34 protein-coding genes (2 of these 34 running past the window's edge) are annotated in these 57,671 nt (G+C 46.7%); 29 read left to right on the top strand and 5 right to left on the bottom strand.

Annotated features, from left to right (window positions below; translation table 11 throughout):
- From ACZIX4_RS10615 to ACZIX4_RS10580, 8 genes are all read left to right on the top strand, one after another.
- On the top strand, positions 1-372 hold the final stretch of the coding sequence (locus ACZIX4_RS10615) for an alpha-L-arabinofuranosidase C-terminal domain-containing protein (protein ID WP_463335610.1). It extends 2,160 nt beyond the left edge of the window; only the last 372 of its 2,532 coding nucleotides appear in the window; its start codon lies beyond the left edge, outside the window; it ends in the stop codon at positions 370-372.
- 1 nt (position 373) lies between these two features.
- Positions 374-2,305 (top strand): family 43 glycosylhydrolase, encoded by a 1,932-nt coding sequence (locus ACZIX4_RS10610; RefSeq protein ID WP_463335609.1) that lies wholly within the window; start codon positions 374-376, stop codon positions 2,303-2,305.
- Positions 2,306-2,346: 41 nt separating this feature from the next.
- Positions 2,347-3,126 (top strand): gluconate 5-dehydrogenase, encoded by a 780-nt coding sequence (locus ACZIX4_RS10605; protein ID WP_463335608.1) that lies wholly within the window; start codon positions 2,347-2,349, stop codon positions 3,124-3,126.
- A 2-nt stretch (positions 3,127-3,128) separates the two neighbouring features.
- Positions 3,129-4,529: a glucuronate isomerase gene (uxaC, locus tag ACZIX4_RS10600; RefSeq protein WP_463335607.1), complete on the top strand. Its 1,401-nt coding sequence runs from the start codon at positions 3,129-3,131 to the stop codon at positions 4,527-4,529.
- 19 nt (positions 4,530-4,548) lie between these two features.
- A complete protein-coding gene (locus ACZIX4_RS10595) occupies positions 4,549-5,556 on the top strand; it encodes a sugar kinase (RefSeq protein WP_463335606.1) in 1,008 nt (335 codons plus the stop codon).
- A 52-nt stretch (positions 5,557-5,608) separates the two neighbouring features.
- Positions 5,609-6,271, top strand: coding sequence for a bifunctional 4-hydroxy-2-oxoglutarate aldolase/2-dehydro-3-deoxy-phosphogluconate aldolase (locus ACZIX4_RS10590; protein WP_463335605.1), 663 nt, complete (start codon positions 5,609-5,611; stop codon positions 6,269-6,271).
- A gap of 30 nt (positions 6,272-6,301) precedes the next feature.
- Positions 6,302-7,687, top strand: coding sequence for an MFS transporter (locus tag ACZIX4_RS10585; protein WP_463335604.1), 1,386 nt, complete (start codon positions 6,302-6,304; stop codon positions 7,685-7,687).
- 87 nt (positions 7,688-7,774) lie between these two features.
- Positions 7,775-10,102 carry a DUF2264 domain-containing protein gene (locus ACZIX4_RS10580; protein WP_463335603.1) on the top strand — a complete coding sequence of 776 codons (2,328 nt, stop codon included), beginning with the start codon at positions 7,775-7,777 and terminating at the stop codon, positions 10,100-10,102.
- A gap of 331 nt (positions 10,103-10,433) precedes the next feature.
- On the opposite strand, the gene ACZIX4_RS10575 is transcribed toward ACZIX4_RS10580, so the two are convergent.
- The 3 genes from ACZIX4_RS10575 to ACZIX4_RS10565 form a co-directional block, all read right to left on the bottom strand.
- Complete coding sequence (locus ACZIX4_RS10575; protein WP_463335602.1) at positions 10,434-11,792, bottom strand: glycoside hydrolase family 28 protein; 1,359 nt, start codon at positions 11,790-11,792, stop codon at positions 10,434-10,436.
- A 123-nt stretch (positions 11,793-11,915) separates the two neighbouring features.
- Entirely contained in the window at positions 11,916-13,883 is a 1,968-nt protein-coding gene (locus tag ACZIX4_RS10570; protein WP_463335601.1) for a RagB/SusD family nutrient uptake outer membrane protein, read from the bottom strand.
- A gap of 18 nt (positions 13,884-13,901) precedes the next feature.
- On the bottom strand, positions 13,902-16,991 hold the full coding sequence (locus ACZIX4_RS10565; protein ID WP_463335600.1) for a SusC/RagA family TonB-linked outer membrane protein: 3,090 nt from the start codon (positions 16,989-16,991) through the stop codon (positions 13,902-13,904).
- Between the two features lie 426 nt (positions 16,992-17,417).
- On the opposite strand from ACZIX4_RS10565, the gene ACZIX4_RS10560 reads away from it, so the two are divergent.
- The 8 genes from ACZIX4_RS10560 to ACZIX4_RS10525 all read left to right on the top strand — a co-directional run bounded on the left by ACZIX4_RS10560 (position 17,418) and on the right by ACZIX4_RS10525 (position 31,366).
- Entirely contained in the window at positions 17,418-18,719 is a 1,302-nt protein-coding gene (locus ACZIX4_RS10560) for an acetylxylan esterase (protein ID WP_463335599.1), read from the top strand.
- 7 nt (positions 18,720-18,726) lie between these two features.
- A complete protein-coding gene (locus ACZIX4_RS10555) occupies positions 18,727-20,034 on the top strand; it encodes a rhamnogalacturonidase (protein WP_463335598.1) in 1,308 nt (435 codons plus the stop codon).
- A 90-nt stretch (positions 20,035-20,124) separates the two neighbouring features.
- Entirely contained in the window at positions 20,125-22,257 is a 2,133-nt protein-coding gene (locus ACZIX4_RS10550; protein WP_463335597.1) for a hypothetical protein, read from the top strand.
- Positions 22,258-22,275: 18 nt separating this feature from the next.
- Positions 22,276-23,430 carry a glycoside hydrolase family 88/105 protein gene (locus ACZIX4_RS10545; RefSeq protein ID WP_463335596.1) on the top strand — a complete coding sequence of 385 codons (1,155 nt, stop codon included), beginning with the start codon at positions 22,276-22,278 and terminating at the stop codon, positions 23,428-23,430.
- An 8-nt stretch (positions 23,431-23,438) separates the two neighbouring features.
- The gene (locus ACZIX4_RS10540) at positions 23,439-25,100 is read left to right on the top strand and encodes a glycoside hydrolase family 28 protein (RefSeq protein WP_463335595.1); all 1,662 of its coding nucleotides are present in this window, start codon (positions 23,439-23,441) and stop codon (positions 25,098-25,100) included.
- A gap of 4 nt (positions 25,101-25,104) precedes the next feature.
- Positions 25,105-26,649, top strand: coding sequence for a rhamnogalacturonidase (locus tag ACZIX4_RS10535; protein ID WP_463335594.1), 1,545 nt, complete (start codon positions 25,105-25,107; stop codon positions 26,647-26,649).
- 101 nt (positions 26,650-26,750) lie between these two features.
- Entirely contained in the window at positions 26,751-28,826 is a 2,076-nt protein-coding gene (locus ACZIX4_RS10530) for a beta-galactosidase (protein ID WP_463335593.1), read from the top strand.
- 227 nt (positions 28,827-29,053) lie between these two features.
- Positions 29,054-31,366 (top strand): family 78 glycoside hydrolase catalytic domain, encoded by a 2,313-nt coding sequence (locus ACZIX4_RS10525; RefSeq protein WP_463335592.1) that lies wholly within the window; start codon positions 29,054-29,056, stop codon positions 31,364-31,366.
- A 73-nt stretch (positions 31,367-31,439) separates the two neighbouring features.
- On the opposite strand, the gene ACZIX4_RS10520 is transcribed toward ACZIX4_RS10525, so the two are convergent.
- Positions 31,440-33,959: a glycosyl hydrolase 115 family protein gene (locus ACZIX4_RS10520; protein WP_463335591.1), complete on the bottom strand. Its 2,520-nt coding sequence runs from the start codon at positions 33,957-33,959 to the stop codon at positions 31,440-31,442.
- 298 nt (positions 33,960-34,257) lie between these two features.
- On the opposite strand from ACZIX4_RS10520, the gene ACZIX4_RS10515 reads away from it, so the two are divergent.
- The 13 genes from ACZIX4_RS10515 to ACZIX4_RS10455 all read left to right on the top strand — a co-directional run bounded on the left by ACZIX4_RS10515 (position 34,258) and on the right by ACZIX4_RS10455 (position 55,643).
- Positions 34,258-37,107 carry a glycoside hydrolase family 2 protein gene (locus ACZIX4_RS10515; protein WP_463335590.1) on the top strand — a complete coding sequence of 950 codons (2,850 nt, stop codon included), beginning with the start codon at positions 34,258-34,260 and terminating at the stop codon, positions 37,105-37,107.
- 33 nt (positions 37,108-37,140) lie between these two features.
- Entirely contained in the window at positions 37,141-38,499 is a 1,359-nt protein-coding gene (locus tag ACZIX4_RS10510; protein ID WP_463335589.1) for a glycoside hydrolase family 88/105 protein, read from the top strand.
- 18 nt (positions 38,500-38,517) lie between these two features.
- Positions 38,518-39,852, top strand: coding sequence for a rhamnogalacturonan acetylesterase (locus tag ACZIX4_RS10505; protein ID WP_463335588.1), 1,335 nt, complete (start codon positions 38,518-38,520; stop codon positions 39,850-39,852).
- A 10-nt stretch (positions 39,853-39,862) separates the two neighbouring features.
- Positions 39,863-42,643, top strand: a complete 2,781-nt coding sequence (locus tag ACZIX4_RS10500; RefSeq protein WP_463335587.1) for a glycosyl hydrolase — start codon at positions 39,863-39,865, stop codon at positions 42,641-42,643.
- A 6-nt stretch (positions 42,644-42,649) separates the two neighbouring features.
- Complete coding sequence (locus ACZIX4_RS10495; RefSeq protein WP_463335586.1) at positions 42,650-44,044, top strand: family 43 glycosylhydrolase; 1,395 nt, start codon at positions 42,650-42,652, stop codon at positions 44,042-44,044.
- Positions 44,045-44,054: 10 nt separating this feature from the next.
- Complete coding sequence (locus ACZIX4_RS10490) at positions 44,055-44,861, top strand: DUF4350 domain-containing protein (protein ID WP_463335585.1); 807 nt, start codon at positions 44,055-44,057, stop codon at positions 44,859-44,861.
- Positions 44,862-44,863: 2 nt separating this feature from the next.
- A complete protein-coding gene (locus ACZIX4_RS10485) occupies positions 44,864-46,363 on the top strand; it encodes a tagaturonate reductase (protein WP_463335584.1) in 1,500 nt (499 codons plus the stop codon).
- 11 nt (positions 46,364-46,374) lie between these two features.
- Positions 46,375-48,012 carry a UxaA family hydrolase gene (locus tag ACZIX4_RS10480; protein ID WP_463335583.1) on the top strand — a complete coding sequence of 546 codons (1,638 nt, stop codon included), beginning with the start codon at positions 46,375-46,377 and terminating at the stop codon, positions 48,010-48,012.
- A gap of 25 nt (positions 48,013-48,037) precedes the next feature.
- Positions 48,038-49,954: a rhamnogalacturonan lyase gene (locus ACZIX4_RS10475; protein ID WP_463335582.1), complete on the top strand. Its 1,917-nt coding sequence runs from the start codon at positions 48,038-48,040 to the stop codon at positions 49,952-49,954.
- Positions 49,955-49,956: 2 nt separating this feature from the next.
- Positions 49,957-50,748 (top strand): rhamnogalacturonan acetylesterase, encoded by a 792-nt coding sequence (locus ACZIX4_RS10470; RefSeq protein ID WP_463335581.1) that lies wholly within the window; start codon positions 49,957-49,959, stop codon positions 50,746-50,748.
- Between the two features lie 6 nt (positions 50,749-50,754).
- Complete coding sequence (locus tag ACZIX4_RS10465) at positions 50,755-52,344, top strand: glycoside hydrolase family 43 protein (protein WP_463335580.1); 1,590 nt, start codon at positions 50,755-50,757, stop codon at positions 52,342-52,344.
- Between the two features lie 72 nt (positions 52,345-52,416).
- Complete coding sequence (locus ACZIX4_RS10460) at positions 52,417-54,435, top strand: beta-galactosidase (protein WP_463335579.1); 2,019 nt, start codon at positions 52,417-52,419, stop codon at positions 54,433-54,435.
- Between the two features lie 47 nt (positions 54,436-54,482).
- Entirely contained in the window at positions 54,483-55,643 is a 1,161-nt protein-coding gene (locus ACZIX4_RS10455) for a glycoside hydrolase family 88/105 protein (protein WP_463335578.1), read from the top strand.
- A 64-nt stretch (positions 55,644-55,707) separates the two neighbouring features.
- On the opposite strand, the gene ACZIX4_RS10450 is transcribed toward ACZIX4_RS10455, so the two are convergent.
- Positions 55,708-57,671 carry the 3' portion of an acyl-CoA dehydrogenase family protein gene (locus ACZIX4_RS10450; protein WP_463335577.1) on the bottom strand. Its footprint extends 340 nt past the window's final position, so only the last 1,964 of its 2,304 coding nucleotides appear in the window; the start codon falls outside the window, past its right edge — the gene reads right to left on this strand; its stop codon occupies positions 55,708-55,710.

Here is a 57,671-nt window from a genome sequence, read left to right as displayed (position 1 = left end):
GTGAAGCCTACGGTTAACTACTTCGTGCAGAAATTATACGGTGAAAACCCTGGCGACAGCTACGTGAACAGTACCGCAATTATACGCGAAACCAATACCGAAGCGGTAAAACGTATAGGAGTTTCAACTACTGTTGATGCTGCTACGGGCGATGTAATCATCAAGCTGGTAAACCTGCTGCCTGTTGCCGTGAAGCCTGCAATCAGCACTGAAGGCCTTACAGCAAAAGGGACGGCTACGTATACGGTGCTTACTGAAAAGCCTGAAAGCAAATCAGGTAAACCGGTAACCACGCAGCTTGCCGTACAGGATGCCTTTAAAAAGGAACTTCCGCCGTATTCGTTTACCGTAATCCGCCTAAAAACCAAGTAAGATGAAAAAGCTCACCACGGTGCTAGCACTATACATTGCCACGTTTTTTGCCAATGCACAGCAGGCACCTGAAGCCGTACCCGATAAAGACCTTACTGCCTATCTGTTTGTGTATTTTGCAGGCAAGGATGCAGGCAATGCCAACCACGAGGCGGTGCGCTATGCCATCAGCCCGGACGGTTATCATTACTACGCGCTTAATAGTAACCTGCCCGTGCTGGACAGCAAGGTAATAAGCACCACAGGCGGCGTGCGCGACCCGCATATCCTTCGTGGTAAGGACGGAAAGACGTTCTACATGGCCTGTACCGATATGGTGGCTGCCAAAGGCTGGGACAGCAACCGCGCCATGGTATTGCTCAAGAGTACTGACCTTATCAACTGGACGAGCACGGTTATCAACATCCAGACTACCTATCCGGGTAATGACGACCTTAAACGTGTTTGGGCACCGCAAACGATATATGATGAAAAGGCGGGCAAGTACATGGTGTATTTCAGCATGAAGCACGGCGACGGCCCTGATACCATTTATTATGCTTATGCCAACAAAGATTTCACTGCGCTTGAAGCGGCGCCAAAACCGTTGTTTATCCCGAAGAACGGCAAGGCTTGCATCGATGGCGATATTATAGAGAAAGACGGTGTGTTCCACCTGTTTTATAAAACGGAGACTGAAACTCCCGGCATTAAGGTGGCTACCACTACTGATTTAATATCAGGACAGTGGAAGGAATTCCCTGAATACCTGCAGCAAACCAAAGACGCTGTAGAGGGTGCAGGTGTATTTAAGCTGAACCACAGCGACGAATACATACTGATGTACGATGTGTACAAAAGCGGTAAGTACCAGTTTACCAAAAGTACCTGCCTGCAGCATTTTACTGCGATAGACAATGAGGTAACCATGGATTTCCATCCGCGACACGGTACTATACTGCCCATAACACGCAGCGAACTGAAAGGGCTTATTGCCAAATGGGGCAAGCCTGCTGCTTATCCGCAGATAAACAGCAACCCGGTGCTGGAGGGCTTTTATGCCGATCCTGAAATTCTGTACAGCAACAAGACCGGCAAGTACTACATTTATCCTACCAGCGATGGTTTTGATAACTGGGGCGGGTATTATTTTAAAACCTTTTCATCAGACAACCTTAAGGACTGGAAAGATGAGGGTGTAATCCTCGACCTGAAAAAAGATGTCAGTTGGGCCAAAGCCAATGCCTGGGCACCCTGCATCGTTGAGAAAAAGATAAAAGGCAAGTACAAATACTTTTACTACTTCACAGGTGCCAAGAAGATAGGCGTGGCGGTGTCAGACAATCCTACGGGGCCGTTTGTAGACAGCGGTAAGGCGTTAATCGACTTTAAACCCGAGGGGATTACCCGTGGGCAGGAGATAGACCCTGATGTGTTTACCGACCCTAAAAGCGGCAAAACCTACCTGTACTGGGGCAATAGTTATATGGCTGTAGCCGAACTGAACGAGGATATGGTTTCGATAAAGAAAGAAACCCTGAAGACACTGAATATCGACAAGACTTTCCGTGAGGGGACGTATGTTATTTACTGCAAGGGTACCTATTACTTTATGTGGAGCGAGGACGATACCCGCAGCCCGAATTACAAGGTGCGCTACGGTACGGCAAAATCGCCAACAGGGCCTATAACCATAGCCGAAAACAACATTGTTATACAAGCCGATAAGGAGCAGGGTATTTACGGTACCGGCCACCATTCGGTAGTGCAGGTGCCGGGCAAGGACGAATGGTACATTGTTTACCACCGTTTCCCGTACCCTAACGGGCAGGACATGGGGCCGTCGGCAGGGTACCACCGCGAGGTATGCATTGACAAACTTGAATTTGACAAAAACGGGAACATCCTGCAGGTAAAGCCTACGCTACAGGGCGTTTCGTTAGAAAAGAAATAAGCTGTGTGCTACAGCATCGGCTAAAAAATAAACACACAATTATGGGATTATTTAGTTTACAAGGAAAAAGGGCAGTAATAACCGGTGGCACGCACGGGCTGGGCATGGCCATGGCCGAAGGGCTTGCCATAGCAGGGGCTGAGCTTATCATAACCGGTACCACGCCGTCTAAATTAGAAGAAGCATTACAATACTATAAAGGCAAAGGTTACACGGCATCGGGCTATTTGTTTGATGTTACCGATGAAGCCGCTGCCATAGAAAACATAGCAAAAATAGAGGCTGACGGCCCTATAGATATTTTGGTGAATAATGCGGGCATCATAAAGCGCGTACTGGCGGTAGACATGCCCGTGGAAGATTTCCGTAGGGTAATAGATGTAGACCTTGTGGGCGCATTCATTATGAGCAGGGAGGTAGCCAAATACATGATAGGCCGCCGCAGCGGGAAAATCATCAACATCTGTTCTATGATGAGTGAGCTGGGCCGTACCAATGTAACTGCCTATGCTGCTGCAAAAGGAGGCCTTAAAATGCTTACTAAGAACCTTGCTACTGAGTGGGCGCCGTATAACATACAGGTAAACGGTATCGGCCCGGGTTATTTTGCGACAAGCCAAACGGCCCCGATACGTGTAGACGGTAACCCGTTTAACGAGTTTATCATCAGCCGTACACCGGCAGGCCGATGGGGCGACCCGGAAGACCTGGCAGGTACCGCAGTATTCCTTTCTTCTAAGGCGAGCGACTTTGTAAACGGGCAAATCATTTATGTAGACGGTGGTATACTGGCCACCATTGGCAAACCATCTAACGAATAATCATGGCTACACCTTTTATAACCGATACTTTTTTACTGCAAAATAAATTTGCAGAGGAGCTGTACTTCAACTACGCTGAAAAACAGCCGATAATAGACTACCACAACCATTTGCCACCGGCTGAAATTGCCACTAACAAAGCGTTTGATACCATTACGCAGCTTTGGATAGGCGGCGACCATTATAAGTGGCGTGCCATGCGTACCTGGGGCATTGACGAAAAATACATTACAGGTACTGCGCCCGACGATGAGAAATTCGCCGCATGGGCAAAGACACTGCCACACACACTGCGTAACCCGCTGTTTCACTGGACACAGCTGGAACTGAAGCGTTACTTTGGCATAGATGCATATCTTAACGAGGGCAATGCCAAAGAAATTTACACAGCCATAAACGAAAAGCTGAAACTGCCGGAGTACACCACTCAGGGTCTGCTTACACAAATGAATGTGGAAATGCTGTGTACTACCGAAGACCCAATCGATACGCTGGAACACCACCAGGCGTTGGCCAACGGTACCTTTAAAACAAAAGTAAGTACGGCATTCCGTCCGGATAAGGCGGTTTTGATTGAAAATGAGAACTATAATGATTATCTTGGTCAACTTGAAAAGGCTGCCGGGGTAACCATCAACACCTATAACGACCTTAAAGATGCGTTGCTGAAACGCCTGGATTTTTTCCATGAAAATGGCTGCCGCATCAGCGACCTTGGTTTTAACCAGCTGCCTTTTGAATCGTTTACCGATGCAGAGGTAAGCGCCATCTTTGAAAAGAGGCGTTCGGGTAACGGCCTTACGGTTCTGGAAGCCGATAAGTTTAAAACGGCACTGCTACTCTTCCTTTGTGAAGAGTATGCAAACAGGGGTTGGGTACAGCAGTTCCACCTTGGTGCGCTGCGAAATAACAACGCCCGTATGCACAGGCTTTTGGGCGCCGATACCGGTTGGGACAGCATAGGCGATTACGCTCAGGCTACAACGCTGAGCAATTTCCTGAATGCGCTGGACGGTAAGGATAAACTTGCCAAGACCATATTGTACAACCTTAACCCGGCTGATAACGAACTGTTTGCCACCATGTGCGGTAACTTTAACGACGGTTCGGCGCGCGGCAAGGTGCAGTACGGTTCGGGCTGGTGGTTCCTTGACCAGAAAGACGGCATCATAAAGCAGCTTAACGCTTTGAGTAATATGGGACTATTAAGCGCTTTTGTGGGGATGCTTACCGATTCGCGCAGCTTCCTGTCGTTCCCGAGGCACGAGTATTTCCGCAGGGTATTGTGCAACCTTTTGGGACAGGAAATGGAAAGCGGCGAGCTTCCGCAGGACACTGCATGGGTGGGCAGCATGGTATCGGACATCTGCTACCGCAATGCAAAAGAGTATTTTGAATTTTAATCCGCCAAAAAATATATAAATGGGCAAGGTAGTAACCTTTGGCGAAGTGATAATGAGGCTTTCGCCGCCGGGATTCAACAAAATGAAGCAGAGCAATTCCCTTGATTTTTTCTTCGGGGGGACTGAAATGAATGTGGGTGCTTCACTGGCGCAGTTTGGCCTTTCGGTACAGCACGTAAGCAATGTAAGCGATGATTTTGTAGGTACTGCCGCAATCGGCTGCATGCAGGGTTATGGTATAGACACGGCACACATTACTAAAGTAAAACACCCGCTGGGGCTGTACTTTATGGAAGTGGGCAGTGGGCTTCGCGCCAGCCAGATAACCTATAACAGGCTGCACGGCGCTTTTGCCAACATACAGCCGGAACAGGTAGACTGGGAAAAGGTATTGGACGGCTGCACGCTGCTGCACTGGACGGGAATTTCCCCGGCAATTAGTGAAGGCGCTTACCAAACCCTTAAAGAGGGATTGACCCTTGCCAAACAAAAAGGCATTACCATTACTGCCGACCCGGCCTACCGCAGTAACCTGTGGCAGTACGGCCGCAACGGTTTTGAAGTATTGCGAGAACTGGTGGGGCTTAGCACCGTATTTATAGGCGGCGTAAATGAAGTGAATGAAATATTGGGTACTGATTTCAGCAGGGATGAGGCAGGCTTTATAGCTTCGGCACAAAAGCTTATGGAAACCCTGCCCGGCATCACCACAGTATACGACAAGATACGTACGGGGCTGAGTGCCACGCACCAGAAAATATATGCACAGGCGTGGGATGGTACTGCTTTCTATACCACACCGGAAATAGAAATATCAGACGTGGTAGACCGTATAGGTACCGGCGATGCGTATGCAGCAGGGCTTATTTACGGGCTTGAAACTGCTATGGGCATGGAGGAAACCCTGGCATTTGCCAATGCGGCCTGTGCGGTAAAGCATACCATAGTAGGCGATGTAAACCTGGCTTCGGTAGCTGAGATAAGCGAGGTGGCGGGTGGCAATACAAGCGGCAGGCTGAAACGATAGCCTGCTTTTTTAAACCAAAATTTTCAAACGATATAGTTAATAACAATACATAATGAGCGATAAGGATACCATTATACAAGCCATAAAACAACAGGGATTACTTCCCCTTTATTTCCATGCCGATGAAGCCGTGAGTGTAGAAATACTACGCGTGCTGTACCGTGCAGGTATCAGGGCGGTGGAATATACCAATAGAGGGGCGGCTGCTTTTGCCAACTTTACTGCTTTGGCAAAGCTTCGCGATGCTGAGATGCCGGGCCTTTACCTGGGCATTGGCACACTGAAAACAGTTGATGAAGCACAGAATTACAGGCATGCCGGTGCCGATTTTTTAATCAGCCCCGGGTTTGTACCTGAAATTGCCCATTACGCGGTAGAAAACGGCCTGCTGTATGCACCGGGCTGTATGACACCTACTGAAATCATCGCTGCCGAAAAAGCCGGTGTTACGTTCGTAAAGCTGTTCCCGGGCAATGCACTTGGGCCTGATTTTATGCGCAGTATAGCGGCGGTGTTCCCTAACCTTAGCTTTATGCCTACCGGTGGTGTGGAGCCTACAGTAGAGAGCATTAAATCCTGGTTTGATGCCGGGGTGTGTGCCGTAGGTATGGGCAGCAACCTGGTAAGTAAGGCGCTTGTAGAAAGCCGCGATTACACTGCCATAGAAAACAATACCGCGACTGTATTGCAAATGGTACAATCCATTAAAGGATAACCCTTTGCACAAACCATAAAACAAATAAACATGAGTACAAATACCCTGCAATCTATAGGCCGTTACCGCTGGACCATCTGTTCCCTGCTGTTTGTGGCCACTACCATAAACTACCTGGACAGGCAGGTACTGAGCCTGCTTGCGCCCGACCTTTCTAAAGAATTTGGCTGGAGTGAGTCTGATTATGCCGATATTACTGCGGTATTCCAGTTTATCTATGCACTTTCCATGCTGTTTGCCGGCAGGTTTATAGATAAGCTTGGTACCAAATGGGGCTATGCCATTGCTATTGTTGTATGGAGCCTTGGCGCTATTTTGCATGCCAAATCGGTTCCGGTAGGTGGGGCGTTAAGCCCGTTATTGCAGGGTATAGGCATTGTTGCCGCACCGTCAATCATAGGTTTTATGATAAGCCGCGCCGTACTTGGCTTTGGCGAGGCGGGTAACTTCCCCGCAGCCATTAAGGCCACCGCCGAATATTTCCCGAAAAAAGAAAGGGCGTTAGCTACGGGTATTTTCAACTCGGGAGCTAACATCGGTGCTATACTGGCACCCATCAGTGTACCTGTTATCGCAGCGGCATGGGGCTGGGAATGGGCTTTTAAAATAGTAGGCATTGCCGGCTTTGTATGGCTAATATTTTGGCTCCTGTTCTATGAAAAGCCTGAAAAGCAAAAAAGGCTTTCGGCATCAGAATACGAATATATCAATAGCGATGTCGAAGATAAACCATTAGAGGCAGTTGAACCAAAACACGAGGCTGCTGAAGCTAAAGTTTCATGGTTCAGTCTTTTAGGTTATAAACAAACCTGGGCCTTTGTGTTTGGTAAATTCATGACAGACGGTGTATGGTGGTTCTTCCTGTTCTGGTTGCCAAAATACCTTGCTGCACAATACAACATGGAATCTAAAGACATGCAGTTGCCACTGGCAGTGCTGTATACCATGACCATGTTTGGCAGTATAGGCGGCGGCTGGTTCCCCAAGTATTTTATAAAGAAGGGGTACAGTGCGTATGACGGGCGTATGCGTGCCATGCTTATCATAGCGCTTTTCCCGCTTATAGTGTTGCTTGCACAGCCTTTGGGCGGTTCCAGCTACTGGATGCCGGTATTGCTTATAGGTATTGGCGCCAGTGCACACCAGGCTTGGAGCGCTAATATCTTTACCACGGTGAGCGATATGTTCCCTAAAAAGGCGGTGGGCAGTGTAGTAGGTATTGGCGGTATGGCGGGTGGTATAGGCGGTGTTATCGTTACCAAAGTAGGCGGTGCGCTGTTTGACCATTATAAAGCATTAGGCCATATAGAAACCGGCTACACCATAATGTTCTCGTTTTGTGCCGTGGCCTATATTGTGGCCTGGTTTGTAATGAAAACACTGGTACCTAAATACAAGCCTATTACCGACCTGTAGTATAAAATTAAAGATATTTATTAGTTACATCGTTTGAGATATTGCATAAAGCCGATATATTTACGGCTCAGTCAAAATCATTTTACTATGTACAAACACAACATTGTTGTAAAGCCACTCTTATGCCTTTTGGTGTGCCTTTCCGGGTATTATTCTTTTGCCCAAAAAAAGGATAGCCCCGAACAGGTACGCAAAATAATCGATAAGGTAAATACCTACTGGCAAACCCATAACACACCGCAAAACCGTGCGTTTTGGGATAATGCCGCCTACCATACCGGTAACATGGAGGCCTATATGCTTACGGGCAATGAAAAGTACCGTGCCTATTCTGAAGCGTGGGCGGAACATAACCAATGGATGGGGGCCAAAGGAACCAACAAGGCAGAATGGAAATCTACCTACGGTGAAACCGATGATTATGTGCTGTTTGGCGATTACCAGATATGTTTCCAGGTACATGCCGATTTATACAACCTTTTGCCGGAAAACCGTAAGATAGCTCGCGCAAAAGAAGTAATGGAGTATGAGATGTCTACTCCACGAAACGATTACTGGTGGTGGAGTGACGGCCTGTATATGGTAATGCCGGTAATGACCAAAATGTACAAGATTACCAACAACAGGCAGTACCTGGACAAACTATACGAATACCTGTCGTATGCCGACGGGATTATGTTTGACAAAGATGAAAACCTGTACTATCGTGATGCCAAATACGTGTACCCGCAGCACAAAAGTGTGAATGGTAAAAAGGATTTCTGGGCGAGGGGAGACGGTTGGGTATTGGCCGGTTTGGCAAAGGTTATAAAAGACCTGCCAGCCGATTATAAGCACCGCGATTTCTTTGTGCAGAAGTTCCAAAATATGGCGAAAGCCGTGGCAGCCATACAACAACCCGAAGGCTACTGGACACGTAGCATGATGGATGCACAGCATGCCCCCGGGCCTGAAACCAGTGGTACGGCATTCTTTACGTACGCTATGTTGTGGGGCGTAAACAATAATTATTTAGACAAAACGGCTTTTATGCCGGTAATTAATAAAGCGTGGGGTTACCTCAAAACTACCGCCCTGCAAAAAGACGGCCGTATCGGTTATGTGCAGCCCATAGGGGAGAAGGCCATACCGGGACAAGTGGTTGATGCTAATTCTACAGCCAACTTTGGTGTGGGGGCATTCCTTTTAGCAAGTTGCGAGTACGTTCGCTTTTTGGAAGCGGAAAATGAAGCAGGCAAGGACAGGGCCTACTGGAGTGCACTTGCGTATAAGATTGCAGAACCTGTGCTACGCAATATGGCCGAGGGTAAACTACAGCAAAACATGCTGGTAGAAGTTAGCCCGGCTTGGGATGGACGCGATAAGAAAGTAACCTATATGGAAGCTTTCGGCAGGCTGATGGCTGGTATTTCGCCATGGTTGAGTTTACCCGATGATGCTACTAATGAAGGTAAAATGCGCAAGCAGCTGCGTGAGTGGGCCTTGAAAAGTTATACTAATGCCGTAGACCCTAATAGCCCTGATTACCTGCTGTGGCGAGGGCATGGGCAGGCGCTGGTAGATGCAGCCTATATTGCCGAGAGTTTTTTACGTGCGTATGATGCGCTTTGGGTACCATTAGATGCTGAAACCAAAAAACGCTACATAGAGGAGTTTACCCAGCTGCGCCGCATAGACCCGCCGTATACCAACTGGGTGCTGTTCTCAGCTACGGTGGAAACGTTCCTTGCCAAGGCAGGGGCACCGTATGACGAGTACCGTATCAATTTGGCGATACGCAAGGTAGAGGAGTGGTACGTGGGTGACGGCTGGTATGCCGACGGGCCTTCGTTTTCGTTTGACTATTACAGCAGCTACGTGTTCCACCCGATGTACCTGGAAACCTGCCAGGGGATGAAGGATGTGCATGCCAATACACGTATTGACTATGAAAAATACTATGACCGCGAACTGAAACGCGCGCAAAAATATGCCCTCGTACTGGAGCGTTTTATTTCGCCTGAAGGTACGTTCCCGGTGTTTGGGCGCTCTATACCGTACCGTATGGCCACCATGCAGCCCCTTGCGCTTATGGCGCAATACCAGCGCCTTCCGGAGGGTGTAACCAACGGACAGGTACGTGCCGCGCTTACTGCCGTAATGAAGAGGATGTTTGACAAACAAAATAATTTTAATGCCAAAGGTTACCTGACGATAGGCTTTGCCGGAAGCCAGGTAAATGTATCGGACTGGTATACCAATAACGGAAGCCTGTACATGACTTCACTGTCGTTTATGCCGCTTGGCCTGCCTGCCACGCACCCGTTCTGGACGGATGCCCCACAGGACTGGACGAGCAAAAAGGCATGGGGTGGGCAGCCGTTCCCGAAAGACCACCATTGGGATGATGATATAAAAACAAGGGATAAGTTTTAAATACCCAAAAGAATTTAGTGTGTTGTTTTAAGTTCGCGGCCCGTTATTGGTTTCAATAACGGGCCGCTTTAATTTTTGAGGATAGGGAATTTTATCTATTCTAAATTGATTTTTAGTCATTCCCTATATTTTTACCACAAAGGCCACAAAGTTTTTCACAAGGTTCACACAAAGACAACAATCCAAGTTATTGGATTGAAGGCCACAAGGCTTTACGCAACAGCTTTGTGGCCTTCTGCCGATGGCGGACAGGTTTTGCTTCGTGTATCTCCGTGAAAAACTTTGTGGCCTTTGTGTAAAATTAAAAAATAACGGTGTTGAACTATTTACATTACTTTGTTTCGGTAAACTGTAACAGGTTTTCGTGGATGTGTTCCTTTTCCCTTACGGTTACCGCACTTACGTTTTTAAGCGATACCTGTTGTATGGGTAGCTCTTTTTCGCCCAGTATACGCGAAATAAACTTTACATCGGTAGCCTTTACATTGGTAAGGTGGATTCCCGAAATAGGGGTGAGCCTGCGCTCGTACATGGGTACGAGGTTTTTCCATTGGTATATAACATCGGTTTCTATGCCCAGTATTCCCAGGTCTATCTTACCCGATTCCACATTCTGCATGTAAATGTTTTTCATGTAACCGCCCCTGCGTTCGTTGGTTTTCAGGAACAGGAGGTGGTTCAGCTTGGCGCCGTCGACTACTTTGCAGTTATCAATAAACACATTCTCCACACCACCGCTCATTTCGCTGCCTATGGCTACCAATTGGTGGCCGTTCTTTACAAGGCAGTTGCGAATCACGATATTCTTAGCAGGTGTATTAAGCCTCCATGCATCCTGGTCACGCCCTGATTTTATGGCAATGGCATCATCTCCCTGGTCGAAAACACAGTCTTCAATAAGTACGTTCTGGCTCATTTCGGGGTCTACGCCGTCGTTGTTATGCCCGTGGGCAAAAACATTCACCTTGCGTATCACCACGTCATTGCACAGGTAAGGATGTATCACCCAAAACGGGCTGTCTTTAATGGAAACGCCTTCCAGCAATACATTTTTGCAACGGTTAAACTGTATAAACTGCGGCCTCAGGTTTGCCGAGTCATTTACCATTTGTCGCTGCTCTACCGGTACGTTTTTAGCACACTGGTTGTATAATAGCTTCAGGCTGTTCATGTGGCCTGCGGGCCTTGCAAACCACTTCTCCCAGGTTTCCATACCGGCTTTTAGCGTGCCTTTACCCGTTATGGCTACATTTGTACAATTGTGGGCGTAAATAAGGGGTGAGTAGTTATAGCACTCCATACCCTCCCAGGTGGTGTGTACGGCAGGCAGGTAATCTTTCGGGTCAGCTGAAAACAGGAGTACGGCACCTTCCTGTAAATGCAGGTTTACATTGCTTTTAAAATGGATGCTGCCGGTAACCCATTCGCCCGGTGGTATTATTACTGTACCGCCATTCCTTTTACTGGCTTCGCTTATGGCTTTGGTTATGGCGGCAGTGTTCTTTTCTTTATTTCCCTTAACGGCACCGTAATCAGTAATGTTGAATTTTGGGCATTTACTGAAATCTGCTACCTGTATGGCAGGCATTTCAAAAGGAGCATCTATCTTAATTTTTGTTATTGCCGGTCCTTTTTGGCTGTAGCATGATGCCAGTGTAAGGCTTGCCAGCAGTATAAGTAATCTTTTCATGGTTTAGGCTGTTTTGCTGATGGGCCGATATAAAAACACTACACAGGCAATAGCCTGTGTAGTGAAAGTAAATAAACAAACCCAAATTTATTAACTAAGTAACCTGATTTTTTTATAAAACTATTAGTAACCAGGATTTTGCATAGCCTGTTTTTCTTCGGCTGTAAGCGGCCTTCCACCTGTAAAGTTAAGGTCAAGGAAGGTTTGCGGTATAGGCCTGTAGTTATGCTTCTCCTGAACGTTTGGTGCAGCCGAAGGGTTGTAAGCCTGGGCACGTGATACCAGTGTTTTGGTACGTGCAAGGTCTGGCCAACGGTGCATTTCACCACAAAGTTCCCTTGTACGCTCGTTTAGGATTAGGCACAGCATACGTCCGAAATCACCACTTACGCCAAGAGTTGAAGCGATATCCTGGTCTACCTGCGGAAGGTTGCCAAGGTCTGAAATTGTTAAGCTTGTAGCAGCGGTAGTTACCGCTATGTGTGTAGACTCATAGTACGAGTTTTTAGTCATGTATGAGTTGGCATCAGCACTTTGCCCTGAAGTAGAAACCACATAAGCAGCGCCACCGTCTTTATAAGCAGCACGGTCTTCACCTGATTTAAAGGCAGCCCTTGCACGCACAGCATTAATATAGTTAAGTGCTGTAGCGTAAGAACCACCACCGCCTAAAGAAGCCAGCCTTGCTTCGGCTTCAGCAGCCATAAGGTACGTTTCAGCAGAACGGGCCAGTATGGCATCACGGAAACCTTTAGTATCATTTACACCCACCCTTGATGCATCAAAGAATTTTGATAGCGAAGGGAAACGTGGCTCAGTAAGCATCGATTCATTATTGGTATTGTGTACTACATATACACTCGGTATCGTTTTGCTTGTTGGTGAATTTACGTCTATAACAGTGTTATTATATTTCCTTTGTACATAGGTCGCATCACCTTTAGGGTTGTTGATGTACAGAATACCCAGGTCGCCGTTAGCGTAGTATCCGCCCGAAGCGTTGTTAACACGGTGCTTGGTACGGAAACTCTTCCAGAAACGTGAATCGTTTACACCGTCAAACACCTCGTAAGTGAAATACGTAGGGGCAAGGCGTGTATACGGACGCATACCGGTAAGGTCGCGCTTCATCATCGGAAGGTCATCGTATTTAGACGTGTAGTACAGGTGGGTACAGTTTCCTGAAGTCATTGTAATATCATCTGTAAACTGTGCAGAAAGGATAATTTCAGGCAGGCTTTCGCTGGCTCCGTCTGCTCCGGCATACGTCCAAAGGTCGCCGTAGTTAGTAGCAAGCGGGTGGCTGGCTATTACCTCATCACACAGTGATTTACACTGGCTAAGGTCGGCCTGTTTTGTAGAACCGTTCCATGAATCGTTAATTTCGCTGGCACGGTACAGGTAAGCTTTAGCAAGGTAATGCTTTGCAGCATCTTTAGTCACTTTTGCAGGGAAACCCGATGCAGGCAGTAGTGTAATTGCCTGGTTAAAGTCGGCTATAATCTGCTCGTATACCTCTGCCGCTGTAGCGCGGGTAAACTCATTTTCAGGAGTGGTAGATGCCGTAATTTTAAGTGGCACACCACCGTACTGGCTTACAAGGCGCAGGTACAGGTAAGCACGGAAGAAATACCCTTCGCCCATGGCAGTTTCCTTAACAGCCGGGTTTGTAGAAGTAATATCTGTAGCGCTTTTTATAAGCAGGTTAGCCATACCTATAGTAGTATACGCCCAGTTCCACTGGCGCTCAGATCCTATAGTGTTAGAGTTTATAACCGGTATAATAGACTGGAAGTTGGCATTATAGCGGTTCCAGGTACCGTTACTATCGTCTCCGCCTATGGCAAATTCGTCTGTACCGTAGTTAGTAGTGGTGTACTGCAGCTCGTCTGAGAAAGGCGATGCCAATGCACGCTGGTACATACCATTGCCCAGGGCTATAACACCCGCTTCGGTTTTATAATAATCGTTGTTCCTTGCGGTTGTAAGCTCTTCATCCAGAAAATCATCATGGCAGGATTGAAGGCTTCCCATGGCAATTACCACGGCAAGGATATTTATACCTATCAGTTTTTTATTCATCAATTTCATAATACAAATTTTTTGGGTTTATAGGTCAAAGTTAATACCTGTTACAAAGCCCCTGTTAAAGTAACGTGCCCTAACATCAAGGTCTACCCAGTCTACTTTAGAGTAGATAGTACCCGGGTTCATGGCCTGTACGTAAATCCTCAGTCCGCTTATTTTCATCCTGTCAGTAATTGTTTTAGGGAAAGTATACCCTAAAGATATGTTCCTGATTTTGATGAATGAACCGTCTTTATAACCTAATGACTGGTAGTAAGGGTCGGCAGTACCGGCAGTATATTCAGGACGTTGCCAGTCAGAATTCTGGTTTGTCTCAGTATAATAGTTAATCTGCCTTTGGTTAAAGCGGCCGCCTTCGTGCTCACCACCTGTATCATACAGGTAATCAAGCCTTCCGTAAAGGAATATGCTGAAATCAAAGTTACCGAATTTTACGTTATTAGTAAGACCCACGACATATTTTGGCAGTGTGCTTCCTATAACCGTACGGTCGTTGTTAGCATCAATCTTGTTATCACCATTTAAATCTTTTGGCCTTGTCTGGCCTGCTTCAAATGCGTGTCCGTTAGCATTAAACAGTGCCATTTGCTCGGCATCTTCAGGTTTCCATATACCATCGGCCTTGTAACCGTAGATAACACCAAGCTGTTGTCCTACAAACCAGTTGTTTACAAGGTCTTCCTGTATACCGTTTGCTAACTGTGTAATTTCGTTAGTCTGGATAGATCCGTTAAAGGTACTGCTCCACTGGAATTTACCTGTATCTACGTTAACAGTAGTTAGTGTAAGTTCTGCACCCGAGCTTTTTGTAGCACCTACGTTTGCCCATGTATTGTCAAAACCGCTTACAGGGTTAAGCTGTTGCAGCAGTAGCAGGTCATTTGTTTTAGAAGTATAGAAATCTAAAGCACCGCTTACCCTTGTTTTAAAGAATGAGAAATCTATACCGAGGTTGTATGAAGTAGTACGCTCCCATGAAAGGTCCTGGTTAGCCAGTGTTAATGATGGCAGGTTACCAGAAAGCAGTGTACTGCCTTGTGGATAAATTGTTGAAGCAAGTGCTCCTTTTGTAGCATAAGGGTCTATAGCAGAGTTACCTACCACACCTACACCCAGCCTTAGCCCCAGGTTGTTTATCCATTGGGTATTTGAAAGGAAATCTTCCTTGCTTAGTGTCCAGCTGGCAGCAGCACTCGGGAAGAATGCCCACTTATTACCGTCTGCAAGCTGTGATGCACCATCAAATCGGCCCGAAGCAGTAAAGTTATACTTATCGTCATAGGTATAGTTTACACGGCCCATGTACGATAGTATTTGCCTTTCGGTAAGTGCCGATCCGTAGCCTGCAAGGTTTAGTGTACTAATGTTTGCAGGGATAAGTGCGTTCCAAAGCTGGTCTGAATACGGTACGTTATTCGCAGCTATATTGCTTGATTCCCAGCGGTATTTGGTTTCACTCATAAGGCCGGTAAGGTCAATGTTGTGCTTACCAAATTGCCTGTTGTACAGTAGCAGGTGGTCTAACGTATAAGACAGCGCCTGGTCTTTGTAAAGCGATGCATAGCTGTTGCCGCTTCGTATTACCGAAAGCCCGTCAAGGTAAAGACCGTTACGGTTAAACGAAAGGTCCGGACCGAAGTTTACCCTATATTTAAGGCCTTTAAGCGCATCGGTAAAGCCACCGAAATCAACTTGTGAGAAGAAACTGGCGAAGATACGGCTGTTTTGGCGCTCGTCGTTAGAGTATTTCCTTTCATCAATTACAGTCCTTACAGCATCATCACCACCCGGGAACTGAATCCTGTTTCCATCATCGTCATACGGTACTGCGTAAGAGTAGATTGCTTTTGCAGCATCATAAAGGTTGTCTGAGTTTACAAGGCCGCTACGTCCTGAAAGTGACTGGCCGTATTGCAGCACGCCAAAACTGGCATTCATAGTACCGCCAAACTCAAACCACTCTGCAGGTTTTATATCTATACTCACTTTACCGGTATAGCGCTTGTATTGCTGACCTACTACGGTACCTTTGTTATCAAGGTAACCAAATGAACCGAAAGCTTTTATTTTGTCTGAACCACCGCTTACGTTTAGTGAGTACTGGTTAGTAATACCCGTTTGGGTTACATAGTTTGTCCAGTCACGAGAGGTTACTTTAGAACCGTCCCATGTGCCGCCTTCCCAGCCTTTTTCTATGTTGGCCCATGCATATGGGTCTTGAGAAGCGAAGAAGATAGCCTGGTCATTTTCTATAGTAGGCATATCACCACGAGGGAAAACGTTAGGATCCTGGTAGTATTTAGCCCAACGCCTGAATGTAATGTACTGAGACGCATTCATGTTTGGTGCAAGGTCCCTTATCTTCTCTATAGTAGAAGAGTAGTTAAGGCTGATGCTGAACCTGCCGGCTTTACCTTGTTTTGTACTAACAATTACAACACCGTTTGCTCCCCTTGAACCGTAAATAGCCGTAGCAGAGGCATCTTTAAGGATGTCTATCGACTCTATGTCAAGAGGGTTGATGTTTTCTATACCGCCCGAAATAAGCGGAATGCCGTCTACCACATACAGTGGGCTGTTACTGGCACTAAGTGAACGTACACCACGTACGTTAATGCTACCCAGTGTACCCGGGCGCTGGCTCGATGTAATGTCTACACCCGCAGCCTTACCCTGCATGGCTTCAAGGGCGTTGTTTACCGGCCTTGATTTAAGTTCTTTTGCGTTTACACTGATAATAGAACCTGTTACGTCTGATTTTTTCTTTTGCCCGTAACCGATAACTACTACCTCTTCCAGTTCCTGTGTGGCAGAACCAAGTGTTACCGAATAATTAGACTGGTCCGTCACGGTAACCTCTTTTGTTTCCATTCCCACAAAAGAAATTACAAGGACCTCGCCGTTTGAGGCTTCAATGCTGAATTTACCGTCAAGGTCGGTTTGTGTGCTCCTGGTGGTGCCTTTTACCACAATGTTGGCTCCCGGTACTGTACCGCTGCCATCCTGTACTGTTCCTTCAATGACCCTGCCCTGTGCAAAAGTAATTGCAGGTATCATTGCAAAAAGTACTACCAGGAATCTTAATAAAAAAGTTTGGTAAGTTTTTTTCATAAGTTAATAATTTTTTACAGCTTTATTTTCAAATTTCACAGTAAAATTAGTCTTTGCATAAGGCTGGTTATCCTGTACTATCCTGCCATTTCAAAAAAAATAAAACGTTTTAGTTAGTTTCTGAATAAAAAATTATCCTGAGAATCCAGCAAACACTAAGCTTTTTCAATATAACGTTTTCGTTAACGTATCTTTAACAAATAGCGCAAAATTTTTTGTCAGTACGCAGAAGAATATCTTTAAAGTCCATTTCAGGGTGTTTTGCAGGTTTATAAAATCATGCAGGCAAGAGAGTACAGGATACTGCTTATGCTGTACAATTTTATATTTGATTAAAATATTCTGATATAATTTTCATTCATATAAAAAATGGAAAGTATTTTATAGATTATTTCATTTTGAAGCAATAACCTTTCTTCTATACCAATGATTAAAAATTACATTATATCATTATTTGTACTACTTAATACACTTGTGTTGCAGGCACAAAATTACCCATCGGAAAGCGATGTGCTTTGGGTAACCACCCCCACAAAAAAAGACTGGATATATAAAGTAAAAGAAGAAGCCAAAATAACCATACAGCTATACCGCTACGGTATGCCCTATGATGCCGAGTTGAAATACAACTTTGGCCCTGAGCTGCTGCCTGCTGTAAAAGAAGGTAAACTGAAGCTGAAAGACGGCAGGGCAGAGCTTTCACTCGGCACCATGACTGTACCTGGCTTTACCGATTGCAGGCTTACTGCCGAAATAGGCGGGCAAACCTACACCCACCATATTAAAGTAGGCTTCGACCCTGAGAAGATACAACCCTATACACAATACCCATCCGATTTTAAGGAGTTTTGGGATAAAGCCAAAACCGAGGCCGAACTTTGCCCCATGAAGGTAGAAAAGACTTTGGCACCCGAGTTTTGTAATGATAAAGTAGATACCTACCTTGTAAAAATACAGGCCTATAAAGAGGGATACAATATTTACGGGTACCTGTCTATGCCTAAGAAACCGGGCAAGTACCCCGTAGTATTTACACCACCGGGTGCAGGCATCCACCAGATAGACCCCACCAAAGGGCTGTTTTATGCCGAAAGCGGCATGATTCGCCTTGAGATAGAAATACATGGCATCCGCCCCGACCTTGATGTGAAAACCTATAAGGAAATAGCCAATTCATTTAGCAGCCCTGAAAATGGTTACCTGGTAAATGGCATTGAAGACCGTGACCGTTACTATATGAAAAAGGTATACCTGTCTTGCGTGCGAGCCATTGACTATCTTATTTCATTACCGGAATGGGATGGTAAAAACATCATAGCACAGGGTGGCAGCCAGGGCGGAGCACTTGCACTGGTAACCGCCGGGCTCGACCCAAGGGTTACGGTATGCGCATCAAGTTACCCGGCACTTAGCGATATGGTAGGCTATCTGCACGGCAGGGCCGGAGGCTATCCGCACATGTTTAAAAAGGTAAGTGGTTTAGACAAACCTGAAATTATCAAAACACTTGAGTATTATGATGTGGTGAATTTTGCCAAAAACATTAAAGTGCCTACGTTTATGACTTTTGGGTTTAATGACGATGTTTGCCCGCCCACTACAACATATGCGGCATACAACTCGCTTACAAGTAAAAAAGAGTTGCTTGTAACTCCAATAAACGAACACTGGTCGTCAGATACTACCAAGAGGGCGGTGCTGGCCTGGATAAAAACACAACTAAAATAAACCGATAATGAAATCAATAGTTTTAAAAGTAGTGCTGCTGCTGGCGTTTACGGCATCGTATGCGCAGGATAAATTTCCGGACGGGTCGCCCATACCCGAATGGTTCCGCAAAACAGGTGCCGTAAACATCAGCACGCTTGGCAAACAATATAAAATAACCGACCACGGTGTTGCTGCCGACAGTACTATTGTACAGACCGCAAAAATTCAGGCGGTTATAGACAAGGCTGCCACACAGGGCGGGGGAGTTGTGGTTATCCCGTCCGGTACGTATGTAATGGGTTCGGTATTCTTTAAACAAGGTACGCACCTGTACCTGGAAAAAGGTGCTGTACTAAAGGGCAGCGACGACATCAGCGATTTCCCGGTGATGGAAACCCGTATAGAGGGCGAAACCTGTAAATATTTCCCGGCATTGGTAAATGCTGATGGGGTAGATGGTTTTACCGTTTCGGGTGAAGGCATTATAAACGGCAACGGCCTGCGCTACTGGAAAGCCTTCTGGCTGCGCCGCAACTGGAACCCTAAGTGTACCAACAAAGACGAAATGCGTCCGCGCCTTATTTATATCTCAAACAGTAAAAATGTGCAGGTATCTGGTTTGCACCTGAAAGATTCGCCTTTCTGGACAACACATTTCTATAAGTGTGAGAACGTGAAGTTGCTCAACCTGCGTATTACATCGCCTAAAGCCCCGGTAAAAGCCCCCAGTACAGATGCTGTGGACATAGATGTATGTACCAATTTCCTGATAAAGAACTGCTACATGTCAGTCAACGACGATGCCGTTGCGCTTAAAGGCGGTAAAGGCCCGTACTCTGATAAGGATGTAAATAATGGAGAAAACCGCAACATACTTATAGAGGATAACGAATACGGATTTTGCCACAGTGCACTTACCTGCGGCAGCGAATCCATTCACAACTATAATATACTGTTCAGGCGGTGTAAGCTTCACCAGGCAGAGAAAACACTTCACCTGAAAATGCGCCCTGACACCCCGCAACTGTACGAGTACATCACCGTACAGGATATTACCGGCGATGCAGGCAGCCTTATCAGCGTAAAGCCGTGGACACAGTTCTTTGACCTGAAAGGACGTACTGAGCCGCTGATGTCGTACTGCCAGAATGTTACCATGAAAAACATAAAGCTGGATTGCCCGGTAGGCTTTGATATTGCTGAGTCGGATAAGTACCAGCTGAAAGACTTTACGTTTGAAAACATTGCCATTAATTCCCCGAAAGGGCAGCTGGATAAAGCACAAAGCATTAAAAACGTGGTACTGAAAAAGGTTAAAATTGAAGACAAATAAACCTACAAGGTTGAAAAAACCTTGTAGGTTACCGTTACTGCTCCTGCAAGGTCTTTAAGACCTTGTAGGTGTAAATAAAAGAATTAAAAAATGATAAATAAGATTACACAGGCGCTATACATCAGCTTGCTGGCCATATCATTGCCCTGCATGGCACAAAAGGCAAAGATAGACCGCCATGCCCTGGTGCAACGCAACAGCCCGCACATACAACAGTTTGACAAGCATGCATCGCTTTCGGTGGGCAACGGAAATTTTGCCTACACGATAGATGCCACGGGGCTGCAAACCTTCCCGGAATTGTATGCTGAGGGTGTACCACTGGGCACGCAGTCACAATGGGGGTGGCACAGTTACCCAAATACTGAAAACTATAAGCCCGAAGAAGCGCTTAAAAACTATAACTTCCGCGGTTGGGAAGAACCGTATTCGGTACAGTTTAAGGATGCCGGTCGCCAGCAGGATGCATCCAATTATTTCAGGGCAAACCTGCACAGGTTGCATTTGGGGTATATTGGTCTTGAACTGAATAAGAAAAATGGCAGCGCAGTAACTGCTAAGGATATTACCAACATTAATCAGGTACAGGATTTATGGAATGGTGCTATAAATAGTAAGTATACCATAGACGGTACAGCTGTTTCGGTACAAACCGCTGCGCATCCTGATAAGGATCAAATAGGTTTTATAGTCAAGTCGACATTAATAAGCAAAAAGCAACTGAAGATTAATTTCCGTTTCCCTTATCCTACAGGCAAGCATACCGATGATGCTACCGATTGGTCTTCACCCGAAAAACATAAAACCGAAATTTATTCGCAGGACGGGCATTCGTTTGTATTGAAACGTACGCTTGATACTACCGTTTACTATGTATCGGTAAAGTATACCGGTAAGGCACTGTTGCAACTGAAATCTCCGCACCATTACACACTGCAGCCGCAAAGCGATGATTTTTCCTTTGTGTGCAGCTTTACGCAAAATCCGCCTAAAAATCTTAATGAAGCTACGGAAACCTTTAAGCAATCAACTGCTTATTGGAACAATTTCTGGCAAAAAGGCGCTGTCGTCGATTTCTCTAAAGCTACCGACCCAAGGGCTAAAGAGCTGGAACGACGGGTGGTACTGTCGCAATACCTTATGGCAATACAATCGGGTGGAAAATACCCGCCACAGGAAACGGGATTGACGTACAACAGCTGGTTTGGCAAGTTCCACCTGGAAATGCACTGGTGGCACGCGGCCCACTTTGCCCTGTGGAACCGCCCTGAATTGCTGGAACGCAGTATGGACTGGTATACGCAGGCGGCACCTATAGCCAGGAACATTGCCAAAAGGCAGGGTTTTAAAGGCCTGCGCTGGATGAAAATGACCGACCCGACCGCTGAAGAAGCGCCATCGGGGGTAGGGTCGTTCCTTATTTGGCAGCAGCCACATTATATTTATATGGCGGAACTTATCTATCGTGATAAGCCAACTAAAGAGGTATTACAAAAATATAACGCATTGGTACAGGAGACTGCTGAGTTCATGGCTTCCTTTGCCACCTACGATAAGGAGAAAGACCGCTACGTGTTGAAGGGCATTATCGCAGCACAGGAAACACTTCGTGCCAGTGAAACCGTAAACCCTCCGTTTGAGCTTTCGTACTGGCATTATGCGCTTAACGTGGCCCAGCAATGGCGCGAGCGTATGGGGCAAAAGCGCAACCCCGAGTGGGATGTTATCATCAGCAAGCTTTCTTCGCTTAAGGAGAAGGACGGGCTGTACCTGGCCTCGGAAGATGCACTGAATACCTATACCGATATCCGTTTCACGTCAGACCACCCTGCGGTGCTTGGCGCAGTGGGCATATTACCGCAAAACCGCCTGCTGAAGCCGGAAACCATGAAAAGGACACTCAGCTGGATTTGGGATAACTGGAACTGGGACGAAACCTGGGGCTGGGATTACCCTATGGTGGCTATGGATGCTGCCCGCCTTGGCCAGCCCGATAAGGCTGTGGGCGCCCTGCTGATGGATAAGCGTACCAATACCTATCTGCCTAACGGGCACAACTACCAGGACGAACGCCTGCGCGTATACCTACCGGGCAACGGTGGGCTGCTTACGGCAATTTCCATGATGTGCGCCGGTTGGGACGGAACTACGGCAAACAACCCCGGTTTCCCGAAAGACGGTACCTGGGAGGTACAGTGGGAAGGGCTAAAACCGATGCCTTAAAAATCAAACCAAAACCTTATGAAAAGATACTTTTTATTGATACTGGCAATGCTTATGGTTGTACCCATGACAGCCCAAAAGACTTCCATAAAATTTGCAGATTCGGAAATGAAACGGTTTCCGCAGGCATGGCAGCTGGATCATGGCAGCCGCCTGTATTTTGGCTATTCGCAAGGATTGGGATGCCTTGCCATGCTGAAGGTCTGGAAACAAACCGGCGACCGTAAGTACTTTGATTATGTACAAAAATGGACCGACAGCATTATTAATGATAAGGGCGAAATTCACCTGTATGAGGTGGAGACCTATAATATAGATTACGTAAATTCGGGCAAGGTACTGTTTGACGTATATAAAGAAACCAAAAACGAAAAGTACAAACTGGCTATGGACCGGCTGGTAAAGCAGCTGAAAAACCAGCCCCGTACCCATGAAGGCGTGTTTTGGCATAAGCTTATTTACCAGTACCAGATATGGCTGGACGGCCTGTATATGGGTTCGCCTTTCCTGGCGCAGTATGCCGCTGAGTTCAACAAGCCCGAGCTTTTTGATGATGTTATCAACCAATTCCTGGTATGTGCCAAACATACGTATGATGCCAAAACAGGTTTGTATTACCATGCTTGGGACGAGAGCAAAACCCAGAAATGGGCCAATCCCGAAACAGGGCAGTCGCCTAACTTTTGGGGGCGCAGCATAGGCTGGTGGTATATGGCGCTTGTAGATACGCTGGATTATATCCCGCAAAACCACCCGAAAAGGCAGGAGCTTATACAACTTGTTCAGCAGCTTGCCGAAGCACTGCCGCGCTACCAGGACAAAACCGGCCTTTGGTACCAGGTGGTAGACAAAGGCACGCAGCCGGGCAACTACCTTGAGGCTTCGGTGTCGTCCATGTTTATGTACGGCTATGCTAAGGCGGTTAATAAGGGCTACATTGATGCCAAATACAAAAAGGTAGCCGAGAAAGCCTACGACGGGCTTATGAAAAATCTGATTGTGAAGAATACCGACGGTACGCTTACCCTCACCAAATGCTGTGCTGTGGCAGGGCTTGGCGGTACCCCTTACAGGGATGGCAGCTTTGAATATTATATAAACGAACGCATACGCGATAACGATGCCAAGGCAACCGGACCATTCATCATGGGCTGCCTGGAGCTTGGCAAATAATCCACATTATGAAAAAAACATTTTTACTGCTGTCGTTATGCACCGTGTTTTTAGCGGCAGCACAAAACCAATACGAGTACCTGTATAAAAACCTGCCGTTCAGCATGCCGGTGGTAACCCCGCCAACGTTCCCCGACAGGGAAGTTTCCATAAAGGACTTCGGTGGCGTGGGCGACGGCATTACCCTGAATACACAGGCATTTGCCAAAGCTATTGACGGGCTTTCGGCTAAGGGTGGCGGTAAGCTTATAGTACCTCCGGGGGTATGGTTTACCGGGCCTATTGTTTTAAAAAGCAACATCAACCTGCATTTACAGGCAGGGGCGGTAATCCTTTTTTCGCCCGATAAAAATCTGTACCCCATTATAGAGACCTCTTTTGAAGGGCTTGATTCGCGCCGCTGCCAGTCGCCCATATGGGCAAAGGGGCAAACCAACATAGCCATAACCGGTAACGGTGCCATAGACGGCAACGGCCAGTACTGGCGTGCGTTGAAAAAGGATAAGGTTTCTGAAAAATTCTGGAAAGAAGCTACTTCTAAAGGCGGTGTATTTAAACGTTCGGATTACTGGATGCCGTCGGCGCAGTTTAAGCGTGGCGATTCCCTAAGCGATATGAACGTACCGAAAAACCTGAAGACCGATGCCGAATGGGCTGCTATACGTGATTTCCTGCGCCCGGTTATGGTAAGCCTTCAGGAGTGTAAAAATGTATTGTTGCAGGGTGTTATCTTCCAGAACTCACCGGCATGGAACCTGCACCCGCTGATGTGCGAGAATATTATTATAGAAGGTGTTAAGGCGCGTAACCCACCGTATGCACAAAACGGCGATGCACTGGATTTGGAATCCTGCAAAAATGCCCTGATTATTAACAGTACTTTTGATGCAGGCGATGACGGCATTTGTATAAAATCGGGTAAGGATGCAGATGGGCGTAAGCGTAATTTTGCCTGCGAAAATGTAATTGTAGACAACTGCACCGTATTTAAAGGCCACGGCGGTTTTGTGGTAGGCAGCGAAATGAGTGGCGGTGTTAAGAATATCTCCGTAACCAATTGCCAGTTCCTCGGTACCGATGTTGGCCTGCGTTTTAAAAGCAAGCGCGGCAGGGGAGGTGTGGTAGAGAACATCTATGTATCGAACATCAGTATGTTTGATATTGCCACCGAACCGCTGTTGTTCGATCTGTATTACGGGGGTAAATCGGCTGTGGAGACTTTGGAAGACGGTGAAAAAACGCCCAAAACGGAAGTGATGCCTGCTGTAGATGAAACCACTCCAATATTCAGGAACATTTACATTAAAAATATAGTGTGCAGCCAGGCCGGAAGGGCGATGTTCTTTAACGGCCTGCCCGAAATGCCTATAGATAATATAAACGTGCAGGACATTACCGTAACAGCAAGAAAAGGCGCTGAACTGGTAGAATCTGAAAATATTAACCTGAAAAACATAAAAATTACGGTAGAGCAGGGGCCTGCATTGAAGCTTAAAAACGTGAAGAACGTTCAGATTGAGGGCTTTGAAACCGATAACGCTATTGCCACCGCTTTTGAGGTGGAAGGCAGCAGGTCGGCTAACATTACCATAAAATCGCCTTTGGGTAAAGACAAACTGAAAACGGCAAAGGATGTGAAGAAGTCGGTTGTAAAGTTATCGGTAAAGTAAGCATATGAGGGCAATATTCACCATACTCCTTATACTATGTACCCATTTTACCTATGGGCAATCAACTGCCAAATCCCTTACGGAATATAACGTAAGGGATTTTGGCGCTAAAGGCGATGGCAAAACACTGGATACCGATGCCATAAACAAAGCTATCAATGCCGCCGCCGATGCGGGTGGCGGTACGGTGGTGCTCCCGGCGGGGAACTACCTGAGCTTTTCCATTCGCCTAAAAAGTAATATTACATTGCACCTTGCAGCAGGCGCGACGCTCATAGCTGCCAATATGGACGAGCATCCCGGTAAGTACGATGCCCCTGAACCCAACGTTTGGGGCGATTCCCTAAAGTACCAGGACTTTGGCCACAGCCACTTCCATAACAGCCTCATCTGGGGTGAAAACCTTGAGAACATTGCCATTACAGGCTTCGGGCGCATTTATGGCAAGGGCCTGCAAAAGTGGGGCAATGCCAAACCAGGTTTGGGCAACAAATCTATTGCCCTGAAAAAGTGCCGTAATGTAACCCTGCGTGATTTCAGCGTTTTGCATGGCGGGCATTTTGCCATACTGGCTACGGGCGTGGACAACCTTACCATAAACAACCTGCTGATAGACACCAACCGCGATGCCATAGACATCGACTGTTGCCGAAATGTGCGGGTGTCAGATTGTGCGTTAAATTCGCCCAATGATGATGCATTGGTACTTAAAGCTTCGTATGCTTTAGGTTATGCCGCCCCGACTGAAAATGTTACGATAACCAATTGCCAGGTGTATGGTTTTGATGAAGGTACTTTCCTGGACGGTACATTCCAACAGACACAAAAGGCCGCACCCGATAAGGGCGTGGTTACCGGAAGGATAAAGCTGGGTACGGAAAGTAACGGCGATTTCAGGAACATAACAATAAGCAATTGTGTTTTTAAGCACTGCCGCGGATTGGCTTTGGAAACCGTAGACGGGTCGGTATTGGAAAACATTACGGTCTCTAACGTGGTGATGGAGGACGTGCTGAATGCACCGTTTTTCCTGCGGCTGGGCAGCCGTATGCGCGGCCCTGCCGATGCCAAAGTGGGCAGCTTAAAGCGTGTGCTTATAGACAATGTGGTAGTCATTGCCAATAACCCGCAATACGGTTCCATGCTTATGGGCATACCGGGGCATGATGTGGAGGATATTGTCTTTTCTAACATTTACATTAAGGTAAAAGGCGGCGGTACCAAAGAACAGGCTACTATTGTGGTTCCGGAAAAGGAAAACTCGTACCCCGACCCGCAGGAGTTTGGGCAGATACCTGCTTACGGGTTTTACATCCGCCATGCGAAAAACATCAGGATGCAAAATATTACGCTGGAATTTGATGAAGCCGACTACCGCCCGGCATTTATTTTAGAAGATGTAAAGGGTGCTGAACTCATTGATATTAAGGCTGAAACCCTGCCGGGCGTACCGGTTTTTGACCTGAAAAATGTAACCGATTTTACCACCCGCAGGATAAATAAACTGAAGGATAAGAATATTAAAGCGATAAAAAGCTTAAAATTGTAAGTGTAAACCGGACACGAATTTCACAAATTTCCACTAATTATAAAGTTCAACATTTCGTGTGAATTAGTGTCTAAAACAAACATACAAACGCTATAACCAAAATGAAGAAAATTTTTACTTTTTTATTTGTGGCAGGCTTCATACTGAATGCCTTAGCCCAAAAAAAGCCAGTGTATTTTCCGGAAGGTGACCTCACTATTACAGGTGCGTATTATTACCCCGAACATTGGGACGAAGCACAGTGGGAGCGCGATTTCAAAAAGATGTCGGATATGGGCTTTGAGTTTGTCCACTTTGCCGAGTTTGCGTGGGCACAGCTGGAACCTGAGGAGGGCAAGTACGACTTCGCGTGGCTGGACAGGGCAGTGGCTTTGGCAGCAAAATACAAGCTTAAGGTAATCATGTGTACCTCTACAGCCACCCCGCCGGTATGGCTTACGCGCAAGCACCCCGAGATACTGAAAATGCGTGAAGACGGTACTTCTATGGACCACGGGGCGCGTCAGCATGCGTCTTTTTCGAGTGAAATTTACCGTACCTATTCCATGAAAATGATTGCCGAACTGGCTAAGCATTACGGTAAGGACGACCGCATTATGGGTTGGCAGCTGGATAATGAGCCTGCCAGTAACGTAGACTACGGCAAGGATGCCGAAAAGCGTTTCCGTGCATGGCTAAAAAACAAGTATAAGAATATTGATGCCCTGAACAAATCGTGGGGTACCAATTTCTGGAGCAATACGTATACTGATTTTAAGCAGATTAATATACCACAGCACAGCCAGTGGGGTATGAACCTGTACCAAAGGCTGGACCACAGCCGTTTTTGCGATGAGGAAACCGCTAATTTCCTTGACCTTTCCGCTAAGGAAATACGCAAGTATTCCACCCCTAAACAGTGGATTACCTCAAACTATATCCCGAATTACGATTCGCGTTACATCGGCAACAGCAAGCAGCTTGATTTTGTTACCTATACCCGTTACATGGTATACGGTGAGCACCAGGGCATTGGCACAAAAGGCTACCGCGTAGGCGAGTATTCGCGTATTGCTATGGCTAATGATTTTTTCAGGCCGCTTTCGCCAAACTATGGTGTTATGGAACTGCAGCCGGGGCAGGTAAACTGGGGTACTATCAACTCGCAACCCATACCGGGGGCCGTACGCCTGTGGCTGTGGCATGTATTTGCTGGGGGCAGTAAGCTTACCTGTACGTACCGTTTCCGTGCGCCGATTTACGGTTATGAGCAGTACCATGCCGGTATTATAGGTACTGATGGTATTACCCCAACACGCGGCGGCCTTGAATTTGAACAGTACATAAAAGACATAAAGCTGCTGCGAAAAAATAAAGGCAAAGCACAGGTTCCTGCGGATTACCTGAAGCGTAAAACCGCAATCCTGTACGACCCGGATAATACTATAGCTATTAACCAGAACAAGCAAACGGTGGTTTGGGATACCGAAGCCCACGTTTTAAAATACTACAAAGCGCTAAAAGGCCTTGGTGCACCGGTAGATTTTATCCGTGATTCTACGGATTTTGCCCAATACCCTGTTATTGTACTGCCTGCGTACCAACAGATGAGCCGCAAGCTTATTGCCAAGCTTACCGATTACGTAAGCAAAGGTGGTAACCTGGTGCTTTCTACCCGCACCGGCCACCAAGATGAACAGGGTCACCTTTGGGAAGCAAAGCATGCTGAACCGATTTGGCCGCTTATCGGCGCTGAAATAGAATTTTATGACCTGCTGAAGCCTTACGCGCCCGATACTGTACAAATGAGTGGCAACAGTTATGGCTGGACAAGCTGGGGCGATGTGCTGAAACCAACAGGTAATACCCAAACCTGGGCAACGTACGCAGGTGACTTTTATGCCGGTAAGGCAGCAGTAACCTTCCGTAAGGCGGGTAAGGGTTCAGTGACCTACGTGGGACCTGACAGTAATACCGGTGAACTGGAGCAGGCTGTATTGCAAAAGCTGTATGGCCAGCTGAACATTCCGGTGGAGAACTACCCTCCGGGTGTGATTGTAGAGTACCGCGACGGTTTTGGTATTGCAATGAACTATGCCGATAAGCCGTACGAAATGAAACTGCCGCAAGGCGCCGAAATACTGATAGGTAAAACTACCCTAAATACAGCTGATGTTTTGGTTTGGAAGCTTAAATAGCAGCTATAAATAAACAATGAAATTCATTCGTTCAACATAGTTAGTCAATTCCTTAAGAAGAAGGTTATTGATACAATTTGAATAAAAAATGGAACGTTTTGGTATCGTTTCCTTCTCTTTAAATACCATAATTTTGAAAATGCTATAGTGGTTGTTCTCACAATTATTATAGCATTTTCTGTTTTTAGTTTAAACAGTAATTATTCCGAATGTAACATGTAAACCAAATGAAAACAACGATTAATACCTTTGCTTTATACGCTTTGCTGTTAATTACTGCAAAAGCATCATATGCAAATATTACCGGCTTTAATTCTTTATACACTAAGGATGAGGAACCGGGACAGCAACCTCTACAATGGAAAGCCCAATGGATAACTATAGGATATGCCGAAGATACCACGGCTAAACCTGCACAGTATTTCCAAAAGAACTTTTCATGTGCTAAAAAAATTAAGAGCGTAACACTCTATATTACCGCCCATGGGCTTTATGAAGCTACGATTGGAGATACACGCGTAGGCAATGCTTATCTTACGCCAGGGTGGACGGATTACAACAAGCGCCTGGAGTACCAGGCGTATGATGTAACCAATATGTTGAAAAAAGGGGATAATTCTCTCACAGTTTCGGTAGGGAATGGCTGGTACCGCGGTGTCTTTGGATTTGAGATGCATGATTTTTACGGAAAAGAACTTGCACTCCTTGCCCAGCTTGAAATAATATATACCGATGGCAAAAAGGAAATCATCGGGACAGATACATCATGGAAGAGCGGCACGGGGCCGGTGGGGGCTAACAGCATTAACCACGGTGAAGTGGTAGACGGTAATAAAAGCATTATATGTGATAAGCCCGTTACTATAGCAAACACAGGCTACGATAAGCTGGTTGCCGATACCAGTGTACACGTTACCAAACACGAAACTTTTAAACCAACAAAAGTTATTACAACCCCCAAGGGTGAAACGGTGCTTGATTTCGGGCAAAACCTGGTGGGGTGGGTCATAGTAAATGCCGGTGGTAATAAAGGCGACAGCATCCACCTGCTACACGCCGAAGTTCTGGATAAGGCCGGCAACTTTTATATGGATAATATGAGGACAGCCAAAGTAAAAGCTTCCTATGTTTTAACGGATAAAAAACAGCTGTATGAACCGCATTTCACCTATTTCGGGTTCCGTTATGTAAAGGTAACGGGCGTAAAGGGGACTATTAATCCTGACGATTTTACCGCTGTTGCACTTTATGCGGATATGAAACCATCGGGTACTTTTGAATGCAGTAACCCCATGCTGAATAAGCTTCAGCAAAACATTGTGTGGGGGCAGCGTGGTAATTTCCTCTGTATACCTACCGATTGCCCGCAGCGCGATGAACGCCTGGGCTGGACAGGCGATGCGCAGGTATTTAGCCGTACCGCCGCGTTTAACTATGATGTAAACCAATACCTTACGCACTGGTTGGCAGACCTTGCCCTAAACCAGCAGCCGAATGGTTCGGTGCCGCATGTTATACCTGATGTGTTGAATGGGGCAGGCGGTTCAGCAGGCTGGGCTGATTCCTCTACCATCATTCCATGGACGCTTTATGAGGTGTATGGCAATAAGCAAATTTTGGAAACCCAGTATCCATCGATGAAAGCGTGGGTAGATTTTATGCGTAATAACACTAATAATAATCTGTGGAATACCTCATGGCATTTTGGCGACTGGCTAAGCTACCGAGACCCTCACGACGATGGTACCGATGCCATTACAAACAAGCAGGAAATTGCGCAGTGTTTCTACGCCTATAGTACACAACTGCTTATTAACGCCGCAACGGTGCTTAATAAAAAGGATGATGTAGCTTTCTACACGTCACTTTTAGAAAAAATAAAGGAAGCGTACAGGCACGAGTACATTACCGGTAGTGGCCGCCTGCTTAGCGATACGCAGACTGCTTATGTACTGGCATTGCAGTTTGATATGCTTCCAGAGGCCAACCGTGCTGCCGCAGCCAAATACCTTGCCGATAACATCCACAACTATAAAGACCACCTTACCACCGGATTTTTAGGTACGCCATATTTGTGCCATGTATTGTCACGTTTTGGGTATACTGATTTGGCCTATACACTATTGCTGCAGGATACGTTTCCAAGCTGGCTGTATCCTGTAAAAATGGGTGCAACCACCATATGGGAACGCTGGGATGGGATTAAGACAGATGGCTCGTTCCAGACCACTTACATGAACAGTTTTAACCACTATGCCTATGGCGCTATCGGCGACTGGATGTACCAAAACATTGCAGGTATTCAGTTGGGTTCGCCGGGTTATAAAAATATTGTAATTAAGCCAGTACCGGGCGGAGGGCTTACCTGGTGCAAAGCAAGCTATGATTGCCCTAATGGCAAAATTTCCGTGGACTGGAAACTTAATACCGGTAAGCTGGTGCTTGATGTTACCATACCGAAAGGCAGTACGGCTACAGTAATTTTACCTGATGGAAAAACGAAACAGGTAAATTCGGGTACACATCATTTCGAAGGTTAATTTTAAAAAGGCTTATAAACAAAAAATCGATTGGAATTTTCCAATCGATTTTTTGTTTAATATTATTAAAGTCCTATTTAATTAGTTCGCTTTTAATAGGGAACAGATAAAACTTACGGTTGGGTTTAAAATCAATCATCCACTGGTCGGCCACAATGTGGTTATCCAGTGCGGTTATGGTAAGGGTGTGTTTCCCTTTGGTAAGCTTGTGTTTGGTTTCGCGTACAGCCTGCCCGCGCAGTACATTGCTTTTCCACACCTCACTACGGAAAGGTTCCTTAAACGAACATATCTTTGGTTCTTCGTTATCTATTTTTACGCTAAAGCGTATGTCCCCCTTATCGTTCGGCTGGGTAGGGATAACAGCTGTACGCAATACCGCATCGCCATCCATCGGGCTGTCAAACTCAAACATAAGTGAACCCCCTTTCGGTATGGAAACGGCATTCATGCTGTGTCCCAAAGATTGTATTACCTGCACATTCCCGGTGCTTTTGTTGTAATCTTTGGCATTTTTGGCAATAACACCATCGGTAGCAAGTGGGGCAGGGGCCGCTTTGGCAACAGGTTTTGTATTGGTAGTCGCGGCTTCCGACAACGGAAGCTTTGGCGCGGCAAAAACATGCAAATCCCTTGGGTTGTAACTCATGGAGTGTTTCCATTTCCCGCCAGACAGGGTGTTGTTATAATAGTCGGTAAGCTGTACAATCTCATTGTAGGCATTACGGCTGCTGGTACAGGCGTTTATAAGGCTTGTGTTTTTAGCCCATTCACTTTCGGGGATTATAGCCGCAATGGTATTGGCGCGTTGTGCTTCCAGCCACTTAGCCGCCATAGCCGAGGCACCGTATACCGGATATTTCACCGTAATGAAAAACGCATCCTTATGGGCAGGGTCTATGTCTTTTTCGGCTTCATCAACCAGTTTTTTTATGTTTTCATAATCGGCCAGGTACCGGTCCAGCTCCCCGCCAAATTCCGTAATACTGAATTCTGAGTTTATAACAGGCGTCCAGCCCTTAGGGTATTTCTGCTTGTCTTCCTCCACGCGGCTCCAGCCCATAAACTCAGGGCGGCGTATACCGCACAGGCGATAAAATTCCTGCATGGCCGGTACCAGCTTTTGGGCAGCTTTCTCACCAAATTCACGCTTAAGCCAGTTTTCCCTGTGGTTGTTGATAGTAGACGGCGTAACCGATTTAAAATCCCATGCCAAATCCAGGAAAAACTCAAGGTCGTAAGCGGCAGGCTTCAGGTCGTGTACGTTTACAATCCACAAACGGCGGGCATTGTGGTTGTAGGCTTCGCTCATTTCGTTGTAAATAAGCCCCGGCTGTGTAGTGGTTAGCCAAAGGTAATCGTGCGGGCGGCCCCAGTAGCTCAGGTGGTAGTACACCCCGGCACCACCGCTGCGTTTTTGCTGTTGGCTGTCGCTAAGGCGGGTCATATAACCGTAGTTATCGTCGCACCAGGTAAGGGTAATATCATCGGGTACGTTCAGGCCGTTTTCATAAATAGCAAGTACCTCTTTATACGGTACAAACTGCTGCGGGATTTTTGTAACGTCCTTATTAATGTATTTGGCAAGGAGTTCGCGCTGTTCGTAAATCACCTTTTGCAGGGCATCGGTTTTTTCCTGAAGGGTATGTACGCCCTCCATTTCACCGTCGTGTACGCCACGCATGCCTATGGTGTAATAGTTTTCCAGCCCCTGCACTTCCTTCAGGCGCTCAGACCAGTAATTAATCACGGCATCGTGGTTGTCTATAAAGTTGAAATGCCCGCGTACGCTTTCATCCCATTCGCCTACGTTGTTGCGCATCAGGGGCTCACAGTGCGACGTACCTATTACAATACCGCATTCGTTAGCAGCTTCCTTGGCTCCGGGTGTAAAATAAAACGGAACGGTAGCCCCGTGCATGCCCGGCCATATAGCATTGGCGCGCAGCCTCATCAGCAGCTTAAAGACTTCCTTATAGGTTTTACCCGAAATAAGGCCGTCTTTGCCCTGAGGGTCAAAATGCTTCCAGCTCCAGGGTTGCAGCGACCAGTCTTCATCGTTAATAAAAATACCACGATAGGCCACAGAAGGGTACTGGAAACTCCTGTAATCTGTAGCAATGGTAAGCTGCGTTTTTTTGGCGGGGGGCACATCGGCCCACCACACCCACGGTGATACACCGGCCAGGCGCGACAGTTCCAGTATACCGTAAGCAGTGCCGCGGGCATCGCTGCCCACAACCAGTATCTGGTTCTTTACCACCTTAATAAAGAATGCATCGGCCCTTGTGGCAAGGCTGTCTGCGGGTACGCCAAGCGAGCGCAGCCCGGCTGCATTTTTTGCATCCAGAAGCACTATACGGATGGTAGCCGCCTTTTCAGGAGCCTGTTGCGGCAGTATGCCCGTAACAAGCTTAAGGTCATCGATAAACATCCCGATAGCGGTTTTTACTACCACCGGTGCGGGCTGCTTCAATGAATAAGTAACCGGCTTCTTTCCGTTAAACCATACCAGCGGGGCGTCTTTTGCCCAAGATGCGGTAACGGTGAGTAAGCCGATAAGCAGTAAACAAAATGTTTTTTTAATACACATAAATACTTTGGTTTTAATCAAATAAAATTAGAATTATAACAAAGCAGCTTTCGGGGTGTGTATGTAAAGGGCAATGTTACGTTTTTTTTACCGGGTGGGTAACCTGTCCTTACCTGCTCCGGGTAAAATAATACGGAGTAAATACCCGCTACCGTATATGAAAATATTGTAAATTTTTATAGGGTAAAATATTTGATTTACAGTACTGTAGGTGTTTAGGGTGTATTTTACAGGACAGTTCATGACAGTGGTTTACCGCAAACGTTTTAGATTAGCAGGATATTATAAATTTTATCTGATGCGTAAAATCTTTTGCCTTTTAGCCGCCGGTATAGCAAGTATGCAGGTATTAGCCCAGTCAAAACAGCTGCAATACCTTTCGGGGACCGATAATGAGCATACCGTGGCGTGGGACTTCTGGGTAACCGGAGGCCGAAATTCGGGCAAATGGAGCAAGATACAGGTGCCGGGGCATTGGGAACAGCAGGGTTATGGCGCTTACAACTACGGGCGTGACTATGTAACCTACGGCAAAAACTTCCGGTTTAATGATGAGAAGGGGATTTACAGGCACAGCTTTACCGTACCGGACAGCTGGAAAGGACAGCAGATAAACATTGTTTTTGAAGGCTCCATGACCGATACCGAAGTGAAGGTAAACGGGCAGGTGGCCGGGGCAGTGCACCAGGGATCCTTCTACCGATTTAAATATAACATTACCGATAAAATAAAATTTGGCAAGGAAAACAAACTCGAGATAACCGTATCTAAAATGTCGGCCGATGCTTCGGTAAACAATGCTGAAAGGCTTGCGGATTATTGGATTTTCGGCGGGATTTTCCGTCCCGTGTACCTTGAGGCCGTTCCGCAATCGCATATAGAATGGACCGCCATTGATGCCAAAGCCGACGGCGCTTTTACAGCTAACATCCATCTTGAAGGTGTGCAGCAGGCCGCTGAAGTTTTGGTTGAAGTAAAAGGTAAAGACAATAAGGTAGTTGGTTCGGGTACAGTAGCCGTAACGGCAGGTGATACATTGAAGCAGGTGAAGTTTGCCGTAAAAAATCCGCTGCAATGGACTGCCGAAACACCCAACCTGTATACGGCATATTTTACGCTGAAACAGGGAGGCAAAACAGTGTATACCACCAATGATAAATTCGGTTTCCGTACTATTGAAGTCCGCCAGGGCGACGGTATTTACGTAAATGGCGTGAAGATAAAGATGAAAGGCGTTAACCGCCACGTATGGTGGCCGGAAACGGGGCGTACCATCAATGCGAAAATAGACCTTGCCGACGTGCAGATTATCAAAGGCATGAACATGAATGCCGTGCGTTGTTCGCATTACCCACCCGATAAAGCGTTCCTGCAATACTGTGATTCACTGGGGCTTTATGTTATAGATGAGCTTGCGGGTTGGCAAAAAGCCTACAGCACCCACGCGGGTATACCATTGGTAAAGGAAATGGTAATACGCGATGCCAATCACCCGTCTATTATATTCTGGAGTAATGGTAACGAGGGCGGGCATAACTTCGACCTTGATGATGATTACGGCAAATACGACCTTTCGGCGCGCCCGGTAATCCATGCCCACCACAAGCCGGGCAATGACTTTGGCGGCATCGACTGCAACCACTACGAAAACTACTACAGCAGCAAACAGATCATTGAAGATAAAAACATTTATATGCCTACCGAGTTCCTGCACGCACAGGACGATGGCGGTGGGGCGGCTTCGCTGGCTGATTTCTGGGAACTGCACTGGAATACCAAGCACGGTGCGGGCGGGTTCATCTGGGCATTGCTGGATGAAGGCATTGTTCGTACCGACCGAGACAACCGTATTGATACCAATGGTATCAACGCACCCGACGGGCTGCTTGGCCCTCACCGCGAAAAGGAGGGAAGCTACAATGCCATTAAAGAGATATACTGCCCGGTAAAGATTACCATGACGGGTATAGATGACAAGTTTAACGGTACCATACCGGTAGAAAACCGTTACCACTATACCAACCTTAACCAGTGTATCTTTCAGTGGGAACTGGTGAATTTTAAAAGCCCAAAAAGCAGTGTGTACGGCTATACTACTTCGCAAAAAGGCAGTGTAAAAGCGCCAAACGTAAAGCCGGTACAAAAAGGCGAAATAAAACTGGCATTGCCAAAAGACTGGAAAGGCTATGATGCGTTATTGCTTCGTGCTACAGACCCGCAGGGTAACGAACTGTACACCTGGACCTGGAAAATAAAGAAGAACAAGGATATTGTTGAAACCCTTATAAAATCGCCTGAAAAGCAATCGGAAGTTACGGCCAAAGATACTGATGCCGGGATAGAGCTTTCGGTGAACGATATGGTGGTAACCATCGGTAAAAAGGACGGCCTGCTTACGGCTGTGGTACCTGAAAAAGGTAAAAAGATGTCTTTTGCCAATGGCCCTGTACTGGTTTCGGGTACTGCTATGCTGCAAAACATCAGGTCGTATAAAGACGGTACTGCACAGGCGGTAGAGGCTACCTATACCGGCGATATGAAAAAAGTAACCTGGAAACTGAAGCCGAATGGCTGGCTCGAACTTTCGTATGAATATACTGCCGAGGGTGAATTTACATACTCGGGTGTGAGCTTTAACTACCCTGAAAACTATGTGTTTGCTGCCAAATGGCTGGGCAAAGGGCCGTACCGTGTCTGGAAGAACCGCATGCAGGGCACTACGCACAACGTTTGGGAAAACCTGATGAACGATGCCGAAACCGGTCATTCATGGGGTTACCCTGAGTTTAAAGGCTACTATGCCGATGTTACCTGGCTGCAAATGGACACCGCCGAAGGAAAGTTCCTTGTAGGTACAGAGCAGGACAACCTGTTTGTACGCCTGTTTGATTTTTACGGGCTTACCGGCCCGGTACCGTCGCCGGAGTTGCCAAAAGGTGATATTTCGTTCCTGGAAACCATACCTCCTATAGGCAGTAAGCTGGCATTCAATATTAATAACAAGACCGACCAGCTTGGCCCGTTAGGCGAACTGAACAAACTTACCGGAACTAAAAAACGTACCCTTTATTTCTACTTCGGTACACCGGAACCGGATAATAAAGAAAAGCAGTTTGTAATGCCATCGGAAAACATACTCACAGATTAACCTCATTAAACAATAGCTATAACCACAAAGGATATGAAAAAAAGATACATTTTACCGCTGCTTTGCGCCATGGGCCTGCCTGCAGCTGCACAATACGTAAACGGTAAGGGTAGTGATGCCACATCGCCGCTGCACCTGCAAAAACCCGATTACACCATACCTTACGAAGTACCGAAACAAGAGGATGTAAAAGCGGTGCTGGACCGTATGTTTACCTACCTTGACGGGGCTACCCCGGCCATGATGATAGATAAGAAAACCGGTGCCGAGTATACCAATACCAAATCGATAGACAACAATGTAACGCTTAAAATGGGCGATTACCGCCTTAACAGTTACGAATGGGGCGTTACCTACGGAGCCATGCTTCGTGTGGCCGATGTTACGGGCGATAAGCGTTATTCGGAATACGTTCGCAAACGTTTTAATTTTATAGCCGCCTGGATGCCTGCCATACAGAAAGCGGTAGAAAGCGGTAAGCTTACCCCAAAGGAGGCTCCGTTTATGGCATTCCTGAAACCACACGCGCTGGACGACTGTGGCGCTATATGTGCTGCCATGATAAAGGGCATCAGGTCTAAAAACGTAGACGGGCAGCTGAAGCCGCTCCTGGATATTTTTGCTGATTTCATTAGCAATAAAGAGCACCGCCTTTCAGACGGTACGCTGGCAAGGCTGCGCCCGCTTAAAAATAGCCTGTGGCTGGACGATATGTACATGGGCATACCGGCATTGGCACAACTAAGCCTATACACCGGTGAAAAGAAATATATGGACGATGCTGTAAAACAGTTCAAGCAGTTTGTACCGCGTATGTTTAATGCTGAAAAAGGCGTTTACATGCATGGCTGGATTGAAGGCATGGAGCCGCACCCACAGTTCCATTGGGGCAGGGCAAACGGCTGGGCTTTACTAACCGCTACCGAGCTTCTTGATGTAATGCCTGAAAACCACCCTGACAGGGCTTATGTGCTGGCACAATTCCGTGCGCATGTAAAGGGGCTTGCGGCTTACCAGTCGGGTACGGGCTTCTGGCACCAGCTGCTGGACAGGAACGATTCGTACCTGGAAACTTCGGCTACAGCCATATATGCCTATTGTATAGCAAGGGGTGTTAACAACGGCTGGCTGAATGCCGAAGCGTATGCACCTATGGCACTACTGGCCTGGAACGCTGTTTCAACCAAAATAAACGACAAAGGCGAGGTAGAAGGTACCTGCGTGGGTACCGGTATGGGCTTTGATCCTGCGTTTTATTACTTCCGCCCGGTAAACAACAAGGCTGCACACGGCTACGGCCCGGTGATTATGGCGGGTGCCGAAATCATACAGTTGGTTAAGAGCAGCGGCCTGAAGATAAACGACAGCGCCATACATTATTACCAGAAGTAATCCTGAAAAGCCATCAAAATGCCAAAGATATTTTATCCCATAATAGTATTCTTTCTGTCGCTTTCGTGCTTTGCGCAGCAAAACTCATTCAAGTTTGATTTTGGTACGGGCAAAGCCGAAAAGGGATTTGTAAAGATAACACCCGAAACAAAATACAGTGCTAAAACAGGCTACGGCTTCGACTTTGATTCTGAAGTGCAGGCGGAAACCCGTGGCGGCAAGGGTGTAAAAAAAGATTTTATAACCGGTACCAAGCCGTTTTACTTTTCGGTAAAACTGCCGGAAGGAAACTATGATGTGAAACTGGTTTTGGGTGATGTAAAAGGCACTTCGGCTACGACAGTGCGTGCCGAATGCCGCAGGCTGATGCTGGAAAACATAAAAACAAAACAAGGAGAGACTACAGAGCAAACCTTTACGGTACATGTGCGCGACAGCCTTATCCGTGATGAGAAGGGTAGTGTGGTAGACGGTCTGAAGCTTAAAAAGAGGGAGGGACGCCATCTGCACTGGGATAACGTGCTTACACTTGAATTTACGGATTCCATCCCGAAAGTTTGTGCGGTGGAGATAACACCAAACAAAACAGCGGCTACCATCTTTTTGGCAGGAGACAGCACCGTAACCGACCAGCCCGGGCATCCGTATGCTTCATGGGGGCAAATGTTCCCGGTGTTTTTGGTGCCGTCAACCATAGCGGTGGCCAACTATGCAGAAAGCGGTGAAACCATGCTTGCTTTTGAGCGTGAAAACCGCCTGAAGAAGATATGGAGCATGGCCAAGCCCGGCGATTACCTGTTTATAGAATTTACCCATAACGACCAAAAAGCGGGGGGCAACCACCTGGAGCCGTTTACTACTTTTAAGGATAAACTGAAAGAATGGATAGCCGAGGCCAGGAAAAGGAAACTGACCCCTGTGTTGGTTACTTCCACAAACCGCAGGAATTTTGATGCGGAAGGCCATATTGTAAACACGCTTCTGGAATATCCTGAAGCCATGAGGCAGACCGCCAAAGAGGAAAACGTGGCGCTGATAGACCTTACTGCCATGAGCAAAACGTTCTACGAGGCTTTGGGCGAAAAAGAGTCGATGAAAGCGTTGGTACATTACCCTGCCAATACCTTCCCGAACCAGGAAAAGGAGTTACAGGACAATACCCACTTCAGCCCGTATGGCGCTTATGAGCTTGCCGAATGTGTGGTAAGCAGCATCAGCAGCCAGGGTTTGCCTTTGGCAAAATACATCCGCAAAGATGTGAAGAAGTTTGACCCTGCCAAACCGTTGCCGCCAGCACAGTTTTACTGGCCTGCGAGCAGTTTTACCAATACCCGCAAGCCCGACGGGAACTAAAACCAATACAATGAAAACATACAAAATACTGCCTGTACTGTTTAGCTTTGGCCTGCCGCTTGTGTGTGCGGCACAACAGCAGTGGCCTGAAGTTACCCAAACTGCCAAACCCTGGACACGCTGGTGGTGGATGGGCAGCGCGGTAGATAAAGAAGGTGTAGACAAACAGCTGAGCCAACTGGGAGCGGCAGGTTTTGGCGGCGTAGAGGTGGTGCCTATTTATGGCGCAAAAGGTTACGAAAATAAATACATAAGCTACCTTACCCCTGATTGGATGGGCGTGCTGGACTATACCGTAAGCGATGCTGCTAAATACGGTATGGGTGTGGATATTTCGGTGGGGACGGGCTGGCCCATAGGAGGCCCGCAGGTTACTGCCGAAGATGCCGCGAGTAAAATGGTAATGCAAACCTATACCCTGAAAGCAGGCGAACCCTTCAAAGAAAAGATTACTATAGCCGATGAAAAGCAGAAAGGTGTACCCGGTGTAGCCCTTAGTGCGGTGGTGGCGTATGATGATAAAGGAAAAGCTGAAATAATAACCGATAAAGTACTGGCAGACGGTACGCTGAAATGGAACCCGAAAACAGGAAACTACCAGGTGTATGCCCTGTTTACGGCAAAAACCGGACAAAAGGTGAAACGTGCCGCGTTAGGTGGGGAGGGCTTTACCTTAGACCATTTTTCTGATGTGGCGCTGGGTAATTATTTCAAGAAGTTTGATACGGCATTCGGTGGTACCAGCCACGGGGTGCGTTCGTTTTTTAACGACAGCTACGAGGTATACGGTGCCAACTGGACAGCAGATTTCTTTACAGAATTTGAAAAGAGGCAGGGGTATGACCTGAGGCCTTACATAAAATACCTTGTTGAAAAGGCCGACGACGATGTTACCACGCGCGTAAAAGCCGATTACAGAGAAACCATGAGCGCACTGATGCTGGAGAATTTCACAAGGAAATTTACTGCGTGGGCCAATGGCAAAAAAGCGATGAATACCAACCAGGCACACGGTTCGCCGGCAAACCTGCTCGACCTGTATGCGGCGGTAGACATCCCTGAGAGTGAAACTTTTGGCAGTACGCCGTTTAACATACCCGGATTGCGCAGTGCCGGTGCCGAAGCACAGGAAGTAGGGCCTGACCCGAGCATCCTGAAATTCTCATCGTCGGCAGCGCATGTTATGGGCAAAAAGCTTACCTCAAACGAAACGTTTACCTGGCTTACCGAGCATTTTAAAACCTCGTGGAGCCAGTGTAAACCCGAAGTGGAGCAGGTATTTTTGAGTGGCATTAACCACGTGTTTTACCACGGTACACCTTATTCGCCTGCCGATGCGCCGTTCCCGGGGTGGCTGTTTTATGCTTCGGTTAACTTCACCCCGCAAAACAGCATGTATCCGCACCTTAACGGGCTGAACGAATACATAGCCCGCTGCCAGGCCATACTGCAAAGCGGCACACCCGATAACGACGTGCTGGCCTACTGGCCTGTGTACGACAGCTGGATGAACGCTAAAGGACTGGATATGCCATTTGGTATCCACCAGATAGACAACTGGCTGTGCCCAACGGTTTTTTACCAGAATGTTTCTGCACTGCAGGGAATGGGTTATGCGCTGGATTATGCTTCAGACAAAATGCTGGCCGAAGCCAAAGTAGTTAATGGGCAAATTAAGGTTAGCGATAACGGCGCGGCCTATAAAGTACTGGTAATTTCTAAAAGCAATTACATGCTGGTAAGCACGCTTGAAAACAGCATCAGGCTGGCTAAAAGTGGTGGTGTCATAGTATTGCAGGGATTCCCGGAAGATGTTCCGGGGCTGGATAACCTTGAAACCAACCGTAAAAAGCTAAAAGACCTGATTGCTTCCATTGCTTTGGTACAAAAGGCAAACGGCATCAGCGAGGCGGCTTTTGGCAACGGTAAAATCATTGTAAGCGATGATACTGCCAAAGGACTGGCTTATGCCAATGTACAAAGGGAAGCGCTGGTAGATACCGGCCTTAATTACATAAGGCGCAAAACGGATGATGGTGCGTATTACTACATTGTAAACCACCAGGATGTAAAGGTTGACCGTTTCATCAACTTTAATACTGTTGCCACGAATGCTGTGCTAATGGATCCGCAAACCGGCGCTATCGGTACGGCAGATTTCAGTAAGCAGGCAAACGGCACCGGGGTAAGGCTGCAACTGGCACCGGGTGAGGCTATGTTTGTGAAGTTATCTAACGGTACGCCTTCAGGTAAGGACAATTGGAAGTATGTAAACTCGGTTGAAAAACCTATTGCAATAAACAGTAAGTGGAAGCTTCATTTTGTAAACGGAGGGCCTGAAATCCCTGCCGACAGGGAGCTTACCGCACCACAGCTGTGGACGGATTTTACTACCGATGTTGCTGCGCAAAACTTTTCGGGTACTGCAATATATAATACTACATTTAAGCTGAAAAAGAAGGCTGCTGATGATTATATGCTGAGCATTGCCACACTAAACGAGAGTGCACGCGTAACAGTAAACGGACAGGATGCCGGTATTATATGGTGTGTGCCGGTTCAGCTGAATATAGGCAAGTACCTGAAAAAAGGCGAGAATACCATACAGATAGATGTGTGTAACCTTATGGCTAACCGCATCCGCTATATGGATAAAAATAAAATGGAGTGGCGCAAATACCACGAGATAAACTTTGTAAACATTAAGTACAGGGACTTCGACGCGTCAAACTGGGAGGTGCAGCCTTCGGGTATAAGCGGGGTGAGTATTGTGCCTGTAGATTATAAATAGAACATTTTGGGTAAACCTATAAAAATAGTAGCCTTACTGTTACTGCTCCTTAGTGGTATTTCTTCGCATGCGCAAAAGTCGGGTTACGATGCCATATACTCCGGTACACCCTGGTTTGATGACAAGGGCGAGGTAGTTAGCGCCCACGGTGCCTGTATTGTAAAAGACAATGGCAGGTACTATTTGTTTGGCGAAAAGCACCAGGACGACAGCAATGCCTTTGCAGGTTTTAACTGCTATTCGTCTGCTGATTTATACAATTGGAAGTTTGAAAGCCTTGCCCTGCCGGTGCAGCCTTCGGGTAAACTGGGGCCAAACAGTGTAGGCGAAAGGGTTAAGGTAATGAAATGCCCCACTACTAAAGAATACGTAATGTACATGCATGCCGATACGCTTACCTATAAAGGCCAGTTTGTAGGCTATGCCACTTCAGATAAAATAACCGGGCCGTATATCTTTAAAGGGCCACTGCTGTTTAACGGCCAGCCAATTAAAAAATGGGATATGGGTACCTTTCAGGATACTGACGGCAACGGTTATGTACTGCTGCATGGCGGTGACATTTACAAGCTCAGCAGTGACTACAAAAGCGTTACCGAACAGGTAAATAAAAGCTTTGAACCCGGTTTTGAGTCGCCCGCTATTTTCAGGAAAGGGGATATGTATTATTTCCTTGGGTCGAACCTTACCGCCTGGGAAAAGAACGATAACTATTATTACACGGCTACTTCGCTGTATGGCCCCTGGGAAAAGCGTGGCCTTTTCGCCCCGGAAAACACCCTTACGTGGAACTCGCAAACCACCTTTGTATTACCCATACAGGGTACTAAAGGCACGACCTATATGTTTATGGGCGACAGGTGGTCGTACCCTAAGCAGGCATCTTCGGCTACGTATGTGTGGCAGCCGCTGAAAGTAGAAGGCGCAGTGCTTTCGTTGCCTGATTTTACAGAAGCCTGGCAGATCGATGTAAAAACGGGTTTGGCTACGGTTGTAAAACCCAAAGGCAAGAGTATAGAGAATATCGATAAAGGCATAAAATACATTGGCAACTGGAAACAAACCGAAGCTGAAACAGCATCTGACAATAAAGCTGATGCTTTTGTTGTACCTTTTAACGGCACACAAATAAGCCTGTACGGTGCAGGTGGCCCTGAGGGTGGTTATGCCGAAGTACAACTTAAAGACAGCAAAGGAAAAGTGATACTCACAACCCTGATTGACTATTATGTGAAGTACAAGTCGGCAGGATTACGGTTTATAAGCCCGGTTTTACCCAAAGAAGATTATACCCTTACGGTTACCGTAATGGGAGTACGCGGAAACTGGTCGGACAAAAAGAAGAGCAATTACGGCAGTACCGGTTATTTTGTGTCGGTAGATAAAATTTTGATTAAATAAATATAAAAGTATGATAAACCCTAAACTGATTATAGCCACAGCGGCATCGTTACTGGCGGCCTGCGTTACGCAACAGGCGGGCACTACTGCACCAAAGAAAAAAGTGGTGTTAGACTATTACTACAACAACGAATGGAAAAAGGATAAAACCACCGGCAAAGATACCCGCTGGCACTACACCTGGGAAGATACCACCTTTGGGGGATATTCTTCGCTTGGGGAGATTTTTAGCAAACAAGGCGCAGAAATCAGCTCGCTGGAAACCAAGCCTACCGATGCAACACTTAAAAGCGCTTCGGTATATATCATTGTAGATCCTGATACCGAAAAGGAAACGGCTACCCCTAACTATATGGATGAACAGGGAGCAACTGCAATAGCCAAATGGGTGAAAAATGGCGGTGTGCTGGTACTATTGGCTAATGACAGCGGCAATTGCGACCTGCAACACCTTAATATCCTTTCAGATAAGTTTGGCATCCATTTTAATGAGGACAGCCACAACCGTGTGCAGAATGATCAGTTTGAGCAGGGAGCCGTAATGACACCTGCCGGACACGAGATATTTGGCTCAGCTAAAAAGCTGTATGTAAAAGAATACAGTTCGCTGAATGTGGCAACCCCAGCAAAAACGGTACTTAAAAGCGGGGAGAATAACCTTATGGCTGTGGCCAAATACGGTAAGGGGACAGTGTTTACGCTGGGCGATCCGTGGATTTATAATGAGTATGTAGGCGGCAAAAAAATGCCTGCCGATTTTGTGAACTACCAGGCAGCGGAAGAGTGGGTAAAATGGCTATTGAAACAAACAAAATAACAATGCAACTATCTAAGGAAAATTTAAAGCATATTGAAGCAAAACCGGGGCTGCAAATTCCCGACGAAAAAATATTTACCCTACCCGAAAAGGTACTGCAATTTGGTACAGGGGTGCTATTGCGCGGCCTCCCTGATTATTTTATAGATAAAGCCAATAGGCAGGGCGTATTTAACGGCCGGGTGGTTATAGTAAAGTCTACCGGCGGCAGTAGCGACGAATTTGCCCAACAAGACAGCCTGTATACCGTTTGTGTGCGTGGTTTGGCTAATGGCAACGAGGTGAAAGAGGATATTATTAATGCATCGGTGAGCCGTGTGTTGGCTGCCAAAACTGCATGGGCAGAAATACTGGAATGCGCCCACAACCCCGAAATGAGTATTGTATTATCTAATACTACCGAAGTTGGTATTCAGTATGTGGAGGAAAATGTGCTCGATGGTGTACCTGAGTCATTCCCGGGGAAGCTGCTGGCATTTTTATATGAGCGTTATAAGGCGTTTAATGGCGATGCTACCAAAGGTATGGTGATAGTGCCTACTGAGCTGATTACAGATAATGGTGATACTTTAAAAAGTATAGTATTGCGTCTGGCAGCCTATAACAATCTTGAAGCGGCTTTTATTTCATGGCTTACAGAGCATAATACGTTTTGCAATTCGTTGGTAGACCGAATTGTGCCGGGTAAGCCATCGGGTGATGATTTAGAAGTGCTTGAAACGGCTTTAGGCTATACCGATAGCCTGCTTACCATGAGTGAACCGTTTTGCCTCTGGGCAATACAGGGTGGTGAAAAGGTAAAGGAAGTACTATCATTCTATAAAACCGATGATGCCGTAAAAATAGCCGAGGATATTACGTTGTTTAAAGAGTTAAAACTGCGTATCCTTAACGGTACACATACTTTTAACTGTGGCCTGGCTTACCTGTGCGGTTTTGAACTGACCCGTGAAGCTGTGGGCAATGAATTTTATAGTGTGTTTACACACAAGCTTATGAAGCAGATAAGCAATGCCATTCCGTATGAAATTGACGAGAATGTAAAAGCAGCCTTTGCCAAAGATACGTTTGAGCGTTTTTGCAATCCGTTCATCAACCACCAGTGGCAGAGCATTACGGTACAGTATACCTCAAAAATGAGGATGCGCAACGTACCGCTGTTACTACAGCATTACAAGGTAAATAACAGTGTACCGAAATATATGGCTACAGGGTTTGCCGCTTACGTGTTATACATGAAAGCAGTTAAAAATGAAGACAGCCGTTTTTGGGGTGAACGCAATGGCGAATTGTATGAGATAAAAGATGAATCTGCGGCATATTTCCATGAATTGTGGAATGGTAATGATGCAGATGCTGTGGTAGATACGGTTTTGGCGAATGAAACACTTTGGGAAACCAACCTTGCAGCCTTACCAGGCTTTGCCGATGCGGTTAAGGCACAAATGAAAAGTATAACTACAAACGGTGCGCTGCAAACCGTAGCGGCATTGGAACAATAATTAGTATTCAGATGAAGCACAGGGTTTTAAAAGTAAATGCTAAGGATAATGTAATTGTGGCTTTATCTGACCTTGCCAAAGGAGAAATAATTTCCTTTGAAGGGCACGACTATGTAATGCAGGAAACCATACCGGCAAAGCATAAATTTTATATGCAGGACATGCAGTCCGGTGATGAAGTGACCATGTACGGGGTGCTTGTGGGCAAAATACAACTGCCCGTAACTGCCGGTAGCCGTATGAGTACGGAAAACCTGAAGCATGCCGCCGAGCCTTATTTTTACAGGGATGTTGACTTTGAATGGCATGCACCCGACGTATCTCAATTTGAAGGAAAAACATTTAACGGCTACCACCGTGGCGACGGCAGGGTAGGGACGGCAAATTACTGGCTGTTTATTCCCACGGTGTTTTGTGAAAACCGCAATATGGATGTTATCCGTGAGGCCATGCACAATGAATTGGGCTATGCCGTAACGGATAAATACAAGCAATACACGCATGCACTGCTTGAAGCCTACAAAGAAGGTAAAACCCTTGCAGATATAGACCTGTCGCCATCACAAAATAGTAATGACAGGCCGTTTAAAAATGTAGACGGTATTAAATTCCTGAACCACCAGGGCGGTTGTGGGGGTATTCGCCAGGATGCAGCAGTGCTGAGTAAACTCCTTGCGGCCTACGCTGACCACCCGAATGTAGGTGGGGTTACCGTGCTGAGCCTTGGTTGCCAAAACCTGCAGGTGCAGGATTTTATGGCCGACCTGAAGGCACACAACCCGAATTTTGATAAGCCGTTATATCTTTTTGAACAACAGAAATCGCAAAGCGAAGAACAAATGATAAAAGAGGCCATACTGCAAACTTTTGAAGGTTTGGCCCAAATCAACGCACTGGAACGTAAACCGGCACCACTGAGCAAGTTGTGCCTTGGTGTAAAATGTGGAGGAAGCGACGGTTTCAGTGGTATATCGGCAAACCCATCTGTGGGCTATTGTGCCGATTTGGTTGTGGCATTGGGCGGGCAGGTATTGCTTGCTGAGTTCCCCGAATTGTGTGGTGTGGAGCAGGAAATTGTAGACCGCTCTGTAGACCGCCCTACAGCGGAAAAGTTTATGGGCCTTATGAAAAGCTATGACAGGATTGTAACCAATGCGGGGTCCAGCTTTTCCATGAATCCATCGCCCGGCAATATTAAAGATGGGCTTATTACTGATGCCATTAAAAGTGCCGGTGCTGCCAAAAAGGGTGGTACATCGCCTGTTGTAGATGTGCTGGACTATACCGAACCCGCTACAAAGCCGGGCTTAAATTTGGTTTGTACTCCCGGTAACGATGTGGAAGCTACTACAGGTAAAGCTGCCAGCGGAGCCACACTGATACTGTTTACCACAGGGCTCGGTACACCTACAGGAAACCCAGTATGCCCCACCATTAAGGTTTCAACCAACAGCAGCCTTACAACCCGCATGGGCGATATTATAGACATTGACTGCGGGCCGGTGATTGAAGGTGAAAAGACCATTCAGCAAATGGGTGAAGCTATATTGGAATATTGTATTAAAGCAGCAAGTGGTGAAGTAATACCGAAAGCTGTGCAACTGAACCAGGATGATTTTATCCCGTGGAAACGCGGGGTATCGCTATAATTCCAAACAAAAACCATCAGGACAAATGAAAAAAAAGTTACATAAACTGCATAGCTATTTGGGCAAGGCAGTAGTGCTTGCGGCGCTTTTGGGTGCTTGCAACAGCCTGCATGCACAGAAACAAATGGAATACCTGAAAAGGGGAGTGGCAGCTACCACTGCCGAACAGGGTATACTGGTAAGCTGGCGCCTATTGGGTACCGAAGACAAGAACACTGCCTTCAACCTGTATCGTGTTACCAATGGCAAGGAGGTAAAGCTGAACAGCAAGCCACTTACTAAAGGCACCAACTTTTTAGATACCAAAGCCGATAAAACCAAAGACAACACCTATGTGGTGAAAGTGGTTTCCGGTAAAAAAGAGCTCGCGGGCGAAAGGTTTACCATTAAGGCAAACCAGCCAGCTTATATATCTATTGCCCTGAAAACACCTGAAGGTTATGCCCCGAACGATGCTTCGGTGGCTGACCTGGATGGTGATGGTGAGTATGAAATTGTGCTGCACCAGGTAGGTAAATCTCACGATAACAGCCACGATGGCCCTACAGACCCGCCTATTTTCCAGGCGTATGAGCTGGACGGTACGCTGTTGTGGACGATCAACCTTGGGGTAAACATCCGCGAAGGCGCACACTATACACAGTTTATGGTATATGACCTGGACGGCGACGGCAAGGCAGAAGTGGCCATGAAAACCGCCGATGGCTCTACCGATGGTAAAGGCAAGGTGATAGGCGACGCCTCTAAGGACTGGCGCAACGAAACCGGCCATATACTCCTTGGGCCGGAATACCTTACGGTTTTCGACGGGCAAACCGGTGCCGAAATAACAACTACCAAATTTATTGTACCACGCCACCCTGATACTGAAAACCCTACGAAAGAGCAACTGAAAGAAGTTTGGGGTGACGGCAACGGTAACCGCAGCGACCGCTACCTGGCGGGTGTGGCCTACCTCGACGGGAAATCGCCAAGCCTGGTTATGTGCCGTGGCTATTATACCCGTACCACACTTGCTGCCTGGGATTTTAAAGATAAAAAACTGAAACTGCGCTGGCTATTTGATTCGGCTGCATCGCCTGAAACCAAGCAATACGGTGGGCAGGGCAACCACAACCTTTCGGTGACCGATGTGGATAACGACGGCAAAGATGAAATTGTATATGGCGCCATGACGGTGGACGACAACGGCAAAGTTCTGAACAGTACCGGTTACGGCCACGGTGATGCACTGCATGTGGGCGACCTTGACCCTACACATCCCGGAGTGGAGATTTTTGACATACAGGAACGTTTTGACGATGCCGGTATGCACTTCAGGGATGGTGCCACAGGCGAAGTCCTTTGGAAAAAACCGTCGCTTTCTAAAGCTGACAAAGGGCAGGGACCGGGACGTGGCCTTGCGCTGAATATAGACCCGCGTTATCCGGGTTCAGAGTGCTGGGCTACCAGTGCCGGCATGAGCGGTATGTTCGACTGTAAAGGCAACAGGATTTCAGAGAAAGCACCATCATGCAATATGGGTATCTACTGGGACGGCGACCTGCTGAGCGAACTACTGAACGGTACCGTTATAGACAAATGGGATTATAAAACAGAAAGTACCAATGTGCTGCTTGATGCCAAAAACTTCGGTTGCGCGTCTAACAACGGTACCAAGATGAACCCGGTGCTGTCGGCCGACCTGTTTGGCGACTGGCGTGAGGAGGTTATCTACAGGACGGAAGATAATAAGGAACTGAAGATATTCAGTACTAACATCCCAACAGAACACAGGCTGTATACGCTGATGCACAACCCACAATACAGGCTGAGCATTGCCTGGCAAAACGTGGCCTACAACCAGCCGCCGCATGCCAGCTTCTATATGGATGAAAAAATGCCTGAGCCACCAAAAGCTAATATTGTTGTAAAACAGCCTGCATCGGCCAATACAAAATAAGCATGAAACAGAAGGGTTTTATCATCGCATTAATGGTGGTGTTTACCGCAACGGCTTTCTCGTTTATGCCGTTTAAGAATAGGCCAACGCTGTACATTATAGGCGACTCAACCGTAAAAAACGGAACCGGCCAGGGGGCTGATTTGCTTTGGGGCTGGGGAAGCTTTATGGGCGACCATTTTGATACCACAAAAATTTCGATACAAAACCGCGCCATTGGCGGGCGTAGTAGCCGTACCTTCCTTACAGAGGGGCGCTGGGAGAAGATACTTTCCACCCTTAAAAAAGGTGATTACGTAATCATGCAGTTTGGCCATAACGACGGTGGCCCGCTAAACGATACCCTGCGTGCACGCGGCACCATACCCGGAACCGGAAATGACAGCACGCAGATACACAACCTTATCCGTAAGGTAGATGAAACCGTGCACAGCTATGGCTGGTACATGCGTAAGTACGTGAATGAGGCCAAGGCCAAAGGCGCTGTGGCAATCATTTGCTCGCCGGTACCGAGGGGAGATTTTGACGAAAACGGCAAAATGAAAAAGGATAAATACGCTGCCTGGGGCAAGGAAGTTGCCACGCAAACCGGTGCGTATTTCATTCCGCTGAACGATTTGGTCATTGCCGATTATGAAAAGAAAGGCCCGGCTGCGGTTAAGGAATATTTCCCTAAAGACCATACGCATACCAATAAAGACGGCGCGCAGGTAAATGCACAGCTTGTAGTAAACGGGCTGAAGCAATTAAAAGGCTGTGAGCTGTCTAAATATTTAAACGGGTATAAAAAATAACAGCAGATGAAGAAATTACAGATTGTTATTTTCTGTATGATGTTTCTGTTTGCCCGGGCGCAGGAGCCGGATAATTTCCGGAATCCTGTACTGATGGGATTCAACCCGGATCCTTCTGTTTGCAGGGTTGGTGATGATTATTATTTGGTAACATCATCTTTTGTATGGTTTCCGGGCATACCTGTATACCATAGTAAAGATTTGGTTAACTGGGAGCTTATCGGCCATGGGATTTCACGTGCCGGACAAGTCGATTTCGCCGGGCTTAAAGATAAAGATGGTATCTGGGCCACTACTATACGGCACCATGATGGACTTTTTTATATTTCTACAACCTGTTCGGGCTGTGGCGGTAATTTTTACATCACTGCCCAAAATCCTGCAGGGCCATGGTCTGACCCGGTTTGGCTTAAAGATGCTCCGGGCATTGATGCATCCCTAATGTGGGATACTGACGGTAAATGCTATTATAGTGGTAATACCTGGGACTTTGAAAAATCCTGGCCGGGACAATGCGCCATTTGGGCACAGGAGCTTGATATAAAACTTGGTAAATTAGTTGGTGAAAGAAAAGTACTTACGTATGGGCATGCCAATAACGCAAGCTATACAGAATCGCCACACTTATATAATATTGACGGAAGTTATTTGCTCTTAACTGCTGAAGGAGGAACTGATACCTATCATGCCATAGCTGCCCACCATAGCAAATCGGTTTTAGGGACTTATGTTTCAGATAAAATAAACCCGGTTTTGTCGCACAGGCATCTGGGTAAAGGATATCCAATCCAGGCAGTGGGGCATGGCGACCTTGTACAAACACAAAATGGTGACTGGTGGGCGATGGTACTTGGTAAAAGGCTGGTAGATGGTGAAACGCCCCTTTCGAGGGAAACATTTCTTTGTAAAGTAACATTTGAGGACGGTACACCCATATTTAATCCCGGTTTTGGCAGGGTGATGGCTGAGCAGCAAAGGCCTGACCTACCATGGACCCCGTTTGCACCGGTACCTTACAGGGATGAGTTTACCGGAAAAGGCCTGTCTATGGATTGGTATTTTATACGGACTCCCAAAGATAAATTTTACAGTCTGAATAAAGGTAGGCTGGAACTGCGTCTAAAGCCTGAAACAGTAGACAATTTGGTTAGTCCGGCATTGATTGTACAAAAAATAAAACATCATGACTTTGTGGCATCGACCAAACTGGAATTTAAAACAAATAAGGATAACGAAACGGCAGGATTAATTATCCACCGTAATGCTGAAAGTTATTATTTGTTGGTCAGGGATAAGTCGGGTATTATTTTGATAAAGAAAGATAATGGTAAAAAAGAAACAGTAGCCCATATAAAATATGAACAGGGAACTGTATACCTGAAAGTAAAGGTTGATAAAACCGGTTTACAATTCAGCTACGGTAATGCGCCGGATGATATGAAAGCAATAGGCCCGGTACAAAATATAAATGTAATGTCTGACAGCAGTATAAATAAGTTTAATGGTACGGGTATAGGCATGTATGCTACCGCAAACGGTATTAAAAGTACCAATAATGCGGTATTCGACTGGTTTGAGTACCTGCCAAAACAATAGTCAGTTAAAAAAACAATGGTAATGAACAGAATTATTAAAAATAAGAGATTATTTACGGCCATAATTATATTCATGGCTTTATTTGCTCATGCCCAGTATACATTTGATAAACCGCTTTACGGTGCGGCCTATTATAGTGAATACACGCCAACCGACCGCCTGGATAAGGACATTGAGATGATGAAGCAAAGCGGCGTAACCGTGGTAAGGATAGGGGAGTCGTCCTGGGGGCTTTTTGAGCCGAGCGAAGGTAAGTTTGAGTTTGCCTGGATGGACCGTATTGTGGAAAAGTTCCAGAAAGCAGGGATTAAAATCATCTTTGGCACACCTACCTACAGCATTCCTGCGTGGATGGCAAAGGCGTATCCTGAAGTGCTTTCGGTGAAAACCAATGGCGAAAAAAGCTATTACGGCATCCGCCAGAATATGGATTTCTATAATGCGAAATACCGTTTCTTCTGTGAGCGTATTATCCGTAAGCTTATGGAGCATTATGCCAAAAATCCTGCAATCATCGGTTACCAGCTGGATAACGAGCTTGTGGCACGTGGTGTAAACAACGACGATTATTTCGAGGGGTTTAAGGACTTTGTGAAGCAGCGCTTTAATAACGACCTGGTGAAGCTCAACAAAGAATGGGGCCTTAATTACTGGGGCATGAACATTTATAACTGGGATGAGTTTTATGCGCGTAATGGCGTTACCAACCCATCGTATAAGTTGGAATGGGAGCGCTGGAACCGTAAGGCACTGGCCGATTTCCTGAACTGGCAGGCCGACATTGTTAAGGAATACAAGCGTAAAGACCAGTTCATGACCCACTGTTTTATGCCGCATTTTAACGACATAGACCACGTGGAATCGTTCAGGCAGATGCAGTATCCGGCTATAAATGTGTACAATAAAGTACAGGATAAACAGGATGGGCGTTATATAGCCTTTGCAGGCGACTATATGCGTACGGTTATTAAAGGCAATTATATAGTTACCGAAACCAATGCTAACGGTATAGGTTGGGACCTTAAAAATTATTACCCTCCTTACGACGGGCAACTCCGCCAGAATATGTACAGCCACCTGGCCAGTGGTGCCAATATGGTAGAATACTGGCACTGGGCTACACTGCATTACGGGCAGGAAACCTACTGGGGTGGGCTTTTGGGGCACGATCAGGAACCGAACCGTGTGTACAATGAGTTTGCGGCTTCGGCTAAGGAAATAGGGAAGATAGGCGAGAAGCTGGTCAACCTTAAAAAGCAGAATAATGCAGCGCTGCTGTTTAGCCATGATTCGTATTTCGGGCTGAATTTCATGCCTTTTTCTAACAATGATAATTACGAATTCATAAAGAAACTGCACCAGTCGCTTTATGACCAGAACATAGAAGCCGATATTATCCCCTGCGACCAGATGAGCGATTTCAGCCAGTACAAGCTGCTGATTGTACCGCCGCTGTATGTGGCAACCGATGCGCTTTTGCAAAAAATAGACGCTTATGTTAAAAACGGCGGTGAGGTGGTAATGCTGTTTAAATCCGGTTACTGCAATGAATATGATGCCGTACGTGCCATGAAGGCACCGGGGCCGCTGCGCAAAGCCTGTGGGTTTTATTACCAGGAATATTCCACAATCGGGAGCCTTGATTTTAAAGAAAACAGCCTTGGGGTAACCAAGTCTGCAGCAAACTCGTGGTTTGAGTTTTTAGTACCTGAAACTGCAAGGACACTTGCTTCTGTAGACCATCCGTTCTTTGGTAAATGGTCTACCGTAACCGAGAATGATTACGGCAAGGGCCACCTTGTATATATTGGCACTGTACCTTCAGACGAGCTGTTGTTTACCATAGTGAAGAGGTCGGCACAACGGGCAGGCGTATTGCCACTGGAAGGCAAATACAATTTCCCAATCATACTGCGCGAGGGTACTAACGGTAAAGGCAAAAAAGTGCATTACCTGTTTAACTACAGCGCTGCACCGCAACAGGTGGTTTACCCTTACGGAACGGGGGCTTCATTGCTGGATAACCGCACCGTTAAAAAAGGTGAAACCATAACCCTGCCGGCGTGGGGCGTGGTAATCACCGAGGAGTAATTAAAATATTTATGGATTAACATACTTACTATTATATTTTTAATAATATGAAACGAATACTTTCAGGCAGTATATTAGGGCTTACACTGGTACTGACAGGCTGTGGGACACAAAAAAGCGCTACGGCATCTACCGAGAAAATCCCATCTAAGGCTTCTGTAACAGAAGTTATGGAAAGGGCAAACAGCTACTTTATGAAAAAATGGCCCGATCCGGGGGCGCCTACCTTTGGTGGGGGCAAAGAACGTTCCAGTAACCTGTGGACACGCGGTGTGTACTACGAGGGGCTTATGGCGTTGTATTCGGTAGACCCGAAAAAGGAATACTATGATTACGCCGTACAATGGGGCGAACGCCACAAATGGGGGCTTCGCGGTGGTGTGGAAACCAGGCATGCGGACAACCACTGTGCCGGGCAAACCTACATAGACCTGTATGAACTGGACGGAAAGAAACACCCGGAATGGGTAAAAGACATTAAGGAATCGATAGACCGCATGATGGCTACCGACAAGATAGACGACTGGAACTGGATTGATGCCCTGCAAATGGCCATGCCCGTGTATGCTAAATTAGGCAAGCTTTATAACGACCCGAGGTACTACGAGCGTAACTACCAGATGTATGCCTATACCAAAAACAAACATGGTGTAAACGGCCTGTACAACCCAGAAGATAAGCTGTGGTGGAGGGATAAGGATTTTGTACCTCCTTATAAAGAACCAAACGGCCAGGACTGTTACTGGAGCCGTGGCGATGGCTGGGTAGTGGCTGCACTGGCACGTACACTGGAGATTACCCCTAAAAACGACCCGCATTATGCCGAATACCTTCAGGATTTTAAAGACCTGCTTTCGGCATTGCCGCCAATACAAAGGGAAGACGGCCTATGGAATGTAAGCCTGCACGACCCCACTAACTTTGGCGGAAAAGAAATGACCGGCAGTGCACTGTTTGTATACGGCATGGCGTATGGCATAAACAACGGTATTGTAGACCGCAAAACCTACCTGCCTGTATTGCTTAAGGCATGGAACGCCATAGTAACCGACTGCGTACAACCAAACGGTTTCCTGGGCTGGGTACAGGGTACCGGCAAAGAGCCGAAAGACGGCCAGCCGCTATCCATATCTAAAGAACCCGATTTTGAGGATTATGGGCTGGGCTGCCTGCTGCTTGCAGGTAGCGAGGTATACAAGCTGAAATAATAGTGTAATAGGGATATATTTAAAAGGTGCTGTCTCAAAACTGAGGCAGCACCTTTTTACTTTTTTAAGCTTCTTCTATTTTATTGGCGGCAATAGCCCCAAGGCAGTTTTCAGGGATGTTAAAGGCATCGACCAACGGCACGGCATCCTGGCGTATTTCCCAGCAGAGCTGGCTGACCAGTTTGCGTACGGCTTTGGTTTTTACGCCTTCCATATAGCCTTGTTCCAGGTACCAGGCTTTGTGTTCTTCAAGTTTATTCAATGCGAAGAGCTGGTACAGGCCGGTAAGCGGTTCCTTCAGGCTTTGGTCGGTTACAGTCTCCTGTTTTGCCTGGAATTGCTCTAAAATCACCCTGTCCAGGTACGAATCAGATATTTGCAGCATGTGCGGGTGCATAATGTTGGCCGCATCAAAAGGTTCCAATCCATCATCGGTGAGCTTTTTAAAGCGTCTTGCGGCAGAATTTACCAACTCACGTTCGCGGTATTTAAACGCCTGTAAATGGAAGGCAGGGTCTTTGAGGTGGGTTTCGTCGGTATTTCGGGTTGCAAACGGGTTCTTTTCAGTAATGCCTGTTTTGGCCTGCTCCACTACATAATTAAAAATGGTACTCACGCTCATTTCACCAAATTGCTTACGGAATTCACCCAAACGGTTCTTTGCAGTAAGCTGCATTAATACGGTATTATCCCCCTCAAAAGTGGTATAAATCTCAGTGTCGTTTTTCAGGTCGTCTATGCGGTTTTCGCTCAGGTAACCCTTTCCTCCACAAGCCTCGCGGCATTCCTGTAGTGTATTGCGTACATTCCACGTAGTGTAGGATTTAAGCCCGGCGGCAAGTGCTTCAATTTCCTGCATATCGGCTTCGCTGCGGTTTATAAATCGTTTGGTAAGGTATTGCAGGGCAAAGGTAAGCGCGTAGGCATTGGCCAGGTAGGGCATCAGGCGGCGCTGGTGCATACGGTAGTTGAGTATCGGTACTTCCTGTCCGCTTTCGGGGCCGAACTGCCTGCGTTTGTCACCGTATTTAATTGCTGTGGCAAGGCCTACCTTACCGGCTGCCAGCGCAGAACGCGGTATACCGATGCGGCCGCCTACCAGCGTACCCAGCATGGTAAAGAACCTGCGGTTATCGCTCGGGATAGGGCTTTCAAATTCACCGTTTTCATTTACGCAGGCAAATTTATCCAGCATATTTTCGTAAGGAATCTCCACATTATCAAAGGTAATGATACCGTTATCTACACCGTTAAGGCCCATTTTGTGCCCGCAATCTTCAATGGTAACACCCGGTAGCGTCTGCTTCTCCTTATTACGTATGGGCACTATAAACGCATTTACGCCGTAATCCTTACCATCAATTATAAGCTTGGCAAAAACCGTGGCGGCTTCACCATGTACGGCAGCGTTGCCTATGTATTCCTTTCGGTCGTATTTCTCGGGAGTGTGTATGGTAAACGAACGGTTAGCATGATTGTACGTAGCCGTAGTACGGATGCCTTTTACATTACTGCCATGGTGGGTTTCGGTCATGGCAAAACAGCCGGGCAGTTCCAGTGAACCTATGGCAGGCAGGTATTTTTTATGGTGCTTTTCGGTGCCGAGGAACATAACGCTCATACCCCAAAGGCCAAACTGCACGCCAAATTTAATAACAAGGCTCAAATCCTGGTAGCTCAGGGTTTCCATAATGGCAAAGTAGGCTTCCATATCGCCTTTGCCACCGTAGGCAACAGGGTAGGCGTAGCTGCCCATGCCTTCATCGGCGAGTACCTTGCACCAGCCAAGCACCTGTTCGCGGAAGGCATTAATATCGCTGTCTACCACGGGGGTAAAATCCTTGCGGCTGATGATGTCTTTAACTTTATTGATAATATCGGAATGGTCGGCATCCAGCAGCGCTGTCATGGCGGCGGTGTCAAACGTATGCTCGGTATTGTGCTGTGCTGTAATGCTTTCCTTTTTTCGGTAAGCCGAAAGCGCATCAACGCCTATAATCCCCAGTTGTTGTTCCAACAGGGCAACGG

It is taken from the genome of Flavobacterium niveum, assembly GCF_055231775.1.
This window is presented reverse-complemented; position numbering and strand designations above follow the sequence as displayed.

Excerpts from the sequence above, each read along its gene's own strand:
- ACZIX4_RS10560 (WP_463335599.1), top strand. The coding sequence starts at position 17,418 with ATGATTAAAAATTACATTATATCATTATTTGTACTACTTAATACACTT.
- ACZIX4_RS10480 (WP_463335583.1), top strand. The coding sequence starts at position 46,375 with ATGAAGCACAGGGTTTTAAAAGTAAATGCTAAGGATAATGTAATTGTG.
- ACZIX4_RS10605 (WP_463335608.1), top strand. The coding sequence starts at position 2,347 with ATGGGATTATTTAGTTTACAAGGAAAAAGGGCAGTAATAACCGGTGGC.
- ACZIX4_RS10550 (WP_463335597.1), top strand. The coding sequence starts at position 20,125 with ATGATAAATAAGATTACACAGGCGCTATACATCAGCTTGCTGGCCATA.
- ACZIX4_RS10520 (WP_463335591.1), bottom strand. The coding sequence starts at position 33,959 with ATGTGTATTAAAAAAACATTTTGTTTACTGCTTATCGGCTTACTCACC.
- ACZIX4_RS10540 (WP_463335595.1), top strand. The coding sequence starts at position 23,439 with ATGAAAAAAACATTTTTACTGCTGTCGTTATGCACCGTGTTTTTAGCG.
- ACZIX4_RS10590 (WP_463335605.1), top strand. The coding sequence starts at position 5,609 with ATGAGCGATAAGGATACCATTATACAAGCCATAAAACAACAGGGATTA.
- ACZIX4_RS10525 (WP_463335592.1), top strand. The coding sequence starts at position 29,054 with ATGAAAACAACGATTAATACCTTTGCTTTATACGCTTTGCTGTTAATT.
- ACZIX4_RS10470 (WP_463335581.1), top strand. The coding sequence starts at position 49,957 with ATGAAACAGAAGGGTTTTATCATCGCATTAATGGTGGTGTTTACCGCA.
- ACZIX4_RS10510 (WP_463335589.1), top strand. The coding sequence starts at position 37,141 with ATGAAAAAAAGATACATTTTACCGCTGCTTTGCGCCATGGGCCTGCCT.
- ACZIX4_RS10580 (WP_463335603.1), top strand. The coding sequence starts at position 7,775 with ATGTACAAACACAACATTGTTGTAAAGCCACTCTTATGCCTTTTGGTG.
- ACZIX4_RS10535 (WP_463335594.1), top strand. The coding sequence starts at position 25,105 with ATGAGGGCAATATTCACCATACTCCTTATACTATGTACCCATTTTACC.
- ACZIX4_RS10465 (WP_463335580.1), top strand. The coding sequence starts at position 50,755 with ATGAAGAAATTACAGATTGTTATTTTCTGTATGATGTTTCTGTTTGCC.
- ACZIX4_RS10505 (WP_463335588.1), top strand. The coding sequence starts at position 38,518 with ATGCCAAAGATATTTTATCCCATAATAGTATTCTTTCTGTCGCTTTCG.
- ACZIX4_RS10515 (WP_463335590.1), top strand. The coding sequence starts at position 34,258 with ATGCGTAAAATCTTTTGCCTTTTAGCCGCCGGTATAGCAAGTATGCAG.
- ACZIX4_RS10610 (WP_463335609.1), top strand. The coding sequence starts at position 374 with ATGAAAAAGCTCACCACGGTGCTAGCACTATACATTGCCACGTTTTTT.
- ACZIX4_RS10595 (WP_463335606.1), top strand. The coding sequence starts at position 4,549 with ATGGGCAAGGTAGTAACCTTTGGCGAAGTGATAATGAGGCTTTCGCCG.
- ACZIX4_RS10565 (WP_463335600.1), bottom strand. The coding sequence starts at position 16,991 with ATGAAAAAAACTTACCAAACTTTTTTATTAAGATTCCTGGTAGTACTT.
- ACZIX4_RS10475 (WP_463335582.1), top strand. The coding sequence starts at position 48,038 with ATGAAAAAAAAGTTACATAAACTGCATAGCTATTTGGGCAAGGCAGTA.
- ACZIX4_RS10500 (WP_463335587.1), top strand. The coding sequence starts at position 39,863 with ATGAAAACATACAAAATACTGCCTGTACTGTTTAGCTTTGGCCTGCCG.
- ACZIX4_RS10490 (WP_463335585.1), top strand. The coding sequence starts at position 44,055 with ATGATAAACCCTAAACTGATTATAGCCACAGCGGCATCGTTACTGGCG.
- ACZIX4_RS10570 (WP_463335601.1), bottom strand. The coding sequence starts at position 13,883 with ATGAAATTGATGAATAAAAAACTGATAGGTATAAATATCCTTGCCGTG.
- uxaC (WP_463335607.1), top strand. The coding sequence starts at position 3,129 with ATGGCTACACCTTTTATAACCGATACTTTTTTACTGCAAAATAAATTT.
- ACZIX4_RS10530 (WP_463335593.1), top strand. The coding sequence starts at position 26,751 with ATGAAGAAAATTTTTACTTTTTTATTTGTGGCAGGCTTCATACTGAAT.
- ACZIX4_RS10485 (WP_463335584.1), top strand. The coding sequence starts at position 44,864 with ATGCAACTATCTAAGGAAAATTTAAAGCATATTGAAGCAAAACCGGGG.
- ACZIX4_RS10455 (WP_463335578.1), top strand. The coding sequence starts at position 54,483 with ATGAAACGAATACTTTCAGGCAGTATATTAGGGCTTACACTGGTACTG.
- ACZIX4_RS10585 (WP_463335604.1), top strand. The coding sequence starts at position 6,302 with ATGAGTACAAATACCCTGCAATCTATAGGCCGTTACCGCTGGACCATC.
- ACZIX4_RS10460 (WP_463335579.1), top strand. The coding sequence starts at position 52,417 with ATGGCTTTATTTGCTCATGCCCAGTATACATTTGATAAACCGCTTTAC.
- ACZIX4_RS10575 (WP_463335602.1), bottom strand. The coding sequence starts at position 11,792 with ATGAAAAGATTACTTATACTGCTGGCAAGCCTTACACTGGCATCATGC.
- ACZIX4_RS10555 (WP_463335598.1), top strand. The coding sequence starts at position 18,727 with ATGAAATCAATAGTTTTAAAAGTAGTGCTGCTGCTGGCGTTTACGGCA.
- ACZIX4_RS10545 (WP_463335596.1), top strand. The coding sequence starts at position 22,276 with ATGAAAAGATACTTTTTATTGATACTGGCAATGCTTATGGTTGTACCC.